The organism is Mesorhizobium sp. P2_C4, from assembly GCF_056404575.1.
The window spans coordinates 677,954-734,946 of the sequence record NZ_JBFUDT010000004.1 but is presented as its reverse complement, the minus strand read 5'-3'; the positions used below and the strand labels follow the sequence as shown (position 1 = coordinate 734,946).

At 62.5% G+C, this 56,993-nt stretch carries 47 protein-coding genes and 1 tRNA gene (1 of these 48 cut by a window edge); 28 read left to right on the top strand and 20 right to left on the bottom strand.

Features of this window, described 5'->3' with window-relative positions:
* Positions 1-36 precede the first annotated feature (36 nt).
* The gene (locus tag AC1DX6_RS19855) at positions 37-948 is read left to right on the top strand and encodes a DMT family transporter (RefSeq protein ID WP_477316348.1); all 912 of its coding nucleotides are present in this window, start codon (positions 37-39) and stop codon (positions 946-948) included.
* 1 nt (position 949) lies between these two features.
* Here AC1DX6_RS19855 and AC1DX6_RS19850 read toward each other — a convergent pair whose 3' ends face one another.
* The 3 genes from AC1DX6_RS19850 to dapA form a co-directional block, all read right to left on the bottom strand.
* Entirely contained in the window at positions 950-1,690 is a 741-nt protein-coding gene (locus AC1DX6_RS19850) for a glycoside hydrolase family 25 protein (RefSeq protein WP_477316346.1), read from the bottom strand.
* A 100-nt stretch (positions 1,691-1,790) separates the two neighbouring features.
* Positions 1,791-2,270, bottom strand: a complete 480-nt coding sequence (gene smpB / locus AC1DX6_RS19845) for an SsrA-binding protein SmpB (protein WP_477316344.1) — start codon at positions 2,268-2,270, stop codon at positions 1,791-1,793.
* Positions 2,271-2,295: 25 nt separating this feature from the next.
* Entirely contained in the window at positions 2,296-3,177 is an 882-nt protein-coding gene (dapA, locus tag AC1DX6_RS19840) for a 4-hydroxy-tetrahydrodipicolinate synthase (RefSeq protein ID WP_477316342.1), read from the bottom strand.
* Positions 3,178-3,468: 291 nt separating this feature from the next.
* Between dapA and AC1DX6_RS19835 the strand changes: the two genes are divergently transcribed.
* Together AC1DX6_RS19835 and AC1DX6_RS19830 are read left to right on the top strand one after the other, a co-directional pair.
* A complete protein-coding gene (locus AC1DX6_RS19835) occupies positions 3,469-5,505 on the top strand; it encodes a lytic transglycosylase domain-containing protein (protein WP_477316340.1) in 2,037 nt (678 codons plus the stop codon).
* A 288-nt stretch (positions 5,506-5,793) separates the two neighbouring features.
* On the top strand, positions 5,794-6,693 hold the full coding sequence (locus AC1DX6_RS19830) for an alpha/beta fold hydrolase (protein ID WP_477316338.1): 900 nt from the start codon (positions 5,794-5,796) through the stop codon (positions 6,691-6,693).
* 58 nt (positions 6,694-6,751) lie between these two features.
* Here the strand turns inward: AC1DX6_RS19830 and AC1DX6_RS19825 are convergent, their stop codons facing one another.
* Together AC1DX6_RS19825 and AC1DX6_RS19820 are read right to left on the bottom strand one after the other, a co-directional pair.
* A complete protein-coding gene (locus AC1DX6_RS19825) occupies positions 6,752-7,774 on the bottom strand; it encodes a tyrosine-type recombinase/integrase (RefSeq protein WP_477316486.1) in 1,023 nt (340 codons plus the stop codon).
* A 288-nt stretch (positions 7,775-8,062) separates the two neighbouring features.
* Positions 8,063-9,211 carry a porin gene (locus tag AC1DX6_RS19820; RefSeq protein WP_477316336.1) on the bottom strand — a complete coding sequence of 383 codons (1,149 nt, stop codon included), beginning with the start codon at positions 9,209-9,211 and terminating at the stop codon, positions 8,063-8,065.
* Positions 9,212-9,662: 451 nt separating this feature from the next.
* Here AC1DX6_RS19820 and AC1DX6_RS19815 point away from each other — a divergent pair.
* From AC1DX6_RS19815 to AC1DX6_RS19805, 3 genes are all read left to right on the top strand, one after another.
* Positions 9,663-9,753, top strand: a tRNA-Ser gene (locus tag AC1DX6_RS19815).
* Between the two features lie 92 nt (positions 9,754-9,845).
* Positions 9,846-10,106: a GIY-YIG nuclease family protein gene (locus AC1DX6_RS19810; protein WP_477316334.1), complete on the top strand. Its 261-nt coding sequence runs from the start codon at positions 9,846-9,848 to the stop codon at positions 10,104-10,106.
* Positions 10,107-10,195: 89 nt separating this feature from the next.
* Complete coding sequence (locus AC1DX6_RS19805) at positions 10,196-11,374, top strand: porin (RefSeq protein WP_477316332.1); 1,179 nt, start codon at positions 10,196-10,198, stop codon at positions 11,372-11,374.
* 331 nt (positions 11,375-11,705) lie between these two features.
* Here AC1DX6_RS19805 and AC1DX6_RS19800 read toward each other — a convergent pair whose 3' ends face one another.
* Positions 11,706-13,397, bottom strand: coding sequence for a tetratricopeptide repeat-containing sulfotransferase family protein (locus tag AC1DX6_RS19800; protein WP_477316330.1), 1,692 nt, complete (start codon positions 13,395-13,397; stop codon positions 11,706-11,708).
* Positions 13,398-13,531: 134 nt separating this feature from the next.
* Between AC1DX6_RS19800 and AC1DX6_RS19795 the strand changes: the two genes are divergently transcribed.
* From AC1DX6_RS19795 to AC1DX6_RS19780, 4 genes are all read left to right on the top strand, one after another.
* Positions 13,532-14,644, top strand: coding sequence for a pyridoxal phosphate-dependent aminotransferase (locus AC1DX6_RS19795; RefSeq protein WP_477316328.1), 1,113 nt, complete (start codon positions 13,532-13,534; stop codon positions 14,642-14,644).
* Between the two features lie 254 nt (positions 14,645-14,898).
* Positions 14,899-15,183 carry an acylphosphatase gene (locus AC1DX6_RS19790; protein ID WP_477316326.1) on the top strand — a complete coding sequence of 95 codons (285 nt, stop codon included), beginning with the start codon at positions 14,899-14,901 and terminating at the stop codon, positions 15,181-15,183.
* A 73-nt stretch (positions 15,184-15,256) separates the two neighbouring features.
* Entirely contained in the window at positions 15,257-15,898 is a 642-nt protein-coding gene (locus AC1DX6_RS19785) for a TetR/AcrR family transcriptional regulator (protein ID WP_477316324.1), read from the top strand.
* Positions 15,867-17,030, top strand: a complete 1,164-nt coding sequence (locus AC1DX6_RS19780) for an isovaleryl-CoA dehydrogenase (protein WP_477316322.1) — start codon at positions 15,867-15,869, stop codon at positions 17,028-17,030. The genes AC1DX6_RS19785 and AC1DX6_RS19780 overlap by 32 nt, the downstream gene beginning before the upstream one ends.
* Before the next feature lie 17 nt (positions 17,031-17,047).
* On the opposite strand, the gene AC1DX6_RS19775 is transcribed toward AC1DX6_RS19780, so the two are convergent.
* Positions 17,048-17,416, bottom strand: a complete 369-nt coding sequence (locus tag AC1DX6_RS19775) for a hypothetical protein (protein WP_477316320.1) — start codon at positions 17,414-17,416, stop codon at positions 17,048-17,050.
* A 263-nt stretch (positions 17,417-17,679) separates the two neighbouring features.
* Here AC1DX6_RS19775 and AC1DX6_RS19770 point away from each other — a divergent pair, with 263 nt between their 5' ends.
* The 8 genes from AC1DX6_RS19770 to AC1DX6_RS19735 all read left to right on the top strand — a co-directional run bounded on the left by AC1DX6_RS19770 (position 17,680) and on the right by AC1DX6_RS19735 (position 27,452).
* A complete protein-coding gene (locus AC1DX6_RS19770) occupies positions 17,680-19,287 on the top strand; it encodes a carboxyl transferase domain-containing protein (RefSeq protein WP_477316318.1) in 1,608 nt (535 codons plus the stop codon).
* A gap of 1 nt (position 19,288) precedes the next feature.
* Positions 19,289-19,819: an O-acetyl-ADP-ribose deacetylase gene (locus AC1DX6_RS19765; RefSeq protein WP_477316316.1), complete on the top strand. Its 531-nt coding sequence runs from the start codon at positions 19,289-19,291 to the stop codon at positions 19,817-19,819.
* A 120-nt stretch (positions 19,820-19,939) separates the two neighbouring features.
* Positions 19,940-20,314 carry a hypothetical protein gene (locus AC1DX6_RS19760; protein ID WP_477316314.1) on the top strand — a complete coding sequence of 125 codons (375 nt, stop codon included), beginning with the start codon at positions 19,940-19,942 and terminating at the stop codon, positions 20,312-20,314.
* A gap of 118 nt (positions 20,315-20,432) precedes the next feature.
* The gene (locus AC1DX6_RS19755; RefSeq protein WP_477316312.1) at positions 20,433-22,394 is read left to right on the top strand and encodes an acetyl/propionyl/methylcrotonyl-CoA carboxylase subunit alpha; all 1,962 of its coding nucleotides are present in this window, start codon (positions 20,433-20,435) and stop codon (positions 22,392-22,394) included.
* A gap of 454 nt (positions 22,395-22,848) precedes the next feature.
* Positions 22,849-23,346: a Csu type fimbrial protein gene (locus AC1DX6_RS19750; RefSeq protein WP_477316310.1), complete on the top strand. Its 498-nt coding sequence runs from the start codon at positions 22,849-22,851 to the stop codon at positions 23,344-23,346.
* Between the two features lie 41 nt (positions 23,347-23,387).
* Positions 23,388-24,104 (top strand): fimbrial biogenesis chaperone, encoded by a 717-nt coding sequence (locus tag AC1DX6_RS19745; RefSeq protein WP_477316308.1) that lies wholly within the window; start codon positions 23,388-23,390, stop codon positions 24,102-24,104.
* Complete coding sequence (locus AC1DX6_RS19740; RefSeq protein ID WP_477316306.1) at positions 24,076-26,490, top strand: fimbria/pilus outer membrane usher protein; 2,415 nt, start codon at positions 24,076-24,078, stop codon at positions 26,488-26,490. The genes AC1DX6_RS19745 and AC1DX6_RS19740 overlap by 29 nt, the downstream gene beginning before the upstream one ends.
* A gap of 14 nt (positions 26,491-26,504) precedes the next feature.
* Positions 26,505-27,452 (top strand): Csu type fimbrial protein, encoded by a 948-nt coding sequence (locus tag AC1DX6_RS19735; RefSeq protein WP_477316304.1) that lies wholly within the window; start codon positions 26,505-26,507, stop codon positions 27,450-27,452.
* Positions 27,453-27,598: 146 nt separating this feature from the next.
* Here the strand turns inward: AC1DX6_RS19735 and AC1DX6_RS19730 are convergent, their stop codons facing one another.
* Together AC1DX6_RS19730 and AC1DX6_RS19725 are read right to left on the bottom strand one after the other, a co-directional pair.
* Entirely contained in the window at positions 27,599-28,720 is a 1,122-nt protein-coding gene (locus AC1DX6_RS19730) for a branched-chain amino acid ABC transporter substrate-binding protein (RefSeq protein WP_477316302.1), read from the bottom strand.
* Between the two features lie 416 nt (positions 28,721-29,136).
* Positions 29,137-29,403, bottom strand: coding sequence for an SEL1-like repeat protein (locus AC1DX6_RS19725; protein ID WP_115145099.1), 267 nt, complete (start codon positions 29,401-29,403; stop codon positions 29,137-29,139).
* Between the two features lie 444 nt (positions 29,404-29,847).
* On the opposite strand from AC1DX6_RS19725, the gene AC1DX6_RS19720 reads away from it, so the two are divergent.
* The 5 genes from AC1DX6_RS19720 (at position 29,848) to AC1DX6_RS19700 (ending at position 33,560) form a co-directional block, all read left to right on the top strand.
* Positions 29,848-30,189, top strand: coding sequence for a DUF2147 domain-containing protein (locus AC1DX6_RS19720; RefSeq protein ID WP_477316300.1), 342 nt, complete (start codon positions 29,848-29,850; stop codon positions 30,187-30,189).
* 224 nt (positions 30,190-30,413) lie between these two features.
* Positions 30,414-30,572 (top strand): hypothetical protein, encoded by a 159-nt coding sequence (locus AC1DX6_RS19715; RefSeq protein ID WP_477316298.1) that lies wholly within the window; start codon positions 30,414-30,416, stop codon positions 30,570-30,572.
* A 52-nt stretch (positions 30,573-30,624) separates the two neighbouring features.
* Positions 30,625-30,819, top strand: a complete 195-nt coding sequence (locus AC1DX6_RS19710; RefSeq protein ID WP_477316296.1) for a hypothetical protein — start codon at positions 30,625-30,627, stop codon at positions 30,817-30,819.
* Between the two features lie 188 nt (positions 30,820-31,007).
* Positions 31,008-32,468 (top strand): AMP nucleosidase, encoded by a 1,461-nt coding sequence (locus AC1DX6_RS19705; RefSeq protein ID WP_477316484.1) that lies wholly within the window; start codon positions 31,008-31,010, stop codon positions 32,466-32,468.
* A 75-nt stretch (positions 32,469-32,543) separates the two neighbouring features.
* Positions 32,544-33,560, top strand: coding sequence for an endonuclease/exonuclease/phosphatase family protein (locus AC1DX6_RS19700; protein ID WP_477316294.1), 1,017 nt, complete (start codon positions 32,544-32,546; stop codon positions 33,558-33,560).
* 59 nt (positions 33,561-33,619) lie between these two features.
* Here AC1DX6_RS19700 and AC1DX6_RS19695 read toward each other — a convergent pair whose 3' ends face one another.
* Positions 33,620-34,225: a DUF922 domain-containing protein gene (locus AC1DX6_RS19695; protein WP_477316292.1), complete on the bottom strand. Its 606-nt coding sequence runs from the start codon at positions 34,223-34,225 to the stop codon at positions 33,620-33,622.
* Positions 34,226-34,317: 92 nt separating this feature from the next.
* Entirely contained in the window at positions 34,318-35,997 is a 1,680-nt protein-coding gene (locus AC1DX6_RS19690; protein WP_477316290.1) for an electron transfer flavoprotein-ubiquinone oxidoreductase, read from the bottom strand.
* 207 nt (positions 35,998-36,204) lie between these two features.
* Between AC1DX6_RS19690 and AC1DX6_RS19685 the strand changes: the two genes are divergently transcribed.
* The 3 genes from AC1DX6_RS19685 (at position 36,205) to AC1DX6_RS19675 (ending at position 38,851) form a co-directional block, all read left to right on the top strand.
* Positions 36,205-36,849, top strand: coding sequence for a hypothetical protein (locus tag AC1DX6_RS19685; protein WP_477316288.1), 645 nt, complete (start codon positions 36,205-36,207; stop codon positions 36,847-36,849).
* A gap of 38 nt (positions 36,850-36,887) precedes the next feature.
* Positions 36,888-37,769, top strand: coding sequence for a uracil-DNA glycosylase (locus AC1DX6_RS19680; RefSeq protein WP_477316286.1), 882 nt, complete (start codon positions 36,888-36,890; stop codon positions 37,767-37,769).
* 269 nt (positions 37,770-38,038) lie between these two features.
* The gene (locus AC1DX6_RS19675) at positions 38,039-38,851 is read left to right on the top strand and encodes a helix-turn-helix domain-containing protein (RefSeq protein ID WP_477316284.1); all 813 of its coding nucleotides are present in this window, start codon (positions 38,039-38,041) and stop codon (positions 38,849-38,851) included.
* Here the strand turns inward: AC1DX6_RS19675 and AC1DX6_RS19670 are convergent, their stop codons facing one another.
* Positions 38,852-39,754 (bottom strand): DMT family transporter, encoded by a 903-nt coding sequence (locus tag AC1DX6_RS19670; RefSeq protein ID WP_477316482.1) that lies wholly within the window; start codon positions 39,752-39,754, stop codon positions 38,852-38,854. It lies immediately after the preceding gene.
* A gap of 68 nt (positions 39,755-39,822) precedes the next feature.
* Entirely contained in the window at positions 39,823-42,129 is a 2,307-nt protein-coding gene (locus AC1DX6_RS19665) for a xanthine dehydrogenase family protein molybdopterin-binding subunit (RefSeq protein WP_477316282.1), read from the bottom strand.
* Between the two features lie 155 nt (positions 42,130-42,284).
* Between AC1DX6_RS19665 and pepN the strand changes: the two genes are divergently transcribed.
* Positions 42,285-44,930, top strand: a complete 2,646-nt coding sequence (pepN, locus tag AC1DX6_RS19660) for an aminopeptidase N (protein WP_477316280.1) — start codon at positions 42,285-42,287, stop codon at positions 44,928-44,930.
* 310 nt (positions 44,931-45,240) lie between these two features.
* Positions 45,241-47,562 (top strand): PAS domain-containing sensor histidine kinase, encoded by a 2,322-nt coding sequence (locus AC1DX6_RS19655; protein WP_477316278.1) that lies wholly within the window; start codon positions 45,241-45,243, stop codon positions 47,560-47,562.
* 48 nt (positions 47,563-47,610) lie between these two features.
* On the opposite strand, the gene AC1DX6_RS19650 is transcribed toward AC1DX6_RS19655, so the two are convergent.
* From AC1DX6_RS19650 to AC1DX6_RS19620, 7 genes are all read right to left on the bottom strand, one after another.
* Entirely contained in the window at positions 47,611-48,093 is a 483-nt protein-coding gene (locus tag AC1DX6_RS19650) for an EF-hand domain-containing protein (protein WP_477316276.1), read from the bottom strand.
* Positions 48,094-48,244: 151 nt separating this feature from the next.
* A complete protein-coding gene (locus tag AC1DX6_RS19645; RefSeq protein ID WP_477316274.1) occupies positions 48,245-51,211 on the bottom strand; it encodes a bifunctional [glutamine synthetase] adenylyltransferase/[glutamine synthetase]-adenylyl-L-tyrosine phosphorylase in 2,967 nt (988 codons plus the stop codon).
* On the bottom strand, positions 51,211-52,689 hold the full coding sequence (locus AC1DX6_RS19640) for a sensor histidine kinase (protein ID WP_477316272.1): 1,479 nt from the start codon (positions 52,687-52,689) through the stop codon (positions 51,211-51,213). The genes AC1DX6_RS19645 and AC1DX6_RS19640 overlap by 1 nt, the downstream gene beginning before the upstream one ends.
* A 6-nt stretch (positions 52,690-52,695) precedes the next feature.
* Positions 52,696-53,370, bottom strand: a complete 675-nt coding sequence (locus AC1DX6_RS19635) for a response regulator transcription factor (RefSeq protein WP_477316270.1) — start codon at positions 53,368-53,370, stop codon at positions 52,696-52,698.
* A gap of 296 nt (positions 53,371-53,666) precedes the next feature.
* Positions 53,667-55,199, bottom strand: coding sequence for a Do family serine endopeptidase (locus tag AC1DX6_RS19630; protein WP_477316269.1), 1,533 nt, complete (start codon positions 55,197-55,199; stop codon positions 53,667-53,669).
* A 131-nt stretch (positions 55,200-55,330) separates the two neighbouring features.
* Positions 55,331-55,798, bottom strand: a complete 468-nt coding sequence (locus tag AC1DX6_RS19625; RefSeq protein WP_477316268.1) for a cytochrome c-type biogenesis protein — start codon at positions 55,796-55,798, stop codon at positions 55,331-55,333.
* Positions 55,799-55,814: 16 nt separating this feature from the next.
* A protein-coding gene (locus AC1DX6_RS19620) for a hypothetical protein (protein ID WP_477316266.1) crosses the window boundary here: on the bottom strand, positions 55,815-56,993 show its 3' portion. The gene runs 477 nt beyond the window's last position; the window shows 1,179 of its 1,656 coding nt (coding positions 478-1,656); its start codon lies beyond the right edge, outside the window — the gene reads right to left on this strand; its stop codon occupies positions 55,815-55,817.

The window sequence follows — 56,993 nt, the reverse complement described above, 5'->3', positions numbered from 1 at the left end:
TCCGGAGAAAAGCCTCCGCTGGCAGGATCGAGCGGGATGAGCATGCGCGCGACAGAGAACCGAAACACGAAGCCGGCAATCCTTGCCGGCATGGCCATGATCGGCATCTACGCCGTGCAGTTCGTCGCAGCCCGCTTCAGCCTGCGGGAGCATCTGACGGCGACGGATCTCGCGACCTTGCGCTTTGTCGGGGCCGGCATGGTCATGCTGCCGGTGGTCTGGCGCATTGGCCCAGCTGATATCAAGGCGTTGGGCTGGCCGCGCGCGCTGACGCTGGCGGCACTGGCAGGGTTGCCCTACCCGATCATCATCAACTGGGGCCTGACCTATGCGCCTGCCGCGCATGGCGCAGCACTCTGTCCGGCCTCGATCGTTTTCTTCTCAACTGTGCTGTCGCACATCGCCACCACCGACAAAGCGTCGCACCAGCGAACCATCGGCGTCGCCGCCATCATAGCCGGGCTGATCCTGTTCATTGCGCCGGCACGCACCGACAGCGCCATGAAGGATGTCCTCTTCGGCGATCTTCTGTTCATCGGATCAGGCATGATGTTTGCAGCCTATGCCGTTCTTGTACGGCGCTGGCGCGTCGATCCGGTCACAGCGACCGCAACGGTCGTGCTCTTGTCATGCGTGCCGCTGCCTCTGCTCTATATCTTTGCACCGAGCGGCCTGCGCGCCGCATCAGTGGCCGAAATCGCCAGCCAGATCGTCATTCAATGGTTTTTGGCAGGTGCGGCCGCCATGTTCCTCTACACCTATATCGTCCGACAACTGGGGTCGCAGACGGCATCGCTGTTCATGCCATGCGTGCCGATCGCAACGGTCCTGATCGCCATGACGGTGCTTGGCGAAACGCCGACCGCGGCCCAGTTCGCCGCCATCCTGATCATGGCTGCGGGGATGGCCTTTTCGGCTGTTTCCAGACCTGCGGCAAAAGCTGCCTGATTCAGGGCGATGGAGGCGTTTGCGGAGAAACCTGTCCGGGCGCGGCAAACAGCCCAGCCAGCGTTTGCTGGCCTCCCTGCAGGACATTGAGATCGACATCACCCTCGATGCCGTCGACGCGGCCCATATTATGGTACTGCCAGTAGATCCAGCCGTCCTCGCTCGGTTTGATCGCCAGCGAGCGCAGCCAGCGCTGACGCACAGCTATCTGTCCAAGATACGCCTCCTCGGCCTCGTCGGTCAGGTAGATGATCGCCGGCTTGCCGAACGCAGCCTCAACCGGCCCGAGGAAGGCCTGCAGTTCGGCGCTCAGCTGTTGCGGCGACGGCCGTTGCGGGCAGTTGCCGCCGAATTCAATGTCGACCACCGGCGGCAGCAGTGGCTGATCATGCGGCACCACCGAAATGAAATTCTTCGCCTGGTCGGCGCCCGGCCGGCAAAAGGTGAAGAAGTGGTAGGCGCCGACCGCAAGGCCGGCGGCGCGCGCCTCACGCAGATTGGTGGCGAAGGCATCATCGACATGGTCGCCGCCTTCGGTTGCCTTGATGACGGCGAAGGCGACATCGTCGGCGGCAACGCGCCGCCAGTCGATCTGGCCCTGATGATGGGAAACGTCGATGCCCCTGACCGGGTATTTGCCGCGGTCGGGAGAAAAGGTGTGGAAGTAGAGAAGGCCGCCTGCGGCGACGAAGCCCGCGAAAACCAGGCTGGCCGCAGCCCAGAGGACCAACCGTTTCTTCAAGATTGTCCCCTTAGGGCTCCCGGCCCTTCGCTATGGCTCCGGGCGTTCGTCGCTCGAAAAGCCAAATCGTTGGCTTTTCGTCCGCTTCGCGGACCACTCCTCACCCACGTTCCTTCATCAGCCGGCCCTTCTCACGCGACCAGTCGCGCTGCTTTTCGGACTCGCGCTTGTCGTGCAGCTTCTTGCCGCGGCCGACGGCGAGCAGCAGCTTGGCGCGGCCCTGGTCGTTGAAATAGATCTTCAACGGCACCAGGGTCATACCTTCGCGCTCGATGCTCTGCGCCAGTTTTGCCATTTCGCGCTTGTTGAGCAGCAGCTTGCGGCGCCGCCTGGGCTCGTGATTGAAGCGGTTGGCCTGCAGATATTCCGGCAGATAGGAGTTGATCAGCCAGATCTCGCCACCCTCGACCGAGGCGTAGCTGTCCTGGATGTTGGCCTGGCCCTGGCGCAGCGACTTGACCTCGGTGCCGGTCAGCACCAGGCCGGTCTCGACCGTGTCGAGCACCTCATAGGAAAACCTCGCCTTGCGGTTTTCCGCAACGGTCTTGTTGTTGGGATCGGCTTTTCTGACTTGATTCATGATGTGGAGAGGTGGCGCCTCATCCCTAATTTATCAAGCCGGCGTGCTTCAAAGCCGCATCGATCTTCTCGGCAGTCGATGCCTCGATCGTCACCAGCGGGGAGCGCACCACGTTCTCGACCTTGCCCAGCTTCGACAGTGCGTATTTGGCGCCGCACAGGCCAGGCTCGAGGAAGATAGCCTTGTGCAGCGGCAGCAGGCGATCCTGCAACTCCAGCGCCTTGGCGCTGTCGCCGGCAAGCGTCGCCTCCTGGAATTCGGCGCAGAGCCGCGGCGCGACATTCGATGTCACCGAGATGCAGCCGACGCCGCCATGGGCGTTGAAGCCGAGCGCCGAAGCATCCTCGCCCGAAAGCTGGATGAAATCCTTGCCGCAAGTGGCGCGCTGTTCGGATACACGCTCGACCTTGCCGGTGGCATCCTTGACGCCGACGATGTTCTGGAAGTCGTGCGCCAGCTGGCCCATCGTCTCCGGGCTCATATCGATCACCGAGCGCGGCGGGATGTTGTAGATGATGATCGGCAGGCTGGTGGCGCGAGCGACCGCGGCGAAATGCGCATAGAGGCCACGCTGCGTCGGCTTGTTGTAGTAGGGCGTGACGACAAGTGCGGCGTCGGCGCCGGCCTTTTCGGCATATTGCACCAGACCTACCGCTTCTTCCGTGTTGTTGGAGCCGGCGCCGGCAACGACCGGAACCCGACCCTTGGCCACCTCGATGCACACCTTGACGACTTGGCGATGCTCGTCATGCGACAGCGTCGGCGACTCGCCAGTGGTGCCAACCGGAACAAGACCGGTCGTGCCTTCGGCGAGTTGCCATTCGACAAACGCGCGAAAGGCTTTCTCGTCGAAACGCCCGCTCTTTTCGAACGGTGTCACGAGCGCAGTAAGCGAGCCTCTCAGCATGTCGTCCAACTCCTTGGGACTTCTTGGTTTCTTGCATGTCGTTGTCCCAAAACCGGTATCCACTTTTTGGGCGACATGCATCGGTGTTTTGTCGTGCGCCTTCTAGCCGAAAGCGAAGCGGCGCACCATAGTCTCGACATGGTTGCGCGGCAAGCATTGCAATGATGCCAGCAAGCGCAATTCGAACGGCCTCGATAACCTTTTGTTTACGAGCCCTTCACGACCTAAGTTTAGGCTTCGAGGCATCTCGGCCTGCTGGTAAAATGGCAGCATAGGGAAGACGTAGAGATCATGCCGGTCAGTCGGCCTCACCTTTTCGCGCTGCTTGGCGCCACGCTCGCGCTGATGCCGAGCATGGCGGACAGCGGCGTCGATGTGCAGGTCACGTCAGCCATTCCGATGCCGGGCCTGCAGGATAACGGCCCACGGCAGGACGGGTCTCCGTCGCCCAGCGTCGCCATGCTGAAGAGCGGTCTCGACGCGCTGGCGGCAAACGACATTCCCGTTGCGCGCGCGGTGCGCGAGGCCTTGCCCGCCAATTCGCTCGACCGCCACATACTGGCCTGGGCGATCGCGCTCTATGGCGGCAACCAGGTGCCGAGCGGCGACATTGCGGACGCCGCAAAGATGCTGCCGAACTGGCCGGGCACGATCGCCTTGCGCAAGAACAGCGAGCGCGCGCTCTACCGCGAGAATCCTTCGCCACAGACCGTGGCGCAGGCGTTCGATGGCAGCCAGCCGCTGACTTCAGAGGGTGTGGTGATCCTCGCTCGCTCCTATGTGGCGCTCGGCAACGCCAAGGCAGCGCGCTCGGTGCTGTCGCCGTTCTGGCGCGCCGAACTGCTGGAAGCCAAGGATGAAACGGCGATCATCAAGGAATTCGGCAAGCTGATCCCGGCTGCCGACCACCGTTTCCGCATGGAGCGCATGTTCTATGCCGACCGGGTGAATTCGGCGCTGCGGGTCGCGGGTCTCGCCGACGCCCAGCCGTTGGCCGATGCCTGGGCGGCGGCGGACAAAGGCGACAAGAACGCGGCCAAATTGCTGAAGGCGGTGCCGGCCGCACAGCGTTCGGCCGGCTATTTCTTCGCGCAGGCCGAATATCTGCGCAAGCAGGACAAGTTTTCCGACGCCGCCGCGGTGGTGATGAAGGCGCCTACGGACCGTGAGGCGTTGGTCGATCCGGACGCCTGGTGGGTCGAACGCCGGGTGCTTTCGCGCGAACTGGTCGACCAGGGCGACATGAAGACCGCCTACAGAATAGTCGCCGCGCACGCCGCTGAAAGTGCCGCCAATGCCGCGGAGGCGGAGTTCCATGCCGGCTGGTATGCGCTGCGCGGGCTGAACGACGCCAACACCGCTGCCACGCATTTCGCGCGGATCGTCGATCTCGCCCAGGGACCAATGACACTGTCGCGCGCCTATTACTGGCTTGGCCGCGCGGCCGAAGTCGGCGGTCCCGGCAATGCGAAGGAGTATTTCACTCGTGCCGCCGCCTACGGGACGACCTTTTATGGCCAGCTCTCAGCCGAGCGTGTTGGCCTGCGCACCCTCAATATCGTCTATCCCTCGCCCAGTGCCGCCGATCGCCAGAATTTCGACAACCGTGAGGCCGTCAGCGCCATCAAACGGCTGCAGGAGGCAGGCTACGACCGCTATGCCGATACGCTCTACCGCGACCTCGCCGGGCAATTGACCAGTCCCGGCGAACTGGCATTGCTTGCTGTGCTGGCGGAAAAGCAGGGCAACCATTTCCTGGCCTTGAAAGTCGGCAAGATCGCCGGTGCGCGCGGCATCGATGTCGGCGCGCTGTCGCATCCGCTCGGCGTCATTCCCGATTCGGCCAATATTTCCGGCTCGGGCAAGGCGCTGGCCTATGCGATCGCCCGCCAGGAAAGCGAGTTCAACATCGGCGCCGTCTCCAGCGCCGGCGCGCGCGGGCTGCTGCAACTGATGCCGGGGACCGCCAGACAATTGGCCAAGAAGGCCGGAATGACTTTCTCATCGGAACGGCTGACCACCGACGCCGGCTACAACGCAACCTTGGGCGCCGCCTTCCTCGGCGAGCAGCTCGATCGCTTCAATGGCTCCTATTTGCTGACCTTCGCCGGCTACAATGCCGGCCCCAACCGCGCCAGCCAGTGGGTGGCGAAATATGGCGACCCGCGCGGCAAGGACATCGACGCGGTCGTCGACTGGATCGAGCGGATTCCCTACACGGAAACAAGAAGCTACGTGCAGCGCGTTATGGAGAATTACGAGGTCTACAAGATGCGTATTTCCGGCAAGTACGACATTGTCGGGGATCTGGTGAACGGCCGAAGTTGAGGCAGCGATAAACGACTTCGCCGGAGCTGCCAATCTCCCCCCTTTCGGGGGAGATGCCTGGCAAGGCAGAGGGGGGCTGTCCCTCGGCCTATCAGCCAATTCACCGGATCATCCCAAGCGGAAGCTATTCAGGCTTGCGATCCTTCCCACCCCCCCTCTGGCCTGCCAGCCATCTCCCCCGCAAGGGGGGAGATCGACAGTTCCGGCGTCGCGCCTTCTATTTGACCACTCCCGCCCTCGCCTGTAGCAGTCGCAGGCAATCCGACAATGGCGAGGAATCGAGTCCGCATGCCAAACCACGACGGCTTTTCCGATTTCTTCTACGCCGCGCCGGACGGGCTCAAGCTCCATGCGCGCGTCTACGGCGAAGCGAACTCCGGACATTGGCCGGTCGTCTGCTTGCCTGGCCTGACCCGCAACTCTCGCGACTTTCACGAACTGGCGCTGTACCTCTCGACGCGATCGGAAATCCCGCGAAAGATCGTCGTCTTCGATTACCGCGGCCGCGGCCAGTCAGCCTACGATCCGGATACCAGCCATTATCATGTCGGTGTCGAAGCGGGCGATATCCTCGCCGGGCTGGCGGCGCTCAACATCGCGGAAGCGGCCTTCATCGGCACGTCGCGCGGCGGGCTGATCATCCATGCGCTCGGCGCGATGCAGCCGGCCGTGCTGAAGGCCATCGTTCTCAACGACATCGGCCCGGTGATCGAGGCGGATGGACTTGCCCATATCCGCTCCTATCTCGATCCCGCCCCGAAGCCGAAAACGCGTGCCGAGGCGGTCGGCGCCCAGCGCGGCGCGCATGGCGGCGATTTTCCCGCGCTGACCGAGGCGGATTGGGAGCGGATGGTGTCGGCGCTTTACCGCGAGACGGATCATGGGCTGATGCCGGATTTCGACCCGCGGCTGCTCGAGACACTGGCGGGCCTTGACCTCAGCAAACCATTGCCGGATCTGTGGCCGCAGTTCGAGGCGCTGGCGGTCATACCACTGCTTGCCATACGCGGCGCCAATTCGAGACTGCTGTCGGCCGAAACGATCCAGGAGATGGGCAGGCGCCATTCCGGCATGGAAGCGATCACGGTCGACGGCCAGGGGCACGCGCCCTTCCTGGACACAGGCAACCTGCCCGGCGCCATCGCGGCCTTTCTGGACCGTGCGGAAAACGCAGCTCAAACAAAGTAAACCCCAAGATCAAAACTGATCCTGGGGTCACCGTTGCAGTATATGCAAGCTTGCCGGACTATTTGGCTTTAGAGCTTTTCCTGGGCGCCTTCGCAGCCTTGGCTACGGCCGCTTCGCCCTTTTGCGCAGGCGCCGAAGGCGTGGTCAGCGGGGATGAGAAGGCGGAGCCTTTTGCGTCGCAGGTCAGCCCTTCGCCGCGCGGCGTCTCCAGCACGACGACGCAGCCGTCAAGATCATTGGTGGCCAGATGCGCGTAGCGCATGGTCATCGACAGCGTCTGATGGCCGAGCCACATCTGCACGCGCCTGATGTCGATCCCGCCCTGAACAAGGCGCGAGGCGCAAGTGTGGCGCAATATATGCGGCACCACCTGATCGTCGGCGCCAAGGCCGACTTCGGCTTTCGCATCGTTCCAAATGGCGCGGAACTGCGCCTGGCTGAGTTTGGTGAACGGACCTTTGGGCCGGCGGCCTTCGGTGGCCGGCAGCTTGATTACTTCTTTCACCCGTTCGGTCATCGGAATGGTGCGGCTGCGGCCGGATTTGGTGATCCAGAAGGAGACGCGATGTTCCTGGATGTCGTTCCAGATCAGTCCGAGCGCCTCGCCGAGGCGGCAGCCTGAGTCGACAAGAAAGACAGAAAGCCGGTAAGCATCCTCGCTGCGGCTCTTGATGGCAGCGAACAACCGCGCCTCTTCGTCCCTTTCGAGGAAACGAATCCGTCCCGCCCGCTCCTTCTGGCGGCGAAACTCGGGCAGGCTGTGGATATCTCCCATCTTGTGAGCCTTGCGCAGCAGTTTGCTGAGGGCAGCCATCTTCCGGTTGATGGTTGCGTTGCTGTTACCGCGCTGGCGCAAGGTGCCGATAAGGTTATCGAGGGTGCTTTGGTCAAAGGCGCTGAAACGCTCGCCGAGGAGAATCTCGTCTATTTCGCCGATGAAAGAGCTGACATTGTATTTATGCCGCCCATCATCCCAAAGTATGTCACGGTACGCTGAAAATAATTCTCCGACCCTATGCGACTTAACTTCTCGTATCTTGTTGTAGCTGTATCTTATCTTCGAATTTTGAGAAGAAAACATCGAAAACTGATCGGAGGGTTCTCCCTCTTGAATCGCTTCGTTCGTCATTAATTGCCACACCCCCGAGTGGATAGATCAGACCTATCCGCTTGGAAGCGTCCTTTCAAGAGATTTGATCACGCAGTCGTGATTTCATCCGCCATCGGTGGATCCCACGAAATCAGCCCACGGACCTGTTCAGCTACCCGAACCCCCTTCTCCTTCTCACTGCCATGGCCAAGCCACGAAAACAAAACAGCCCGGGCGTTGAAGCGCCCGGGCTGAATTTCACCTGTAAGGAACCAGCCCTTAGAACGAGCGCTGGAAGCGGAGGATACCGCCGACGCCGTCTTCGCTGGCATGCCAGTCGCTGTCGGCCTTGTTGAAGTAGTCAACTTCGGCCGTGACCGTGAAGCCCGGGACAACATCGTAAGCAATGTTGGCAGCCAGACCAAAGGTCTTGCCGTCGTCATACGATGCCTGGACATTGAACGAGGTCTTCTCGTTGATGGTGTAAGTGCCACCACCCCAGATTGCCCAGCTGCCGTCCCAATTCTTGAAGAAGTTGTGGCCGTTGTTCGGATCGGCAAAGTCGGAGTCACTGCCGTAGCCGCCGATGATGAACAGCGACAGGTTCTGCATCGGAGTCACGTCCAAACGAGCCTTGCCGGCCCACGCTTCGTAGTTGCTGTCATAGGCGGCAACTGCGGTGATTGCACCCCAGCCCTGCGTGTACTTCACGCCGCCGACGACATGCGGAACGTAGCTGTCGATGGTGTTGTCGCCTTCGCCTTCTTCGAGCGAAACCACGGCCGAGAAGCCGTTGCCGGCGTCGAAGTAGTATTGGATGACGTTGGTGTCGAAATCGCCGTAGGGGACGAGCGTGTCGTCGATGACGTTGCCGGCATAGCCGATGAACGTATTGAAGGCCGATTCGTCCTTACCGACGCGCAGGCCACCGAGCTGGATCCAGGCGAAGTTCAGCGAGGGTGTCTTGTTGACCGCCCGCCATGCACCATTGTCGACCAGCACATCAGGTGTGGTCGTATTGTTGTCGGTATCCGAAAGCGACTGCGAGCTGCCCGAACCGTTGCCGAAGTTGAAGCGGGTCTCGGTGAAGGTCTTCAGGGTGCCGAGCTCGGTTTCCGAACCGGTCCAGGTCTTCAGCGTGAAGCGGGCATTCTTGTGATAGGTGTCGTGGAAACCATCGCCCAGGTGATCCGGAGCGTCCTGGACGCCTTCGCGGTCACCCACGCCGATGTCGTAACGGATAAAGCCGCCGATGCGCAGGCAGGTTTCGGTGCCGGGGATGTAGAAGTAGCCAGCGCCATAGACGTCGCAGATCTTGACGTATTCAGCGGGTTCCGGCTCGGCGACGACGACGGCGTCGGCGGCGCGCGCACCGGAAACTGCGATCAGGGCCGCAGCGGAGCCGAGAAGAAGGCTCTTGATGTTCATTTTCTGACCTCCAGTCAAAAGTTAAAAAACGGGTCTGGGTATTCTTTGCTGAAGGACAGCGTTCCCTGCCCCATCCCCACTACTGAAAAAGATGCGCACCGCGCCGCTCCTTCGAACTCGACATTACCCATGAGGCGGCGGCGTTCAACCACGATCGTACCGGCGAAAGGTCTGTGCGGGCGCTATCCCCATGCGTTGTTGCACAAATGACACGATTTGGCCTCAGTCAGAAAGCTCTCATTAACCTTCAGGCCCCTTGCAGCCCTTGCTTTCAGGCCGAATCCGGCGATGGACCGCCGGAATTGCGGCCAGGTTCCGAGTCGCCGACCAGGGAATTGCCGCAGAATCGCCGCATGGCGAGGGCGGGGTTTCGGCAGGCGCCGGTTTTTTCAATGATAATGGCGCCGGCTTGTTGATTGTGCCGACGCTTTTCTTTATCCAGCGGCGCAACGGAGAGGTGGCCGAGTGGTCGAAGGCGCTCCCCTGCTAAGGGAGTAGAGGTCAAAAGCTTCTCGTGGGTTCGAATCCCATCCTCTCCGCCACCCTACGCCTGCGGGCTTCGGGTGGCAGGCCACCCGAAACCGCAAGCGGGCGTAGGGTGTCGCCCGAAGCTACGATGTAGCGTAGGGGGACCATGTGGTACGTCTATTTCCTGCAACTCCATAACGGCGATGTCTATGTCGGATCGACAAATGACCTTCGACGCCGTTTCGAATCGCACCGATCGGGCCATGTGACGTCGACGAAGGCTTATCTGCCTGTCACCTTGAAGGCCTACATTGGGATTGAAACCGAGGCCAACGCACGGCAACTCGAGCGATATTTCAAGACCGGATCAGGCAAGGCCTTCGCGAGCAAGCGGTTTTGGCCGACAGAGCCAGCTGGCCGCTCATAAGGCTTATCTATTTGAAATAAAACAGCAAAGCAGAACAGTGGACTGTTTTTCATCGACCTCCGCCTCCGATTCTGACTGGAGGTCAGAAAATGAACATCAAGAGCCTTCTTCTCGGCTCCGCTGCGGCCCTGATCGCAGTTTCCGGTGCGCGCGCCGCCGACGCCGTCGTCGTCGCCGAGCCGGAACCCGCTGAATACGTCAAGATCTGCGACGTCTATGGCGCTGGCTACTTCTACATCCCCGGCACCGAAACCTGCCTGCGCATCGGCGGCTATATCCGTTACGACATCGGCGGTGGCGACGTCGGCTCGTTCGACGGTGCGAAGTCCGGCGACCACGAGGACGGCGACGAGCAGAGCACATGGTACAAGCATGCACGCTTTACGCTGAAGACGTGGACCGGCCAGGAAACCGAACTCGGCACCTTGAAGACCTACACCGAGACCCGCTTCAACTACGGCAACAGCCAAAACTACGCCACCGTCAATAACAATGGTACTCCGCTTGATGCCACTGACGATTTCTTCAACCCCAATGCAGCCGGCAACAGCGGCGTTTCGCTGAACTTCGCCTGGATCCAGCTCGGTGGTCTGCGCGTCGGTAAGGACGAATCGGCCTTCAATACGTTCATCGGCTACGCCGGCAACGTCATCAACGATACGCTGGTTCCCTACGGCGATTTCGACACCAACGTCGTCCAGTACTATTTCGACGCTGGCAACGGCTTCTCGGCCGTTCTCTCGCTCGAAGAAGGCTCGGGTGTCGTCGGCACGATCGACAGCTACGTTCCGCATGTCGTCGGCGGCGTGAAATACACGCAGGGCTGGGGCGCCATCACCGGCGTCGTTGCCTATGACGCCAACTACGAGGAGGTGGCCGGCAAGGTTCGCCTGGACATCACCCCGATGCAGAACCTATCGCTGTTCATCATGGGCGGCTACGGCACCGACGACAATCTGACGGATCCGACCTGGGCAACCCCGGCCGGCGGCCGCGGCTTCTACAAGCAGTGGAGCGGCAACTGGGCAGTCTGGGGTGGTGGCACCTACACCATCAACCAGAAGACCTCGTTCAACACCCAGCTCTCCTATGACGAAGGCAAGAACTTCGGCGCTGCGGCGAACATTGCCTACGACATCGTTCCCGGCTTCACGGTCACGGCGGAAGTCGACTACCTGCACCTTGGCGACGATAGCGTCTCCAACTGGACCAATGCTGACAAGAAAAACAGCGTCGGTGGCCTCCTCCGCTTCCAGCGCTCGTTCTGATCAGCGCCTGATCTGAGCACCATAGAACCCGGCGGGCAACCGCCGGGTTTTTTGTCGAAGGTGGTATGACTGCCACTTCGTGCGCTGTGCCGCGATGCCGCGCCATCACCTCCTTCCACCGCGAAACAGGGATCGCCGACAGTTTGATTCTTCGCCGCCCAGGCCCTACAAAACTTGCTTGGCACTGGCGCCATGATTTATCCGGCTGGATCGCCACACACTTCCAGCTTCCTAGCATCGCTGTATGGGCAAAAGGCCGCGATCGAGCTACCTCTGCAGGCCTACGACGCCGCACCATTTGACATCGGCCACACCCAGCGTGGATACCTGTTCAAAGCTCAGCCAGATCGCCCAAGGCATCGATCAAAGGCTGCAGTCTGGTATCGTAATTCTTCCAGTGCTTGACAGCCGATTTATAGATCGGCTGTCGAACTTGCCAGCGGCTGAGCGTTCTCACAGACCCAGCCCTGTCGAAGAAACGAAGGCAGGCATCGTCCCAGGTCAAGCCGAGGTGGTCTATCAGGCGGCGCGATTGCCCTTCCTGGTCCGAAACGAGATCCTCGTAGCGATTTTCGAAAATGCGGCCTGGGAAAATGGCCTGCCAATGACGCATGAGACGATCATATTCACGATAGTACAACCCAAGGTGTCTAAGATCAGAGGAATAATTGTGGCCTTTTTTGAGATTTGCAGTGAAGCACGAGAAGCAATTATCGATCGCGTCGCGCCTGCAATGAATAATTCGAGCGTTGGGGAAGAGAATTGCGATAAGGCCGACAAGCTCGAAATTGTGCGGCATCTTGTCGACAATATGTGATTCCGCAGACGCATACAGGTGCAGGTTAGCAAGATATTCTTCGGCCAACGCCTGCGATTGCTGCGCCGTCATCGACTTGATCGACTGTCCAAAGCCTTGTACCGGCTCCCCCTTCAGATCGTTTGCGTCCGCTATCCGTCCCAGTTTGGTAAGTTCTCCGGCTCCGTGAACGCTAGGATGGCTTGCGCAAATCTGTTCTGTCAGGGTCGTACCCGAACGGGGCATTCCCAGCACGAATACGGGGACCTCGGACGGGCTTCCATAGTCCGCCCTGGCCGCCAGAAACTCCGCATCGAACAGGCTGATGATGGAATCGACCCGCTTGCGGTAGGTATCGATGTCGAAATCATAAGGCTTGAGTTTTTTGGCCTGCGTGAAATGATCCATAGCGTCATCGTAGCGCCCAAGATCATTCAGGACCTTTCCTGCCGCCAGGTGAAGCTCGTACGGGGGCCCATTGGCGGAACCTGCCAGGTTATGGAGTTCGCCCAGGATGGATTTAAGTTCAGGCGGCTCGGCGGAAAATTTTCGGATGTGCACAAAGGCATAGTAGGCCCCAGGCACCTCCACACGCCGGGCGATGGTTTCTCTTAGGCAGGCTGTTGCCTCGTCCATCCGTCCGAGGCTCACAAGCGTATTCGCCAAGCCCATCCGAGCGAGCGGATGATCGGGACTGATCTCCAGCCCTTTCTCGTAGACAGGCAAAGCCATGTCGGCCTTGTCAAATTGGGCATAGGCCTTTCCAAGTCCGCAAAGAGCCTCCATCAGATCGGGCTTTAGGTCGCAAGCGCGCTGCAAATGCTTGATCGCCAGCGGGTAATCACCGACCTTCAGATAGGCTTCGCCCAGACTGAACTGATAGTATGGATTTTCTGGCTCTTGGGCGGCCGCGCGCGCGAAATATCTGATAGCCAGTTCATCGTCGAAACCGAGCCCCAGCGTGCCGAGAATATACAGAGCAAGTGGGTAATTTGGCGTTCTCGCCAGAACGCGATGGCACAGTTCCTCCGCTTCGGGGAAGCGGTCGGCTTTCTGCAGCTCGAGTGCCTGCCTCAGCACCATGTCGTCGGCTTGCGCGCGCGACGGTTGCATTTTCGGCCGCACTGCTGGTGCAGGTGCGGCCTTTATCGGCAGAGGCTTAGCCCTTATCGGCGCAGGCGTAGCCTTTAGATGCTTGGCCCAGGCGGGCGGAAGACGATTGTTCATCGGGCCTCGCTAGCAAAAAGAACAAGCAGAATCCAGCCCAAGCCGGGCCGCCGTCGATCGGGAACTCGCGCCAACTTGCGCAGCCTCAAAGGGCACGCTAGCAAGAAAGCCCGTTTCAACCGAGCCTTTTTGCCATGCGCCAGCGCCCTCCCCTCACGCCGCTCATCGGCGCGCTTCCCTCGACGGTGCCGTTTGTCGGCCCGGAGGCGCAGGAGCGCGATCGCGGTCGTGCGTTTCGCGCCCGCATCGGCGCCAATGAGAGCAGTTTTGGGCCCTCGCCGCGCGTTATCGCCCGCATGGAAAGCGTCGCGCGCGACCAGTGGATGTATTGCGACCCCGACAATCACGATCTGAAGGTTGCCGTGGCCGGCCACCTCGGCGTCGGCGCCGAAAACGTCGTCGTCGGCGAAGGCATTGACGGGCTGCTCAGCCTGGTGGCGCGTATGTATGTGGCGCCCGGCGACGCGGTGGTGACCTCGCTCGGCGCCTATCCGACCTTCAATTTCCATGTCGCTGGAGTCGGCGGCCGGCTGCTCGCTGTTCCCTATGAAAACGACCGGGAGAGCCTGGGTGGCCTGCTGGCGGCAGTCGTCAGAGACAAGGCACCAATGGTCTATCTCTCCAACCCCGACAATCCGATGGGCAGTTGGTGGGAAGCGGCCGAGCTTATCCGCTTCATCGAAGCGCTGCCCGAAACCACCATGCTGGTGCTCGACGAGGCCTATGGCGAGTTGGGGCCTGATACGGCGCTGCCGCCAATCGACATTTCGAGGCCGAACGTCATTCGCATGCGCACTTTCTCGAAGGCCTACGGGCTGGCCGGCATACGCTGCGGCTATGCGGTGGCTGAGGCCCAGGTGATCCGCGATTTCGAAAAAATCCGCAACCACTATGGCGTCAGCCGCATGGCGCAGATCGCCGGAGTCGAAGCGCTTGCCGATCAGGATTATCTTGGAACCGTGGTGGCGCGGGTCGCGGCCGGGCGCAGGCGCATTGCCGGGATCGCCGAGGCGAATGGGCTGAAGCCGCTGCAATCAGCAACCAATTTCGTCACCATCGATTGCGGCGATGATGGCGCCTTCGCGCTGAAAGTGCTGCAGGGGTTGCTGTCGCGCGATGTGTTCATCCGCAAGCCGATGGTGCCGGTGCTCGACCGCTGCATCCGGGTCAGCGTGGGCCTCGACCACGAGCTCGATATTTTTGCCGAGGAACTGCCCGGCGCGCTCGCCGCCGCGCGCGGCAACTGAAGCGGCTTCGCTCAAATCACGACTCTAGGCGCCGCCGCCGGCAGGTGCATGGCCCGTTTCAAGGCGCCTGAAGGCTTCGCAGCCTCATCATCAGCCAGGCTGGCCGTCAGCCGAGTGAGATCGCGGTCCGCCGCCGCTTATCTATCGGAGAACAGTCACCCATTCTTCAGAGCCGGATCGGCAATCACAACAAGCCTGTTGCATTCATTGGATCAGGCGTCAGACTCGAAACGAGAATATGTCGGGAGGGTCCGATGGATGACCAGCAAAGGGCAGTGCAGGCGCGCGTACACGGCAAGGTGCAGGGTGTCGGCTACAGGATCTGGGTGCGAGGCGAGGCGACGGAGCTGGGCCTTGCCGGCTGGGTGCGCAACGAAAGGGACGGCTCGGTCACGGCATGGCTTGCCGGCGACGAGGCGGCGGTCTCGACAATGATCGAACGTCTGCGAAAGGGCCCGCCGGATGCCTCGGTTTCGCGGATCGATGTCGAGGAACTCGAGGGCTGGAGCGCACCTGTTGGTTTCCGGATTGTCGCATAGGTATGGACGGATTGGTCGCCTCTTGAATTAATTGAACGTTCGTTTTATTATAGCGCCTTCTCGCGAGGCGATCATGGCGCGCACCACCGGTTCCGATGGCGAAAAGACCGAAGCGGCCGTCCGCGAGGCGGCGGTCAGCCTGATCGCGCGCTTCGGCTATGAGGCGATGTCGATGCGCCAGCTCGCCGCCGAGGTCGGCGTGCAGGCGGCAGCGCTCTACCGCTATTTTCCCACCAAGGAAGACCTTTTGTTCACGCTGATGCGTGAACACATGGAAGGGCTGAGCGAGGCGTGGGATGCGGCACGGCCCGACACGGCCGATCCGACAGCGCGGCTTGCCGCCTATGTCGAGAACCACATCGCCTTCCATATCGGGCGCCGCCATTCCACCCATGTCTCGAACATGGAATTGCGCAGCCTGTCGCATGACCGGCTGACGCAAATCCTGCGGATGCGCACGACCTATGAAAAGGAATTGCGCGCCATATTGCGCGACGGCGCAGAGATAGGTGCCTTCAACATCGACGACACCGGACTGACCGCCATGGCGCTGATCCAGATGATGACGGGCGTCATCGTCTGGTTCCGGCCGGGCGAGCGGCTGTCGATCGCGGAAGTGACGGCGACATATCTTTCGATGACAATGCGTCTGGTGGGAGCAACAATGACCGGGGAGGAACCGCATGTACACGAACACGCTCAGCTTCGGGCATGACGAAGACATCGAGGCGCTGCGAGACCTGGTGCGCCGCTTCGCCCAGGAGAGAATCGCGCCTATTGCTGCCGAGATCGACCGCTCGAACGAATTCCCGGCGCATTTGTGGGCGGAACTCGGCGCGCTTGGCCTGCTCGGCATCACCGCCGATCCGGATTTCGGCGGCACCGGCATGGGTTATCTCGCCCATGTGATCGCGGTCGAAGAAATTTCGCGCGCCTCGGCCTCGGTCGGCCTGTCCTACGGCGCCCATTCGAACCTGTGCGTCAACCAGATCAACCGCTGGGCAACGCCGGCGCAGAAGGAGAAGTATCTCCCTGCTCTGTGCTCTGGCGAGAAGGTCGGTGCGCTGGCGATGTCGGAATCCGGTGCCGGCTCCGACGTGGTGTCGCTCAAGCTGCGCGCCGAAAAGCGCAATGATCGATATGTGCTGAACGGCACCAAGATGTGGATCACCAACGGGCCCGACGCCGAGACACTGGTCGTCTACGCCAAGACCGACCCGGAACGCCATTCGCGTGGGATCACCGCCTTCATCATCGAAAAAGCTTTTGCCGGCTTTTCCGTGGCGCAAAAGCTCGACAAGCTCGGCATGCGCGGCTCCAACACAGGCGAGCTGGTTTTCGAGAATGTCGAGGTGCCGTTCGACAATGTGCTGCATGAGGAAGGGCGCGGTGTCGAGGTGCTGATGTCGGGGCTCGACTATGAGCGCACGGTGCTGGCCGGCGGTCCGATCGGGTTGATGGCGGCCTGCCTCGATGTGGCGATCCCTTACGTGCACGAGCGCAAGCAGTTCGGCCAACCGATCGGCGAGTTCCAGCTGGTGCAGGGCAAGCTGGCCGACATGTACACGGTGATGAACGCCGCGCGGGCCTATGTCTATGCGGTCGCCGCGGCCTGCGACCGAGGCCAGACCACGCGCAAGGATGCCGCCGGCTGTGTGCTGTTTGCAGCCGAGAAAGCGACGCAGATGGCGCTCGACGCGCTGCAACTGCTGGGCGGCAATGGCTACATCAACGACTATCCCACCGGCCGGCTGTTGCGCGACGCCAAGCTCTACGAGATCGGCGCCGGCACCAGCGAAATCCGCCGCTGGCTGATCGGGCGCGAGATCATGGCGGAGGGGGCGTGATGACCCCCTCCGCCATCTCAGGCAAATGCCCTCGGCAGTTGGTGCGTGGGCTTGGCGACGATCTGGTGCGCATCGCGCCACAGAATTTCGCGCGGGCACTCCGAGGTGATCGACCTCACCGGCAAGCCACCTTCCTCGATCAACCAAGCGCAATAGCGCGCGCGGCTGATCGCTTCCCGAGCGTCCGGATGGAACCAGCAGATGCCCCAGATCGGGTTGCGGCGCTTGAAATGCCGGCCAACACGGCCTGGGAGCGGCAGATGCCGGTTGAACCGGTCGAACTGGTCTCCCAATTCATCGTGGATCCAGTCCGGGCAGCCGGTATCGTGCAGGTACCAGGCCGCATGAAAGAAGCCCGTCTCCACCCGGCTGTCGGGATGGATCAACGGCGTAACAAACCGCACATACATGACGACACTCGCGGTGCTTGCTCGCACCGCGTTCCTCTCGCTCAAATTCGGAATGTGGAAAGCCGCCCTCCGGCGGCGCTAGCCCATGGCCGAAGGGAGACAGCTTGTGAAATGCATATTCATGCTTTTCATCGTTGCCTCCGAGGAGTGTCACAAAAGAGGCCACGCTTGGTACGCAGCATCCAGGCGCGGGCTGTTACACTGGTTCCCCAGCGGCATCAAGAGGTGTGAGGAACAACGTGGCCACACTGCAAACCCAGATTTCCCCCGCCTCCGACACCTTCCGCGCCAATGCCGAGCGCATGCGGGCGCTGGTCGCCGACTTTGCGGAGAAGGCTGCCACCGTCGAGCGCGGCGGCTCAGACGAGGCGCGCGAGCGCCATGTTTCCCGTGGCAAGCTGTTGCCGCGCGAGCGCCTCGCCCAACTGCTCGACACCGGCTCGCCCTTCCTCGAGATCGGCCAGTTCGCGGCGTGGTCGATGTATGGTGAGGACATCGCCGCGGCCGGCCTCATCGCTGGAGTCGGCCGCGTCGAAGGCACCGAAGTCATGGTCGTCGTCAACGACGCCACGGTGAAGGGCGGCACCTATTATCCACTGACCGTGAAGAAGCATTTGCGGGCGCAGGAGATCGCGCTGCAGAACAATCTGCCTTGCGTCTATCTGGTCGACAGTGGTGGCGCCAATCTGCCCAACCAGGACGAGGTGTTTCCCGACCGCGAGCATTTCGGCCGCATCTTCTACAACCAGGCCAACATGTCGGCGGCGGGCATTCCGCAGATCGCCTGCGTCATGGGTTCGTGCACGGCGGGCGGCGCCTATGTGCCGGCGATGTCGGACGAGACGATCATGGTGCGCAACCAGGCGACCATCTTCCTTGGCGGCCCACCGCTGGTGAAAGCGGCGACGGGTGAGGATGTCAGCGCCGAGGATCTGGGAGGCGCCGACGTGCACACCAGGCTGTCCGGCGTCGCCGACCATTATGCACTGGACGACGAGCATGCGCTGGCGATCGCGCGCCGCATCGTCAGGAACCTCAACCGGCGCAAGTCCGTAAGCCTGGCTTTACGGCAACCGGCTCCGCCGCTTCATGATCCACAGGAGCTTTACGGCATCGTGCCGACGGACCTGCGCCAGCCCTATGACGTGCGCGAGGTGATCGCCCGCGTCGTCGACGGCTCCGAGTTCGACGAGTTCAAGCAGAATTACGGCACCACGCTGGTCACCGGCTTTGCCCATCTGCAAGGCATGCCGGTCGGCATCATCGCCAACAATGGCGTGCTGTTTTCGGAAAGCGCACTGAAGGGCGCGCATTTCATCGAACTATGCTGTCAGCGCAAGATTCCGCTGGTTTTCCTGCAGAACATCACCGGCTTCATGGTCGGGCGAAAATACGAGGCCGGCGGCATCGCCAAGGACGGCGCCAAGCTGGTGATGGCGGTTGCCACCGCCAGGGTGCCGAAGGTGACGATGATCATCGGCGGCTCGTTCGGCGCCGGCAATTACGGCATGTGCGGACGCGCCTATTCGCCACGTTTCCTGTGGATGTGGCCGAACGCGCGCATTTCTGTGATGGGCGGCGAACAGGCGGCGACGGTGCTGGCGGTGGTCAAGCGCGAAGGCATCGAGCGCAAGGGCGGTGAATGGTCGTCAGAAGAGGAAGCAAAGTTCAAGAAGCCGATCCTGATGAAATACGAACACGAGGGCCACCCGCTCTATTCCTCGGCACGCCTGTGGGATGACGGCATCGTCGATCCGGCGCGGACGCGCGAGGTGCTGGCGCTCAGCCTGTCGGCCGCGCTCAATGCTGAAATCGAGGAAACACGCTTCGGCGTGTTCAGGATGTGAGATGAGCGAGATCGGCGACCGGATTCGCATTCACACCGGCGACATCACCAAGCTCTCGGTCGATGCCATCGTCAATGCCGCCAATTCCTCGCTGCTGGGCGGCGGCGGCGTCGACGGCGCCATTCACCGGGCGGCCGGCCCAGAGCTTGAATTCGAATGCCGGATGCTGAATGGCTGCAAGGTCGGCGAAGCAAAACTCACCAAGGGCTACAGGCTGCCGGCACGCTACATCATCCACACGGTCGGGCCGGTCTGGCAAGGCGGCGGCAAAGGCGAAGCAGAACTGCTCGCCTCCTGCTATATCAGGTCGCTTGAAATCGCAGTTGCCAAAGATTGCCGGACGGTCGCCTTTCCGGCGATTTCGACCGGCATCTACCGCTATCCGAAGAATGAGGCGACGCAGATTGCCGTTGGCATCGCGAGTACCTTCGTCGGACAGAACACAACGCCGGAAACAGTCATTTTCTGCTGCTTCGACGAGCAAACAGCTGAACTATACCGACAGGCCGTTGCTGTTCTTGGTGGAGCCTAGTCTGAATGGAGAAGATGGTTCATCCACCTGTGCAAAAGCAATTTTCGGTGAGCAGGCTGGCGGCGCCGAAGAATAGACGCTATTGCTCATCCCGCATTGGGCAACGGGGATGGGGTAAAGATGAGACCGAAATATTCGGGGAAAACGACTGCGTCGATACTTGCAGGCTTTCTTATATTCGCGGTACCCGGCGTTGGCGCCGCGGCGTCGCTGGCGGGAAGCAAGGGCGATACCCACTTTTATCCGTATTTGCCGAAAAACTCGAAAGACCAGTGCACCAGGGCTTACAATGCCTATGTGGCGGCCAGCGGCCACTCGGCCTATGCGACCACCCCCTATGCCCGGATCCGTTCGTTATACATCATCTGCGGCTCGGGCTTGAATGCACCGTCACAGAAGGCTGCCGAAGAACGGGCGATGAAATCCTGCGAGGCCGCCCGCAGCCACTACAAGGTCATCACAGGGGCGGGTTGCGAAGTCGCCGCTTCCAAGTAGGGCACCTTCCTTCCCGACGCTTTGACAACGGCCGGGCAGCATCGCAGGGTGCGGCGATGAGAACGCTTGCACGGATAGGCGGGCTGGACAGCGCCCATTCTCTGCTCCGGGAGCATCCATGTTCGCCAAGATCCTGATCGCCAATCGCGGTGAGATCGCCTGCCGGGTGATCCGCACGGCGCGCAAGATGGGCGTGCGCACCGTCGCCGTTTATTCCGACGCCGACGCCAGGGCGCTGCATGTCGCAATGGCCGACGAAGCCGTGCATATCGGCGCCGCGCCGGTCGGCGAAAGCTATCTGCGCGGCGACAAGATCATAGCGGCGGCAAAAGCAACCGGCGCCGAGGCCATCCATCCCGGCTACGGCTTTCTCTCGGAAAATCCTGACTTCGTCGACCAGGTGGTTGCAGCGGAGCTGATCTTCATTGGTCCGTCGGCGGCATCGATCCGCGCCATGGGGCTGAAGGATGCGGCCAAGCGGCTGATGGAGAAGGCCGGCGTGCCGGTGGTGCCGGGCTATCATGGCGAGGCGCAGGAGATCGTGCTGCTCGCCTCCAAGGCGCGCGAGATCGGCTATCCTGTATTGATCAAGGCGCGCGCCGGCGGCGGCGGCAAGGGCATGCGGCGGGTCGACCATCCCGACGATTTTTCCGAAGCACTGTCGGGGGCGCGGCGCGAAGCCAAGGCCGCCTTCGGCGACGACCGCGTGCTGGTCGAGAAGTATGTCGACAAGCCGCGCCACATCGAGGTGCAGGTGTTCGGCGACAATTTCGGCAATGCCGTGCATCTTTTCGAGCGCGACTGCTCGGCGCAGCGCCGCCACCAGAAGGTGATCGAGGAAGCGCCGGCGCCTGGTATGACGCCGGCCTTGCGCAAGGCGATGACAGACGCGGCGGTCAAGGCCGCCAAGGCGATCAACTATTCCGGCGCCGGCACCATCGAGTTCATCGTCGATGCTTCGCAAGGGCTGAAGGCGGATCGCTTCTGGTTCATGGAAATGAACACTCGCCTGCAGGTCGAACACCCCGTCACCGAAATGGTCACTGGCACCGACCTGGTCGAGTGGCAGCTGCGCGTGGCCGCCGGCGAAAGGCTGCCGAAAACGCAGAGCGAGATAGCGCTCTCTGGCCACGCCTTCGAGGCGCGCATCTATGCCGAGGACGCGGCAAAGGGTTTTTTGCCGGCGACGGGCACGCTGCACCATCTGAAATTTCCCGACACCGCACCCGAAGGCGCCACGATGCGCATCGAAACCGGCGTGCGGGCCGGCGATGCCATCTCACCCTTCTACGATCCGATGATCGCCAAGCTGGTCGTCCACGCAAAGGACAGGCAGGCCGCTCTCGACGCCCTAGGCACTGCGTTGGCGCAGACCGAGATCGCCGGCTCGACCGTCAACACCGCCTTTCTTGCGGCGCTTGCAGCCGACGCGGATTTTTCCGCCGGCGATGTCGATACCGGCCTGATCGGCAGGCATCAGCAGGCGTTGACCGCCATTGCGCCAACGGCCGAGACCATTGCGGCTGCCGCGCTTGCCGCCTCCGGCGCGGGCGAGCAGGCGCCGTCCGACGATCCGTGGTCGTCGCTTGCCGGCTATGCGCATTTCCACGTGATAGCGCGGCGCACGCGGCTGAAATTCGGCGAGGACGATATCGTGGCAAAGGTTTCGGTGCGGCCGGACGGACGCTTCGAGGTGGCGCTGGATGCGCCCTATGAAAGCGTCAATTCGCATGAGCTCCGCGCCGCCCCTCGCCTCGCCCGCTGGCCCGGCCACGTCACCGTGTTCGAAGGTGCGGTCGGCTACAGTTTCACCGTGCCCGATCCGCTGGCGCGAACCGACGAGGCGGCTGCCAGTTCCGGCAGCCTGCGCGCGCCGATGCCTGGCCTGGTCAAGATGGTGCGTGTGGCAAAGGGCGATGCCGTTACCAAGGGACAGCCGCTGCTGATCCTTGAAGCGATGAAGATGGAGCACACGATTTCCGCCAGCCATGACGGAGTGATCGCCGAGATCGCCACGGAGGGCGCGCAAGTCACCGACAGCACGGTGCTGGTGCGTTTTGCCGAAGAACCGAAGGCTTAGAACCTGTTCCCTCCCGATGCGGGATGGGTTCGGTCTCAGCGTTTGAGCGCGATCTTTTTTCGAAAACCGGCTTCCACTTTCGCTGCGCGGACCTTTGGTCCGCCGATCATGCGTTGGACAGGGAAGGCTTTGGCGCGGCATTTCACGACACATTGGATGCACCAAGCCAAATGAGAAGATCACGACAAGATGGCGATCATCCGTCGATAAGATATAAAAAACAACCCTAGTGGTTAATATCGATATTGTGGATGCTGCGGATATTTTCGCGATCTTATCACAGCAAAATTGCGTATAATTTTTACAAAACGTCTTCCTCTTGTGCGTTGCCCCGACGTTTGCTTTAGAATTGTTAATACTTTATGCTCTATTCATTATTTGGTAACTGCAAACAAGGGCTTAGCGTTAACGGAATCAGGCGGATTTCCTTACGCATCCTTACGAGGGAGAACCCATGAAGAGTTCAGCCAAAGCGCTCGCCTTGATTGCCGCATTGCCGTTGCTGTGGTTCGGGCCGGCGCAGGGAGCGACGGCTACCGGCAGCATGACGGTCCGGATCACCATCCTGGCGGAATGCAAGGTTCAGACCGCGACCGATATGGATTTCGGCTCGACAGGTGTGATTGACGCCAATGTCGACCAGACCAGCACCATTTCAGTGCAATGCACCAACAGCACGCCCTACAATGTCGGCCTGGGCGTCGGAGGCGGCTCCGGAGCGACGCTCGCCGTCCGCAAGATGACCGGCCCGGCGTCCGCGGTCATCAATTACTCGCTTTATCGCGACGTGGGGCGAACCCAGGTATGGGGCACGACCATCGGCACCGATACGGTATCCGGCACCGGCAATGGCGCCCTGCAACCGTTGACGGTCTATGGGCGGGTGCCGCCGCAAACAACGCCTGGCGCAGGTGTCTACACCGACTCGGTTGCGATCACTGTCACCTACTAGCGTTCTGTCAGACTTGTGTGCTGTCAAACAAGGAGGACGCTATGCGTTCCATGCTCAAAGGCATTGGCGCGATCGCGCTTTTGCTCCTCGCGCCTGGTCTGGCGCAGGCAGCGTCGCTTCGGGTGGCGCCGACCAATATCGAGCTGATCGCGCCGGACAGCGCGGCAGCCCTGACCCTGCGCAATGAGGCGAAACAGCCCATCAACGTCCAGATGAGAGTGTTCCGCTGGACGCAACAGGATGGCATCGAACGGCTCGAGCCGACCAGCGATGTCGTTGCCAGCCCCCCGGCTACCAAGCTTGGCCCCGGCGCCAACTATCTGGTGCGGGTTGTAAGGGTATCGAAAGCACCCGTTGCCAGCGAGGAAAGCTATCGGGTGATCATCGACGAACTGCCCGATCCGTCGCGGAAGAAGGCGGGCACCGTCAGTCTGGTGCTGCGCTATTCGGTTCCGGTGTTCTTTCGCAATGCCGAGGCTGCTGCGCCAAATGTTTCCTGGAGCCTTTCGGGCAAGGGCCGCGGGCTGCTGTTGACGGCGAGAAACACCGGCCAGAGCCGCTTGAGGTTGTCCGATTTGACGCTGACGCAAGGTGGCCGGAAGCTCGGCAGCCGCATCGGTCTTGTCGGCTACGTGCTTGGCGGTGCGACCATGCAATGGCCGATCGCGGGGAAGGCGCTTTCAGGGGGAGCGGTTTCGCTGTCAGCCCAGAGCGATTTTGGACCCTTCGATGCCAAAGTTGCGATCAAAGGCCAATAGGATCGCAATCACCATTGTCGTGGCCGCATTTTCCACCATGCAGGTCAAAGCCCAAAATGTGTCGCCGGCGCCCGCGCTAGCGGACGCCGCGACAGCTTCAGCCGAGGGCCGCGATCTCTATCTGGAAGTCTTCGTCAACGATGTCTCGACCGGGTTGATCGGCGCTTTCAAGCAACTTCCGGACGGTGGCCTGGCTTCCACGCCGGACGAATTGCGACAGGTTGGACTGGAACCGGTCGAAAGTGCGATGGGTGCCGATCATCTGGTGCGGGTCGACCGGCTCCCGGACGTCTCCTTTCGTATCGATGAAGCAACGCAACGTCTCTATGTGACGGCCACCGATGCGGCACGCTCTGCCCGCATCATCGACATTGGCCAACAGCGAAAGCAGGACAGGCTCAAGCCGCAATCCGGCTTTGGAGGCGTGCTGAACTACTCCTTGTTCGCCAGCACCAACGACCTCAAGGACCGTACCTCGCAGCTCTTTCGCGGCATCTCGGGCGGTTTCGATGCGAGGCTTTTCAGCCCTTACGGAACGTTGAGCCAGGGCTTTATCGCCAGCCTGTCCGATGGCGATCTTGCCGGCTTCACCCGGCTGAACACGACCTGGAGCTATTCCGACCCCGAGCGGCTGCTGACCTACAAAGCGGGTGACTTCGTCTCGGGCGGGCTGGCGTGGACAAGGCCCGTGTATCTCGGCGGCTTTCAGGTGCAGCGCAATTTTTCCTTGCGTTCCGACCTGGTCACCTTGCCGCTTCCGAGCTTCTCGGGAACCGCTGCCGTCCCCTCCACGCTCGAGGTCTACACACAGAATGTGCGGACCTATAGCAGCGATGTCCCGGCCGGGCCGTTCCAGGTGACGAACCTGCCAATCTTCACCGGATCTGGCCAAGCCCAGATCGTCCTGCGCGACAGCCTCGGCCGCGAAACCACAGTGACGCTGCCGTTCTACAATTCCAGCATGCTTCTGCGGCGGGGCCTGCTCGATTTCTCCGCCGAGGTCGGCACTCCGCGGCGCAATTTCGGTGTCGAATCCAATGACTATGACGGTGGCGTCTATGGTTCGGCAAGCGCGCGCTATGGGCTGACCAACTGGCTGACCCTGGAAGGCCATGTCGAAGGCGGCGAGGATCTTGTGAATGGCGGCGCCGGCGTAGCGTTTCCGCTCAGCTATTTCGGCGCAGCCTCGATTGCCGCGGCAGGCAGCCGTCACGACGGCCAGACGGGCGGGCTCGTCAACGCCTCGCTTGAACTGAGCTATAGTGGATGGTCGCTCTATGGCCGCATCCAGCGCGCGTTCGGTGACTATGCGGACATTGCCTCGGTCACCGCCGACCCGACACCAGACCCGGAGTTCCCGATCTTCAGCGCCGGTGTTCCCCGCGCGCTCGACCAGGTGACACTGAGCGTGCCGATGCCGCTTGATTTTTCAAACCTCAACCTCTCCTACGCGCACATTAAGGGCGCCGAGGGAGACAGCAGCCAGATCGTCGGCGTTTCCTACAGCCAGACGGTGATCAAGGACAGCAGCTTCTATGCCACCGCCTTCACCGACCTTGACGACAAAAACAGCTTTGGCGTGTTTGCGGGCATCTCCGTGCCGCTCGGCGGCGATGTCACCGCCTCGACCGGGGTCGCCGACGGTCCCGATGGCGTGTCGGTGGTCGCCGATATCGCCAAGTCCGAACGGCTGGAAAACGGCAGCATCGGCTGGCGTGCGCGGACCTCCGAGGGCGGCACGCCCAACCGCTCGGCCGCCGTCAGCTACCGTTCGCCATGGGCGCGCGCGGAGGCCGGTATCCAGCAATTCGACAAGAGCCTGCGCGGAACCCTGGGGGTCGACGGGGCAATCGCCGTCGCCGGCGGCGGCGTTTTTGCCACCAACCACATCAACGACGCGTTCGCGGTTGTCGATGTCGGTGTCGCCGGCGTGGAAGTCCAGCGCCAGAACAGGCCGGTTGGCGTCAGCAACCGGCAGGGAAGGATCCTGGTTCCCGATCTGAACTCCTACGAAGACAACACCATTTCCATCGACCCAAGGAACCTGCCGGTCGATGCCGACGTGCCGGAGACACGCAAGGTCGTGATGCCGGCCGATCGCAGCGGCGTCGTGCTTGATTTCGGAGTTTCAAAAGCCGCCGATGCGGCACTCGTCTCCCTGGTCGACAGCAAAGGCATGCCGATCGCCGTCGGCGCCAAGGGTCGTGTCGAGGGCGCCGACGAGGAATTTGTGATCGGCTATGACGGCGAGGCCTACATCCGTACCCTTCACGGACAAAACGTCGTGGCCATTGAATTGCCGGATGGCGCCTCATGTCGAGCCGAATTCGCCTATCAAGCAGCACCCGGCCAACAGGTGGTCATCAAGGACGTTATCTGTTTTTGAGGCAAGGACGAACAATGCGCCGTTTCGCTATGCTGTTGGCCATCTTGCTCTTGCCCACCGTTGCCTGGGCTCAAACCTGCAACTTTGGCGTATCGGCGATGAATTTCGGCTCGGTCGACACACTTTCCGGTTCGCCAAACAATTCAACGGCCACACTCAACGTATCCTGCACTGGATTATTGTTGACCCGCATCCTCATCTGTCCAAATCTGGGGACGGGCAGCGGCGGCGCGACGGGTGCGACACGTCATATGCTGAGCGGGGCCAACAATCTCGATTACCAGCTTTATTCGGATCCCCCAACCTCGTCGGTGGTGTGGGGCTCCTATGCGTGGCCGTCTGCGCCGACGGTGCCGGGCTTTGCGCTGGTGCTGAACGCGCTCGGCAGCGGTTCCGCCAGCCGGACCATCTATGGCACGGTATTGGGCGGCCAGGCGACCGCGGTGCCGGGGACCTATCTCTCAACATTTTCGGGAATCCCCCACGTCGAGTTCCGCTATCGAGCCAGCGTCCTCAGCAACGATTGCAGCACCAGCGCAGGCTCCGTCGACAGCCCCACATTCACGATCAACGCGACCGTGCCGGCCAATTGTCTGCTGGCAATCCAGAACATCGATTTCGGATCGACCGGCATTCTGGGCGCCGATGTCGATGCGACCGGCGGGGTTACCATCACCTGCACCCCAGGCACGCCCTATACGGTGTCGCTGAACAACGGAGCGAACGGTTCGGCCCCAGCCGCGCGCAAGATGAAAAAGGGGGCGGAAACCATAACCTACGGCCTCTATAAGGATAACGCGCGCAGCCAGATATGGGGCGACGCAGCGACGCCCGGCAGCACGGTTGCGGGAACCGGCAACGGTGCAGCGCAGAACCTGACCGTCTACGGCCGTGTTCCCGCGCAAACGACACCCTCGGCCGGCCTCTACACCGACACCGTCGTTGTGACCGTGACTTACTAAAGCGCGTCGACGCGCTTTAAGCCTTTGTTTTTATGCATGTCGTTGTCCCAAAACCGCTGCACACTTTTGGGCGACATGCATTACCTCCGCACAGCAAAACGCCGCGCGCCCGAGAGGACGCGCGGCGTTTCAGGCAACGGCTTCTATCAGGGCTGGATCGGCGCGTATTTGCCGTCGTGCCACTGGTTGATGTCGTAGCTGGCGTTCTTCAAGTCGCCCTTCTCGTCGAAGGTGACCGAGCCGACGACGGTGCTGATCGGCGTGCCGTTCTTCAGCGCTTCGGCGACCTTTGCCGGGTCGTCGCTGCCGGCACGCTTGATGCCCTCGGCGAAGGCCTGGACCACGGCATAGGAGAACAGGGTGAAGCCCTCCGGCACGAAGCCGCCGGCCTTGATCTTGGCAATGGCTTCCTTGGCTTCGGGCTTGGCCTGCGGATCCGACGGGAAGACGAACAGCGTGCCTTCACCGGCCGGGCCGGCAACCTGCCAGAATTCCGGCGAGGCGATCGAGTCCGGCATGATCAGCTGGAACTTGACGCTCTGCTCCGCCGACTGGCGCAGGATCAGGCCGGCTTCCGGATGATAGCCGCCGAAATAGACGACATCGGCCTTCAGGTCCTTCAGCTTGGTGACAAGAGCCGAATAGTCCTTGTCGCCGGCATTGATGCCTTCGTAGAGAACCTCGTTGAGGCCACCGGCATTCATCGTTGCCTTGACGGCATCGGCCACGCCCTGGCCGTAGGCGCTCTTGTCATGCAGGATGACGACGTTCTTGCCGGCATATTTCTTGGCGATCCACGGACCGATGAAAGCGCCCTGCGCATCGTCGCGCGTATAGAGGCGCATGATCGTCGGCCAGCCGGCTTTCGCCGCTGCATCGGTCAGCACCGGGTTGGAAGAGGCCGGGCTCATCATCAGCGCGCCGGCTTCGGCATAGACGGCGGAAGCCGGAATGCTCGAGCCGGAGCAAGCGTGACCGTCGATGAACTTCGTGCCGTTGGCGACAATGCGGTTGGCCACCGACACCGCCTGCTTGGGATCGCACTGGTCGTCCTGGACGTCGAGCTTGATCTGCCGGCCTTCGACACCGCCGGCGGCGTTGATCGCGTCGACGGCGGCTTGCGCGCCTTGCTTGAACTGGTCGCCGATGGTGGCCAGCTGACCGGTCATCGGACCGACCACCGAAACGGTGATGTCGTCGGCGAAGGCAACCGGTGTGCTCATCATCAGGCCGACTATGGCCGCGTTCAAAATACTCAATTTTTTCATGGTGATCCTCCCACTCTCGCGCAGCCGTTCCGGCCGCGCTTCTTTCAGAAGGCGGGACAATTTCATCCTTCACCGGATATGTCTTGGCGCATCGGCGGCGCTCGATTGGGCCTGCAATGAAACGCCTGGGCCATGCTCCGGGATTTGTAACGGCCTGGAAAGTCAAAAGCCGCGCCAGCCTTGTTCCGGCCGGTCGCGGCTTTTGACCATCGAGCGAACGCCCCCGCGCCCGAAACCCGATCGCTTCCCTGTCCGTAGCGCGGCTTGGCTGTATGAGGCCTGCCTCGTTCTTGGTCTTGATAGCGCGGCCGTCTTATCGCGGCCTTGTCCCTGGTGGGCCGCCGTCTTCTCGCGGCCTTGACCCTAAGTGTTCCTGCCCCCGATCCCAGTCCCCTTGGAGGAGGGGACCCAGAAATTCAGTGCATGGTCATCCATTCGCGGGCTTCGCGCAGCGCCCTGGCGATCTCGACCTTCGACATGGCGGCCGACAGTTCCGAGCGCAGTTCCGCGGCGCGGGCCGAGCCCTTGATGGCGGCGATGTTGAACCATTTGTGGGCGGCGACGACGTCGGTCTCGCAATCGCGGCCGGTCGCATACATCATGCCCAGTTCGAAAAGAATGTCGGCCTGGGCAGTTGCCCCCATGGCGCCGAAGCCGGCTTCAAGCATTTCAAAACGTGCCATTTTAGTCCCCTGTTCTGGCTCCCGAGAGCTGCTTCCTTCTGTCCCTCGGTATCCCTTGGGGCGGCTGCTCTTCCGATGCTTCCGAGAATGCAGCGGAGGCTTGAATCCGTCGTTAAATGGCGTGCTTAATTTGAGGAAAACAAAGCTAAAACAAGAGGTAAACGCAGAAATTCGTTAAGGATACAAAGCCAGCAATCGCGCCGCTTCGTGCCAAATTTGAAGAAAATTTGCGAGGCGCCGGTCAAGACTCCGCTAACCACGGCAGACAAAGGCAGCGGGCCGAACGTTTCATTTCCTCACTGGAATGGCCGGTCGGGCCAGCCAGAAAATCCTGAAACCTTCCGTGGCGGCACCGCTTTTGTTTTGCCCGGAGGTGGATTAGCTTACGTTTGCGTAAGGGGCGGACAGGGACGGAGCACCCCGCAACCCATAGGGAGGACATAGATGTTTCGAAGAGTGAGCTTGGCCCTCGCGGCCACAGTGATGATGGCCGGGGCGGCATGGGCCGACCCGATCGAAGGCAACTGGAAGACACAGGCCGGCTCGACGGCGGAGATCGCCGGCGGCGGCACATTTTCCATCACGCTCAAGTCCGGCAAACATGCCGGCAAGAACATCGGCTCGTTCAAGGCGGCAGGCGCCAACAAATACACCGGCACCATAACCGACCCGGACACCGACAAGACCTATTCCGGCAAGGCGACGCTTTCAGGCACCTCGCTCAAGATGAGCGGCTGCGTGCTCGGTGGCCTGATCTGCAAGAGCCAGACCTGGCATAGGCTCTGATCGTCTGCATTTCGACGAGATGAGGACGGGGCCTTCGGGGCCCCGTTTTCGTTTCACCGGCGACTGTCCCCATGGGCGGAGCTTCGTCGCTCGCGGCATCGAAACCAAAACCGATGCGTCGCCAAAACACCGTCAACCAATTTGAACCGCAGATGAACGCCGGCATCAGAGCCGGTTCAGTTGCATCAGGGCATTCTCATGCGTGTTGAAGGAGACACCACGCAATGCTCGCCCGCCGCTTCACCATCGTCTGCCTGCTGATGAGCCTGTTCGGAATGTTCTTCGCCATCCTCGTCGCCGAGGCCGGCCGTCCGGCTCGCTCCTGGGATGTAGCCAGTTCCAATTCCTGCCGGTTCGGTTGCCCGAACCACCTGCGCAACTGAACCATTTTCGCAACTGAAACGACAAAGACCTAGAGAGAAAAAAGCAAAAGCCATGAACCGGATCGCCGCCAACGCCATGAAGACCCTTCGGCTCCTGCCGCGGGCGGCGCTCATCCTGACGGTGCTTTCAGCCCCGGTTCTGGCCGTGCCGACCATGCGCTCCGATGCCAACACCACAATCGAAGCGCCAGCGCAGAAGAACCACGGCGTCGGCTTCGTGCTGCTGGTCAGCCTGCAGCGCGGATAAACTGTCTTGCCGTTGCGCATGCCGTTCTCCCAAAATCGCCGCGGACTTTTGGGCGACATGGGATCAGAAAAAAGAAAAACGACGCTTTGGCCGGGTTCGGTCACCACACCCCTCCCAACCGCACGTCCAAGTCTCTATATTGAGCCATGGAAAAGCGAATCTATCCCCAAGCCATCGAATCGGTCGTCATGCCGGAGCCTTTTGGCCGGCAAAGCTTCACTGACGCCAAAAAGGCCGTCGCCGCCTTGCAGGCGCTCTACGACCGCAACACCAAATTCCTGCGCGACTCGTTTGCCGCACTTGCCGCAGGCGGCGATGAGAGCAAGCGCTACCGCGCCTTCTACCCGGAGATCGGCGTTACCACCAACTCGTTCACCCAGATCGACTCGCGCCAGGCGTACGGCCATATGCCGACGCCAGGGCATTTCTCGACCACCATCACCCAGCCGGTGCTGTTCGAAAGCTATCTCACCGAACAGCTGCGCCTGATCATGCGCAACCACGGCGTGCCGGTGACGGTTTCGGAATCGACCACGCCGATCCCGCTGCATTTCGCCTTCCTCGAAGGCACCCATGTCGACGGCGCCGCCGCCGAGCGCATCAAGCGGCCGATCCGCGACCTGTTCGACGTCCCGGACCTCGACGGCACCGACGATCAGATTGCCAACGGCACATTCGAGGTGGCGTTCGGCGAGCCGCGGCCGCTGGCGCCATTCACCGCACAGCGCATTGATTATTCGCTGCACCGCATGACGCACTACACGGCGACCAGCCCGCAGCATTTCCAGAATTTCGTGCTGTTCACCAACTACCAGTTCTATATCGACGAGTTCGTCGCCCGCGCCCGCGATCTGATGGGCAAGGGCGGCGACGGCTATGCCGAATTCGTCGAGCCCGGCAATGTCATCACCAAGGCCGGCCAAAGCGCGCCCAGCGAAGGTGTGGCGCCGGCGCGCTTGCCGCAGATGCCGGCCTATCATCTGAAGAAGCCGAACCATGGCGGCATCACCATGGTCAATATCGGCGTCGGCCCTTCCAACGCCAAGACGATCACCGACCATATCGCCGTGCTGCGGCCGCATGCCTGGCTGATGCTTGGCCACTGCGCCGGCCTGCGCAACACTCAGGCGCTCGGCGACTATGTGCTGGCGCATGCCTATGTCCGGGAGGACCATGTTCTCGACGACGATCTTCCGGTCTGGGTGCCGATCCCGCCGCTGGCCGAGATCCAGGTGGCGCTGCAGGAAGCGGTCGCCGAGGTTACCGGCCTGTCCGGCTACGATCTCAAGCGCATCATGCGCACCGGCACTGTCGCCACCATCGACAACCGCAACTGGGAGCTGCGCGACCAGCGCGGGCCGGTGCAGCGGCTGTCGCAGTCGCGGGCGATCGCGCTCGACATGGAGTCGGCGACCATCGCCGCCAATGGCTTCCGCTTCCGGGTGCCCTACGGCACGCTGCTGTGCGTCTCCGACAAGCCCTTGCATGGCGAACTGAAATTGCCCGGCATGGCGACTGAATTCTACAAGCGGCAAGTGGCGCAGCATCTGACCATCGGCATCAGAGCGATGGAAAAGCTCGCCGAAATGCCGATGGACCGGCTACACTCGCGCAAGCTCAGAAGTTTTTCGGAGACGGCGTTCCAGTAGGACGAGGGACATTTCGTCATCTTGATTGAGCCGCATTTCTGCCGATAACGACACAAGATGGCACGGACCCGGAACATGGCGATATCGCTGGCATTCGTCGCAATGCTCGGCTGCTCGGTTGCGCTGGTGGCCGGCTTTTTCGGTTTCCTGCACCCGGCCTTCGATTCCTTCGCGCATTTCCGCGTCCATCTGGCGGTGTTGATGGCGCTTTGCGCGCTGCCGCTGCTCGCCACCTCGTTTCGCCTGCAGGCGGCTGTAGCCCTGCTGTTTGCCGTGGCCGCGTTCGTCACCACGTCGAACGCCTTGCCGCGACTGTGGCAGGTCCAGGCGGCCTACGAAGCCACACCGGGCGACCAGATGGTCTACCGGCTGCTGCAGATGAATTTGCGCTTCGACAATCCGACGCCGAAAAAGGTGCTGTCGCTCATCGGACGGACCAATCCCGACGTGATCACCCTCGACGAGGTGTCGGAGATGTGGACGACCGAGCTTGGCTATATCACCAGCGCGTATCCGTACCGGATTCTATGCCCCTACCCCAATGGCGTGTTCGGCGTAGCCCTGCTTTCCAGGCGGCCGTTTGCCGCCGGCACCGAGCCGTTCTGCGAGCGGCGCGGCGCGATGGCCATCGCGAAGGTCGATTTCGGCGGTATCGGCGTCGATGTCGCCGCCATCCATCTCAGCTGGCCATGGCCGCGCGAGCAAGCTTGGCAGATCGGCGAATTGTCGGAGCCGCTGGCCTCGCTCGGCGAGACGGCGATCATGGCGGGCGACTGCAATGCGGCGCCGTGGAGCGCGGCGGTGCGGCGCGTCGCATCGCTTGGCCAGCTGACCGTCATGCCGTCCGCGGGGCCGACCTGGATCTACATCAAGCTGCCGGATTTCCTGCGGCGCTTCGTCGGGTTGCCGATCGACCAGGTGTTCAGCAAAGGCGCGGTTGTCATCCATTCCGCCGCGAGGCTGGAGGAAACCGGCTCCGACCATCTGCCGGTGTTGGTGGAATTCTCGCTGCGGTCGGACGCGCAAAAGCCGGTCGACGAAGACGAAACCGCGACCGTCTCGCTGACATTGCCCGGCCAAAAGCGCGGCTGAACCGGAGCCGTTGCGGTCAAATTGACTGTTGGGCGTAAACGCTGGAGCGCCGAACCGCGCTAGTCCGGCCACCCGACCAAAGCATCGATGAGGTGCTCGACATGGCCGCCGTCGCGGTGCTCGCGCACGTCGAAGGCAATCTGCTTCGCCTCGTATTGGGCATAGATGGCGTCGATCCGCCGCTTGGCCTCACGGTGCGTCCTGGTGCAAAACCAGTTGTCGGCAAACGCTAGGCCGGTAATCGATTTCTCGGTGACCCGCATCATCTTCCTGGCGATGCGGCCGTGGGTGTGTTCATGGGCACGAGCGCCGGCGAAAAACCGCTCCCAGCGCTTGTACAGCGCCGGTGATACGGCTGAGGCCAGGTGGGGAAAGGTGTAGGTTATCTTGAGCGTTCCATCGGCCCGCTGCAGGCTACATATGCCATCGTTCCGGCTGACATCGACGTTCCAGTCCACCGTATAACCGGTCTGAGCGATGGCGCGCGTCGTGAAGCCTTGCTTGGGCCCCTTGCGGTCCATGGCATCGACCAGTGCCCTGCCCGTGTTTCCCATGATGTCATAGGTCCGCGCGCGGACCAGCACCTTGGTGTCGGCGGATGCCGGCGCTGCAAGAGCGCACAAGGCGCCGGCCGCCACAAGCCATGTCAGAACTGCCAGACGCATGATCACCTCTCCGCAGTGAGAGGTCAGGGAAACACAAGCGCCGCGTCGCTTCAACTTTTTTGGACCTCCAGAGAGACGGCCCGGTGTGCGGCTCACATGCCCTGGTAGACCGGGCCTTCGCCGCCCTGTGGCGGCACCCAGTTGATGTTCTGGTTCGGATCCTTGATGTCACAGGTCTTGCAGTGGACGCAGTTCTGCGCGTTGATGACGAAGCGCACATCCTTGGCCGCGGGGTCGGCGGCAGCGTTGCCGTCCTTGTCGACCCATTCATAGACGCCGGCCGGGCAATAGCGCGTCGAGGGCCCGGCAAAGACATCATGCTCGGAGCGCTGTTGCAGGGCCATATCGCCAACCAGCAGATGCACCGGCTCGTTTTCCTCATGGTTGGTGTTGGACAGGAACACCGAGGACAGCCGGTCGAAAGTCAGCACGCCGTCAGGCTTTGGATACACGATCTTCTGGTGCTTGGCGGCCGGCTCCAGCGTCGCATAGTCGGCCTTGCCGTGCTTCAGCGTGCCGAAGGGCGAGAAGCCGAACAGCGTGTTCAGCCACATGTCGAGGCCGCCAATGCCGACGCCGATGATGGTGCCGAAGCGCGACCACAGCGGCTTGACGTTGCGCACCTTTTTCAGGTCCTTGCCGATGTCGGTGGCCCGCCATGCCGCCTCGTAAGAGGCCACCTCGTCATTGGCGCGCCCGGCGCCGATTGCCTGGGCAACATGCTCGGCCGCCAGCATGCCGGACAGCACGGCGTTGTGCGAGCCCTTGATGCGCGGCACGTTGACGAAGCCCGCGGCGCAACCCATCAGCGCGCCGCCGGGGAAGGAGAGTTTCGGCACCGACTGCCAGCCGCCCTCGGTGATGGCGCGCGCGCCATAGCCTAGCCGCTTGGCGCCGGCGAAAGTGCCTGATATCGCCGGGTGGGTCTTGAAGCGCTGGAACTCCTCGAATGGCGACAGCCAGGGGTTCTTGTAGTTGAGGTGGAGGACGAAGCCGACCGCCACCTGGTTGTCCTCGAGATGATAGAGGAACGAGCCGCCGCCGGTCTTCATGTCGAGCGGCCAGCCGAAGGAATGCTGAACCAGGCCTGGCTTGTGGTTCTCCGGCTTGACCTGCCAGAGCTCCTTGAGGCCGATGCCGTACTTGCCGGGCTCGCGGCCGTCGGAAAGCTTGAATTTGGCGATCAGCTGCTTGGCCAGCGAGCCGCGCGCGCCCTCGCCGATCAGCACATATTTACCCATCAGCGCCATGCCCGGCGCAAAGCCCGGACCGTGCGTGCCGTCCTTCTCGACGCCCATGTCGCCGGTGACGACACCGGTAACGGCACCTTCTTCGTTGTAGAGCAGGCCGGCCGCGGCGAAGCCCGGATAGATCTCGACGCCGAGCGCTTCGGCCTTGGTCGCCAGCCAGCGGCAGACATTGCCAAGCGAGACGATGTAGTTGCCGTGATTGTTCATCAGCGGCGGCATCAGGAAGTTGGGCAGGCGGAACGAGCCGGCGGGGCCGAGCACCAGGAAATGGTCGTCGGTGACCGGCGTCTTGAAGGGATGCCCCTCCTCCTCGCGCCAGCCCGGCAACAGGCGGTCGATGCCGATCGGGTCGACGACGGCGCCGGACAGGATGTGGGCGCCAACCTCGCCGCCCTTTTCCAAGACCACGACGGAAAGCTCGGGGTTGACCTGCTTGAGACGGATCGCTGCGGCCAGCCCCGCCGGGCCGGCGCCGACGATGACCACGTCGAATTCCATGCTTTCGCGTTCGATATCGCTCATCAACCCCTCCGCGCTGGCTCACTGCACTGACGCATCTTGCTGGCTCATGCGCTGCATAGCGCATCAATCCGCGACAGGAAACCGGCGCTGACGTGACAATGCCGATTTCGCCAAAAAGTCGCGGATAACATCCGTTTCGTCTGCACCCGGAAGCAATTCCCACATTTTAATTGTTCGACGGCTTGGATATCGGCCATACTTCGCGCCATGCGCATTCCTGAGCCATCCGGCTTTTCATCGACGCGCTTTTTTTCCACGCCCGGCCGGATGTGCCGCGTGCTGCTTTTGGCCCTTTCGACGCTGGCGCCCGCAGACGCTTATGCCGACCAGGTAAAGGTGTGGGCGACCGGAGCCTATTCCTTTTCCGACGAACTTGGCGGCTTCCGCATCACCGGGGCCTCGGGCACCGGCACGAAAGAGGATCCGATCGTCATCACCGAAGAGCTGAATTCGGCGACACCGGTGACGCTGACCATCCGCACCACCAAACCGATCGAGGCCTTCGGCAAGGCCGGCGAATTCGCCAACGGCGTCATGTATATGCGCATCGACGTGCTCAACAACAGTGGCCAGGCCTGGGTCGAGTTCCAGTTCGAGCTGCAGGAGATCCTCGACCAGCCGAGCGTGTTCGGTGACGGCCTGTCGTTCGACCAGCGCAACAAGACGCCCGACAACATCATCTCCAGCAACTTCGCCGAATTCGACCGCGATTTCGAACCCTATGACAGGCTGCTGTTCAAGGACGGCAAGATCGACCCGCTGAAGACCGGCAGCTTCGAATTCCTGATCACCGACTATACGCCGCGCTGGACGTTCTATCTGGTGCAGGATCCGCGCATACCGACTGGCTGAACTTGCAAATTGCCGCTCACCGGACGAATGTGCGCGGCATGACTGCCGCCTCCCCCAACAGCCCGACCGACATCGCCGACATCCTGGCCTTCTACGCCAGCGCCGGCGTTGATGAGGCGCTTGAGGAGCAGCCGGTGAACCGGTTTGCCGAGGCGGCCCCGAAGCCGTCGGAGCGCGCGCCGGCGGCGGCCATGCCGGTCCGCGAAACCGCCCAACAGCAGCCGCTACCGTCGCCGCCACGTCCCGATATGAGCCGGCTGCCGGACGCGCCGCCGGCGCGTGCACCTTCCACGGCGACGGTGCCGGACGAGGCACAGGCCGCGCTGGCGCGGCAACTGGCGGCAAGCGCATCGACGCTCGACGAGCTTCGCCAGCACATGGCGGCCTTTGACGGCTGTAACCTCAAATTCACCGCCAAGACCATGGTGTTCGCCGACGGCAACCCGAATGCGGAACTGATGCTGGTCGGCGAAGCGCCCGGCCGCGACGAGGACATTGAGGGCCTGCCCTTCGTCGGCCGCTCGGGCCGGCTGCTCGACCGCATGCTGGCCGCCATCGGCCTTGACCGGACATCGGCCTATATCGCCAATGTCATCCCCTGGCGGCCACCCGGCAACCGCACGCCGACGCCGCACGAAACCGAGATCTGCCGCCCGTTCATCGAAAGGCAGATCGAACTGGTCAATCCCAAGGTGCTGGTCAATCTCGGCGGCCCTTCGGCAAAAACCTTGCTCAACACCAGCGAAGGCATCTTGCGGCTGCGCGGCAACTGGCGCGTCCACACCACGGCATCCGGCATTGCCATCCCGGCCATGCCGACACTGCACCCGGCGTATCTCTTGAGGACGCCAGCGCACAAGAAGCTGGCGTGGCGGGATTTTCTCGAGGTGAAGGCGAAACTGCGGTCGCTGGGAGAATAGCCAATCTCCCCCCTCGTGGGGGAGATGTCCGGCAGGACAGAGGGGGGCGCGAAGGAATGCCAGCTTCGCAATCTTCCCCTATTTTTGCCCAGCGACACATAAGTGGGGGTCGGCGGGACAGCGCCCCCCTCTGCCTTGCCAGGCATCTCCCCCACAAGGGGGGAGATTGGATGTCGCCACGGGCTTCTCTAATCTCCAAGGTGATGATGTAGCGCGCCATAACCTCCCAGGTAATTGAAATACGCTCCTCGCCGGCCTAGTCATTTCCCATGACAACACCCCAAACCTCCGCCGGCAGCCTTATCCGCGAATGGCGCACGCGCCGACGCATGTCACAGCTCGACCTCGCCATGGAAGCCGAGATTTCGCAGCGGCATCTGAGCTTTGTCGAAAGCGGCCGCTCCGCGCCGTCACGCGACATGGTGCTGCATCTGGCCGAGCAGCTGTCGATCCCGCTCAGGCAACGCAACCAGCTGCTGCTGGCTGCGGGCTTTGCTCCGAGCTTCGGCGAGCGATCGCTCGGCGATGCAACGCTGGCGCCGGCGATGGCGGCCGTCGACACCGTGCTCAAGGGGCACGAGCCGTTCCCGGCGCTGGCCGTCGACCGGCACTGGAATTTGGTGTCGGCCAACGCCGCCATCGGTCCGTTCCTCGCCGACGTCGCGGAAGCCTCGCTGCTCACGCCACCGGTCAATGTGCTGCGGCTCAGCCTGCACCCTGGCGGCATCGCGCCACGCATCGTCAACCTCGCCGAATGGCGCGCGCACCTGCTCGAGCGGCTGAAACACCAGAACGATGCCTCCGGCGATCCGTTCCTCGTCGAACTGGAGCAGGAGTTGCGGGGCTACCCGTCCGGCTTGAAAGGCCGCCGGCCGGTGCCGGTCGAGCCGAATGCTATCGTACACCCGCTGCGGCTAGCGCATGGCGATGCGGTGCTGTCCTTCATCAGCACGATCACAGTCTTCGGCACGCCGCTCGACGTGACGCTGTCGGAACTGGCGATCGAGTCTTTCTTTCCCGCCGACGAACAGACGCGGGCCGTGCTGGTGCGCTTGGCGAAGGAGCGGGCCGAACGCTCCTGATCACTCCGGAGGCGGTGCCGCCTTTCGCGTGCGGGTGCGCTCCAGGCCAAGCTGGCGCTCGCGCCAGATGATGAAGATGCCGGCGGCGACGACAATCACGCCGCCGACAAGCGTGTTGATGGTGGCGACATCGCCAAAGGCGAAATAGCCGACGACGACGCCGAGGATCATCGAGGTGTATTCGAACGGCGCCACGACCGACGCTTCGGCATGGCGATAGGCTGCCGTCATCAGGATCTGCGCCAGCCCGCCGCAAAAGCCCGCAGTAACGAGCAGACCCGCCTGCAGCGGCGTCAGTGCCTGCCAGCCGAAGGGCAGCGACAGCAGCGCCATCGCACTTGCCGTCGCCGAAAACCACAGCACGATGGTCGCCGTTCGTTCGGTCTGGACGAGGTTGCGGACCAGCAGGATGGCATTGGCGGAAATCGCCGCGGAGACAAGCGCGGCGATGACACCGATCACTTCCTGGTCGCCGAGTGCCGCTCCCGAGCTCAGCAGTGTCAGTTCCGGCCAGGAGATGATCAGCACGCCGACGAGGCCAACCGCGACCGCGCTCCAACGATAGACGCGGATGGCTTCACCGAGGAAGAGCGAGCTGAACACCACCACCAGCAGCGGTTGCGCATAGTTCAGCGTGATTGCCTCCGGCAGCGGCAGCCTGGTCAGCGCAAAGAAGCCGAGCCCCATGGCGCTGACGCCGACGACACCGCGCGCAATGTGGTTGAGCGGACGTTTGGTGACAAACGCCGTGCCGAGTTTTCGCTTGAAGGCCAGAAAAACAATGATCGGGAAGATGGCGAAGAAGGAGCGGAAAAAGACGATCTGGCCGGCAGGCAATGTGCCGGCCGCCTTGATGCAGGTTTGCATGCCCACAAAGACCGCGACCGACATGACCTTGAGCATGATCCCGGTCAGCACCCGACCGGGATGATCGGACAGTATCTCGGCCGCTTCGCCCCTCGGCCTCGCCGTCACTGTCTTGTTGCCTCCTGGATCGTCGCCCAGATACGCGCCGGCGATGCCGGCATGTCGATGTGCCTGATGCCATAGGCGCGATGCAGCGCGTCGGTCACGGCGTTGAGCGCTGCCGGTGTCGCGCCGATCGTGCCGGCTTCGCCCGCGCCCTTCATGCCAAGCGCGTTGGTGGTCGAGGGCACGTTGCGGGTTTCGAAATGGAAGAACGGAAAATCGTCGGCGCGCGGCATGGCATAGTCCATGAAGCTCGCCGTCAAAAGCTGCCCGTCCTCGCCATAGATGGTCTCCTCGGTCAGCGCCTGGCCGATGCCCTGGACGACGCCGCCATGCACCTGGCCGGCCAGCAGGATCGGGTTCACCGTGACGCCGAAATCGTCGACGATCGTGTAGCGGACAATGTCGGTGGTGCCGGTGTCGGGATCGATCTCGACCTCGCAGATATGGGTGCCGTTCGGATAGGTGCACTCGTCCTGGACGAATTCACCAAATCCCTTCAAATCGTCAGGGTTTTTTGCCGCCTTGGCGATGCTGGCAAAATCGATCGTGCGGTCGGTGCCGACAATGCGGGCAACGCCGTCTGACAGTTCGATGTCGCCGGCCGAGGCTTCCAGTTCGTCGGCGGCGATGCGCTTGATCTTGTTGGCCAGATCCTCGCCCGCGCGGGACGCCGATACACCGCCAAGCGGTATGGAGCGCGAGCCGCCGGTGCCGCCGCCGGCCTTCAGCTCGTCGGTGTCGCCCTGACGGACATGGATCTTGTCGATGTCGAGATGGAGCTTTTCCGAGAGGAACTGCGCATAGGCGGTGGCATGGCCCTGCCCGTTGGTCTGGGTGCCGATCTTCAGCGTCACCGTGCCGTCGCCGTTGAGTTCGACGAAAGCCGGCTCCGAACCCGGGAAGGCGCAGGCCTCGATGTAGGTGGCCATGCCGAGGCCGCGGATCTTTCCAATCGCCTTCGACTGCGCCAGCCGTTCGGGAAACGCTTTCCATTCAGCCTGCTCGATGGCGCGGTTCATGTGGCCTTCGAACTCGCCGGTGTCGTAGAGACGGCCGGTCTGGGTGCGGTAGGGGAATTGCTCGGGCCGGATGAAATTGCGCCTGCGGATCTCTTCGACCGGAAGCCCCAGATCATGGGCGCAGGCGTCAACCAGCTTTTCCAGCAGGAACGCCGCTTCCGGGCGGCCGGCGCCGCGATAGGCATCGACCGGGCAAGTGTTGGTGTAGAGGCCGGTTACCGAAACGTCGAGCGCCCTAATATCGTAGACGCCGGTCGACATGGTGACGCCGATATAGGGGATGAACGGGCCGTATTGCGAGACATAGGCGCCGATATTGGCGAGCAGATCGACCTTCATGCCGAGAAAGCGGCCGTCCTTGTCCAGAGCCATTTCGGCGGCCACGACATTGTCGCGGCCGTGCGCATCGGTGAGGAAATGCTCGGTGCGGTCGCTGGCCCATTTGACCGGGCGGCCCAGACGCTTTGCGGCCTCGAGTACCAGCGGATATTCACGATAGACAAAGGCTTTCGGCCCGAAGCCGCCCCCGACGTCCGGCGTGATGACGCGCAGCTGGTCCTTCTTGATCTTGAACAGGTCGGCCAGGATGTACTGCATGGAATGCACGCCCTGCGATCCCGTGGTCAGCACGAAGCGGTTCTCGTCGGCCTTCCACTCACCGATCGCCGAGCGCGGCTCCATATAGTTGCAGACCAGCCGGTTGTTGATGAATTCGACGCGGCTGACGATGGCGGCCTTGGCGAAAGCCGCCTCTGTCTTCGCCTTGTCACCCATGTGGTAGGTGAAGGCGCGGTTGGAGCCAAGCTCCGGCCAGACCAGCGGCGTGCCTTCGGCAAGCGCCGTTGCCGTACCGGATGCGGGATCTTCGCCGTCATAGTCGACATCGATCAGTTCGGCCGCGTCCTGCGCCAGCGCGCGGCTGTCGGCGACGACGAAGGCGACAGCATCGCCGACATAGTTGACCCGGTCGCGGCACAGGATCGGGATGTCGCGGGTCGGCGCCCTGGTGCCGTCCGGCTGCTTCTGCATGACGCCGGATTTCAGACTGCCGAGATGGGGGAGATCCGCACCGGTCAGCACCAGATGGACGCCGGGCGCCGCCCTGGCGGCATCGAGCGAACCGATGGTGAAGGTTGCCTTGGCCACCGGCGAGCGCAGGACATAGCCGTGCAGCAGGCCGTCCGGCCGGATATCGTCGGTATAGCGGCCCTCACCCTTGATAAAGGCCTGGTCTTCGCGACGCAGCACAGAAGCGCCCATGCCGAATTTCGGTGTGACCACGGTCATGCATGCCTCACGATGATGATGGGAAAACGAACGCCTGAAATAGGCATTGCCGCAGTTTTGTCGAGGGACCGTTTCGTGTAAAGAGCGCGGACTTCAACTTTTTTGGACCAGCGGACACACTTTCCGCCACGGAAATCGACAGGAAAACCTAGGGAATGCGTACCGATACCGGCCAGGTCTTCAAGCTTGAGGACTATCGCCCCAACGATTATCTCATTCCGGAAACCAACCTGACTTTCCGCCTTTCGCCAGAGGCAACGCGCGTCATCGCCGTGCTGACGATCGAACGCCGCGACGGCGTCGCGGCGTCGGCACCGCTGCTGCTGGACGGCGACGGGCTGACGCTCATCCGTGTCGCCATCGACGGCCACGAACTCGCGCCGGCCGATTTTCTGGCCACGCCGGATCAGTTGACCATCCTTCGGCCACCGGCAGCGGACCGCTTCCAGCTGCTCATCGAGACCGAGCTGGCGCCGGCGCGCAACGAAGCCCTGATGGGCCTCTACCGCTCCAGCACTGTCTATTGCACGCAATGCGAAGCCGAGGGCTTTCGCCGCATCACCTATTTTCTCGACCGCCCCGATATCCTGTCCGTCTACACGGTGCGCATCGAGGCAAAGCGCGATGAGGCGCCGCTGCTTCTCTCCAACGGCAACCCGGCGGACAGCGGCGCGCTTGCCGACGGCTGGCACTATGCTAGATGGCATGACCCCTTCCCAAAACCGTCCTATCTGTTCGCGCTGGTGGCCGGCGCTCTTGGCAAACTCGCCGACAGCTTCGTCACTCAGTCCGGCCGCACGGTCGACCTCGGCATCTATGTCGAGCCGGGCAAGGAACGGCTCGCCGGCTACGCCATGGATGCGCTCAAACGGTCGATGCAATGGGACGAACAGGCGTTCGGCCGCGAATACGACCTTGATGTCTTCAACATCGTCGCCGTGTCGGATTTCAACATGGGCGCCATGGAGAACAAGGGCCTCAACATCTTCAACGACAAATATGTGTTGGCCGACCAGGAGACCGCGACGGACGCCGATTTCGCCAATATCGAGGCGATCATAGCGCATGAGTATTTCCACAACTGGACCGGCAACAGGATCACCTGCCGCGACTGGTTCCAGTTGTGCCTGAAGGAAGGGCTGACGGTCTTTCGCGATCACGAATTCTCCGCCGACCAGCGCTCGCGGGCGGTCAAGCGCATTGCCGAAGTGCGCACGCTGAGGGCGCACCAGTTTCCCGAGGATCAGGGGCCGCTGGCGCATCCGGTGCGGCCGCGTCGCTACCGCGAGATCAACAATTTCTACACGGCGACGGTCTACGAAAAGGGCTCGGAAGTGGTGCGGATGATCCGCACTATCCTCGGCGCCAAGACGTTCCGCGCCGGCATGGACCTCTATTTCGAGCGCCATGACGGCGAGGCGGCGACGATCGAGGATTTTGTCAAGGTCTTCGAGGATGTCTCCGGCCGCGACCTGTCGCAGTTTTCGCTGTGGTACCATCAGGCGGGTACGCCCAATCTGACGGTCAGCTCGACGCACAATGCGGCGGCGCAGGAATTCATGCTCGAAATCGAACAGTCGGTGCCGCCGACGCCGTCCGAAAGCCGCAAGCGGCTGATGCACATCCCACTAGCCTTCGGTCTGGTCGGCGCCGGCGGCGAGCCGGTTGCCTGGCGCGGCGTCGAAGGCGCCGCCGTCGAAGACGGCGTCATCCATATCCGCAAGCGCCGGCACATGGTTCGCTTTTCCGGCGTTGCCGAGCGTCCGGCAGTGTCGCTCAATCGTGGCTTCTCGGCGCCGATCACACTTTCGGTCGAGCAGAAGGCCGACGACCAGTTCTTCCTGGCCGCCCATGACAGCGATGCCTTCTCGCGCTGGCAAGCGTTCAACACGCTGCTGACCGATGCGCTGATCGCTGCCTTCCGCCAGATCCTTGGCGGCAAGCGACCCGAATTCACCGCCCGGCTGACCGGGCTTGCCGGCAAGATCGCCGGCGACGAGACACTAGAGCCCGCCTATCGGGCGCTGGCGCTGTCGCTTCCCGGCGAGTCCGACATTGCCCGCGACATCGGCAGGAGCATCGACCCCGACGCCATTTTCTCAAGCCGCGAGGCGCTGACGCTGGCGATCGCCAAGGCGAACCGACAAAGCTTCGCCAGCCTCTACGATCGCCTTGCCGACGACGGCCCGTTCAGCCCGGACGCAGCAAGCGCCGGGCGACGGGCGCTGCGCAACATTTTGATGGACTATCTCGCGCTGCTTCCTGGCGGTGCAGCACTTGCCGCCGGCCATTTCCGAGCCGCGACCAACATGACGGACCGCGCCGCCGCCCTCACCGTGCTGGCGCACCGCCATCACGGTGCGCCCGAGGCGATCAAGGCGCTGGCGGATTTCGAGGCGAAGTATGGGTCCGATGCACTGGTCATGGACAAATGGTTCCAGATCCAGGCCGCAGTGCCGGGTCCGCAAACGGCCGACGCGGTGCGGGCGCTGACCAGTCACCCGGCCTTCTCGATGGCCAATCCGAACCGGGTACGCTCGCTCATCGGCACGTTTTCCAGCGCCAACCAGACCGGCTTCCACCGCGCCGACGGCGAAGGCTACCGGTTCTTTGCGCAGACCGTGCTGGAGGTCGAAAAACGCAACCCGCAAGTGGCCGCTCGACTGGCGACGGCGCTCAGGTCATGGCGCGCGCTCGAACCCGGCCGCCAGGCAAAGGCCAGGGAAGCGCTGCTGGCCATCGCCAAGGGCGAAAACCTGTCGGCCGATTTGCGGGATATCGTCGAGCGGACGCTGGCTTAAGGTATGTCGATATTCAGGTGATGCCGGCCTGCAAATGGCTGATACCTGCGCTTCCGGTGCTCACGTACTTTGAGTACGCTCCGCTCCGGTTCTCGGTATCAGCCATTTTCGACTCGGCCTGACCTGAATCTCGGCACACCTTAGGTTGGCGCCGAGCACGGCAGCTGGAAACGCCGCTATTTCAATAAATTTTTAATCTTTTTTGGCCGCGCCTATGGACAAGGCGAATCACCTTTGATTCTTTACAGACGATTCGGACGTGCGGTGTTGCCGGGTCGTCAAGCGTACGGAAATTCGGGGAGTGCCATTTATGGCCAAGGCGGACGCGTGGGGCGCGCCCGAAGGGACGGCTTTTGAACGGCGCGAGGCGCGAGGCGACGGTCTCGCCGGCAACACGCGGCTCATCGCCGAACCTGCCTACCGGCGGCTGCTGGCAGCCGAGCCGCTGCTGCGCCGATCGATACCGGCTCTCATCGTCACCTTTCTGATCGTCATAGCGGCGCTGCGGTTCCTGTCGTTGATGAACGAGCGCGACGACGTCGAGCGCGACGCCAAGGCGATCCTGTCGCTGGCCGCCGGTCAAATCGCCAGCGCGATCGCCGCCGATCCGAATGCCGCATCCGGCACCGCCCAAGATCTTCTGGAGAACACCAGCCGCCAGGGCGCGATGGGCCGAAGCCATGTGCTTGCCATCACCGACGGCGCCTTCAAGATCGTAGCGGTGTCGCCACTGACGACAGGCTGGCAGGGACGGTCGCTCGACGGCCTCGTCCAGGGCGGCCAGCCGCTGTTCATGTTCGGCGACCGGGCCGGGGTCATGAATGTCAGCATCGGCGGGCAGGACTGGTTTGCCGCCGTCAGCCTGACCAAGGACCGGAAGAATGCCGCGGCGGTGCTGGTGCCGCAGGAAGCGGTCTTCGAGACCTGGCGCAAGACGGTCTCGCTCAACGTCACCCTGTTCGTGCTGACGGCCGGCGTGCTGATCATCATCCTCTACGCCTATTTCGGCCAGGCATCGCGCGCCCAGACGGCCGACCGCATCTATCTCGAAGCGCACCAGCGCATCGACATGGCGCTGGTTCGCGGCCGCTGCGGCCTGTGGGACTGGGACATGGTGCGCGGCAAGATGTACTGGTCGCGCTCGATGTACGACATGCTGGGCTATGAGCCCTGTGACACCATGCTGTCGTTCGGCGAGGTCGATGAGATCATCCATCCCGAGGATGGCGACCTGTTCCAGCTCGCCAACCGGATCGTCGAACGCGAGATCGATCACATCGACCAGGTGTTCCGCATGCGTCATGCCGACGGACAATGGGTGTGGATGCGCGCCAGGGCGCAAGTGATCGACCCGGAAGCGCCGGAGATCCAGCTAATCGGCATCGCTGTCGACGTCACCGAGCAACGGCACCTGGCGCTGCGCTCCGAGGCGGCGGACCTGCGGCTGCGCACCGCCATCGAGAACATCAACGAATCCTTCGTGCTGTGGGATGCCACCCAGCGGCTGATCATGTGCAATTCGAAATACCAGCAGGACAACGGTCTGTCGGACCGCGACGTCATGCCAGGCGCCTCGCGCGCCGTACTGGAAGAACGCATGCTGGCTTTTGCCTCGGAGCGGCGGCTTGCCAACAGCAATGGCCCGCAAGGCGGCGCCACCTTCGAGCGGCAGCTGGCCGATGGCCGCTGGCTGCAGGTCAATGAATTGCGCACCCGCGACGGCGGCACCGTCTCGGTCGGCTCCGACATCACCCAGATCAAGCTGCACCAAGAGAAGCTGGTCGACAGCGAGCGCCGGCTGATGGCGACCATCCACGATCTCAGCCTTGCCCGGCGCGCCGAGGAAGAACGGGCGCGCGAGCTGGTCGAGCTCAACCGCAAATACATGAAGGAAACCGAGCGCGCCGAAGCCGCGAACCGTGCCAAATCCGAGTTCCTGGCCAACATGTCGCACGAATTGCGTACGCCGCTGAATGCCATCATCGGCTTTTCCGAACTGATGGAACAAGGCCTGTTCGGGCCGCTCGGCTCATCGCGCTATGAGGAATATGCCACCGACATCAACGGCAGCGGCAAGTATCTGCTGGGCGTCATCAACGACATCCTCGACATGTCGAAGATCGAGGCCGGCCAGTTCTCGATGGATCGCGAGGAAATCGACCTCTGTCCGCTGATCCGAGAGACGGTGCGCGTCGTCTCGCTGCAAGCGGCGGAAAAGTCGATCACGGTGGAAACCCGCATCGCCGATGCGATGACGCTGTTCGCCGATCGCCGGGCGATCAAGCAGATCGTCATCAACCTTCTGTCGAATGCGGTGAAGTTCACCGGCCAGGGCGGCCACATATCGGTGCGCGCCCGCAACACATCCGGCGCGCTGGTGCTGACCATCGAGGACAATGGCTGCGGCATCCCGAAGGAGGCGCTCGGCAAGCTCGGCCGGCCGTTCGAACAGGTGCAGAACCAGTTTTCCAAGAGCCATGCCGGTTCTGGCCTTGGCCTTGCCATCTCGCGCTCGCTGGCCGAGCTGCAGGGCGGCGCGCTCAAAATCCGCTCGACCGAAGGCGTCGGCACGATCGTGTCGGTGCGCATACCGGTCAAGAAGTCGACGCAGCTGGTGAACGCCGCCGCCTGATCCCGACATGCCTCCGGCGGCTCGCGCCGCCGGAACTCTTGTCAAGATTTACTGCATGCCGTCGTCGCCGTCGTCGCCACCGTCCCATTGGCGGTGGCCGCGGCGACCGCCTTTCGGCAGCTCGCTCTTTTCGATCTTGCCGTCATTGTTCTTGTCGAGCATGGCAAAGACCTTCTTCTCGCGGCTGGTGATGTCGTCGGTCGTCAGCGTGCCGTCGCCCTTCGAGTCGTAGCGGGCGATGATGCGCTTGGCCATCTGCTCGAAGCGCGCTTTCTCCAGCGCGTCGGCAAGCTGCGCCACGGTCAGTTTGCCGCCATTGTCGGCGACGATCTTCTTCAGCCGATCGTTCATGGCGTCGGAGAACTGGTCGAAGGTGATGGTGCCGTTGGAATCCCTCATCGCCTTATCGAGACGCATCATCATGCCGTGACGCGGCCCGCCGCCGCCATAGTGTTCGTCGGCATAGGCCACAGAGCCGGCGGCGCCGGCAAGGGCAACGAAAGCGAGGGCAAGTCTGGTTGTCGTTCTCATGGTCTTCTCCTGTTGCATCGTCACCCCCGATGCTAGAGCGGCGGATTTTCATCCCACCCCTCTATCTCTTTGTTCGAGCATCTGAATTTCCCAAAACCGGTTTCCACCTTTGGGTCCGATGCTCTCGAAACACCCGATCAGGCCTTAGCCGTCACGGCCGTTTCGCCCGAAGCAGAAGGTCAAATTCCTTTCTGACCTTTTGCGACGTCTCCTTGAGGTGTGCTTCCAGCACACCGAAATCCGGCAGGTCAGTCACCGCCAGAAGCAGATCCGACAATCCCGGCGGAACGTCGTCGCGTTCGAATGCGCCGGTAAGGCAAAGCCGCGTCATCTGGGTCAGCGCCAGATAGAGTTGATAGGCTTCGCAAAGCTCTTGCCTGACATCGGCCTCAGCAAAATCCGGGACCAGGTGCGACAGGATTTCGCCGGTGGCGGTCAGCCTTCCGCCGGCTTCGACCTGGCCGGTGATGACCGCCACCTGCGCGATGAATTCGAGGTCGATGAGGCCGCCTGGGGTCAGCTTGATGTCCCAGAGATCGCGTGGCGATTTTTCCTTCTCGATCAGCGCGCGCATCTCGGATGCCTCGGCCTTCACCTTGGCGGCGTCGCGCGGCAGGGCCAAAAGTGCCGTCACCTCGGCCTCGACCTCGGCGCAAAGGGCGGCCTCGCCGCCGATGGCGCGGGCGCGTGCCAGCGCCATATGCTCCCAGGTCCAGGCTTCCTGGCGCTGGTACTTCTTGAAGGCGTCAACATGGGTGGCGACCGGCCCCTTGTTGCCGGATGGCCGCAAGCGCAGGTCGAGCTCGTAGAGAACGCCCTCAGCGGTCGGCGCCGAGACAGCCGCGATCAGACGCTGTGTCATCCTTGTGTAGTAGTGCGACGGCGCCAGCGGCTTGTGGCCGTCGGATTCCTCGGCATCCGCGTCGTGGTCGTAGAGCAGGATGAGGTCGACGTCCGAGCCGGCGGTAAGCTCACGGCTGCCGAGCTTGCCCATGCCGAGCAGCGAAACCGTGCCGCCGGCGATGCGGCCGTGGCGCAGTGCGAATTCGGCTGTCACCGCCTGCAGTGCGGCGTCGATGGTGAGGTCGGCGAGGTCGGAAAAGGCACGGCCGGCACGGCTCGGGCTGATCGAGCCGGCGAGCAGGCGCACGCCGATCAGGAACTTCTGCTCGGAGGCAAAGATGCGCAGACGGTCGAGCACATCCTCATAGGCCCGGTCACCTTCGATGAAAGCCGCCAGCCGCGCGGACAGATAGGCTCGATTGGGCAGTTCGTTCAGCAGTGCCGGATCGAGCAGGCCGTCGAAGACATGCGGACGCTTTGTGATGATCGCCGCCAGCCGGGGCGCGGCGCCCATGATGGTCGCCATCAGTTTCAGGAGAGCGGGGTTGGACTGCAGCAGCGAAAACAGCTGGATGCCGGCCGGCAGACCGGCGAGGAATTCGTCGAAGCGCACCAACGCCTCGTCGGCCCGGCGCGTCTGTCCGAAGGCTTTGAGCAGCGCCGGTGTCAGTTCGGTCAGCCGCTCGCGCGCCTCGGCCGACTGGGTGACGCGGTAGCGGCCGAAATGCCAGCCGCGGATGACGCGGCAGATGTCGCTCGGCCGCTTGAAGCCGAGGCCGTGCAAGGTCCGCAGCGTGTCGGGATCGTCGACATCGCCGGTAAAGACCAGATTTCCGATGCCGGCCGACAGTTCCGGAGCGGTTTCAAACAGCGCCGCGTAATGGCGCTCGACTTCATGCAAAGCCGCGCGAAAAGTTTCGGAAAATTTGGCGGCATCGGCAAAGCCCAGCATATGGGCGATGCGCTCGAGCCCCTCATCGTCGTCCGGCAGGATATGCGTCTGCTCGTCGGCGACCATCTGAATGGCATGTTCGACGCGGCGCAGAAACCAGTATTGGCGGGTGAGCGTATCGCGTGCATCAGCGGTGATCCAGTTGCGCGCCGCCAGAGCACCCAGCATCGGCACGGTCTCGCGACCGCGAAGCTCGGGAAAACGGCCGCCGGCAATCAGCTGCTGGGTCTGGACGAAGAATTCGATCTCGCGAATGCCGCCGCGACCGAGCTTGACGTTGTGGCCCTTCACCGCGATTTCGCCATGGCCCTTGTGGGCATGGATCTGGCGCTTGATCGAATGGACGTCGGCAATCGCCGCATAGTCCATGTATTTGCGCCAGATATAGGGCTGCAATTCCCTCAGGAAGGCCTCACCCGCAGCCAGATCGCCGGCCACCGGCCGCGCCTTGATCATGGCGGCGCGCTCCCAGTTCTGGCCGCGCGCCTCATAGTAGCGCAGGGCCGCCTCGACTGGAATCGCCAACGGCGTCGACCCGGGATCGGGACGCAGCCTGAGATCGGTGCGGAAGACATAACCGTGTTCGGTACGGTCCTGCAGGATGCGGACCAGCCGCCGGGTCAGGCGCGCAAACAGCTCGGTTGCGTCGAGCGGATCGACGATTGCCGGCGCGTCGGGATCGAAGAAGACGACGAGGTCGATATCGGAGGAATAATTCAGCTCGTACGCGCCAAGCTTGCCCATGCCGAGCAGGATCCAGCCGGACTGCCCAGCAGGCCGTTCGGGGTCGGGCAGCTTCAGCTTGCCTTGCCCATGCGCGTCACGCAGCAGGAAATCGACGGCGGCGCGGGTGCAGGCATCGGCGAGATCGCTCAGCCGCCGCACCGTCAGCGCCGTCTCGGCCGCGCCGGCAAGATCGGCCAGCGCAATGAGGACATGCGCTTCCGCCTTCCATTGGCGCAGTTCCATCATCAGGCTCGATTCCGAGACGGTGTCAGTGCGCGACGCCTCGCCAATCGCGGCCAGGATCGTAATCAGCCGGGCCTCGACCGTCTCCTCGAACAGCGCATCGAGTATTTTTGGGCGGCGGCGCACCGTGTCGCGCAGGAACGGCGACAGGTCGAAGACGGCGGCGAGAAAATGCTGGGCGGCGCCCTTGCCGGCCAGGAATTTCGTCAGTCGCGGCAAGTCCTCTTCCTGGGCGGCGGACGCGATCTCCGACAGTTTGCGCCGGGCACGGCTCTCGTCCAGCGGCGCGAGCCTTGCTGCCGGCTTCAACAGCCAGTCCGTTTCGATCCGTTGCACGACTGCCCTCACCGCCATCAGTGGTCCTCCCGTTCGGGAAAACTCATGATCACGGACAATCCGGGATTTACAGGCAGAAGATCAAGCCGTCCGTTGTGGAATGTCATGATCGCTTTGGCGAGGCTCAAGCCAAGGCCGGAGCCCGGCTGCGAACGGCTTTTCTCCAGCCGCACGAAACGCTCGGTCGCCCTGGCGCGGTCGGCATCGTCGGGAATGCCGTGGCCATTGTCGGTGACGGAGAGCCTGATCTCTCCGACGACGCGCTCCAATGTCACGCGCACGGTGGGCTTGTCGGTCGCGTCGGTCGAGTATTTGATGGCGTTGTCGACGATGTTCGACAGCGCCTGGCCAATCAGCTCGCGGTTGCCGTTGACGGCGAAGTCACCTTCCACGGCGGTCTCGATCGCCACACAAGCTTCCTCCGCCACCGGCTCATAGAGCTCGACGACATCGCGCACGGCAGCCGCCAGATCAACCCGGTTGGTGCTTTCGGAGGAATAGCCTGCCTCCAGCCGCGAGATCATCAGGATGGCGTTGAAGGTCTTTATCAGCTGGTCGGACTCGGCAATCGTGCCTTCAAGCGCCTGCCTGTAGTCTGATGTCTTGTGCTTGCCGGAAAGCGTCGCCTCGGCGCGGTTGCGCAGCCTGGTCAGCGGCGTCTTCAGATCATGGGCAATGTTGTCGGAAACCTGCTTCAGCCCCTCGTTGAGCGTGGCGATCCTGGCCAGCATGGAATTGAGATTCTCGGAGAGACGGTCGAACTCGTCGCCGGCGCCGGTGACCGGCAGCCGGCCTGTGAGGTCACCGCCCATGATGCGACGGCTGGCCTCCGACACGCTGTCGATGCGCTTCAGCGCCGCGCGGCCGACGAAGAACCAGATCAGCAGCCCGCCAAGCCCCATCATGCCCAGCGCCAGCGTCAAGGCGCGGCGGATGACGGCGCGGAACCGCTCCGGCTCGCCGAGATCGCGTCCGACCAGCATGATCATCTGGTTGGGCAGCCGCAGCACCAACGCAATGGCGTTGTGGCCCTTCTCGCCTTCCACCTGCGCGTCGTTCGGGTCGGATGGCATTGCGTTCTGGTCAGCCGCCGCCGGGTTGCGTTGCCGCTCGAGTTCGCCTTCGCCGAAGCGGCGGTAGGAGAAGGGCTCGGTTGTCCAGCCGTCGGTCTCGAGCACGCCCGGCTCCAGGCTCTGCACGTTGCCGGTCAGGATCTGGCCGTTGGCATCGGCGATCAGATAGAGGTTGGCGCCGGGCTGGCGGGAGCGCTGCTCGACCACGCGCACCAGCACCGGCAGGCCGCCGCGCTGATAGGCATGGGCGAGACCGAGCACTTCGTCGTTGATGGTCTCCTGCGTCTGCGCGGTCAGCATGCGCGCCGACAGCGAGGTCATGTAGAAGACCAGCAGCACCGCGCAAAGGGCGAACAGCAGGAGATAGAGCGCCGAAAGCCGCGCTGCCGTTGTCTTCATGATGGCGGGCATGGACAACGCCATGGGGCTTTAGCCGCCCTTCAGCATATAGCCGGCGCCACGAACCGTATGCAGGATCGGCTTGTCGAAGCCCTTTTCGATCTTGCCGCGCAGCCGCGAGATGTGAACGTCGATGACATTGGTCTGCGGATCGAAATGATAATCCCAGACATTTTCGAGCAGCATGGTGCGCGTCACCACCTGGCCGGCGTGACGCATCAGATATTCGAGCAGCCGGAACTCGCGCGGCTGCAAGGTGATCTCGGATGCCGCGCGGCGAACCGAATGCGACAGACGGTCGAGTTCGAGATCGCCGACCCGGTACATGGTTTCGGCTTCCTTGGCGCTGGCGCGACGGTTCAGCACCTCGACGCGGGCGAGCAGTTCGGAGAAGGCATAGGGTTTGGTCAGATAATCGTCGCCGCCGGCGCGCAGGCCGGTGACCCGGTCGTCGACTTCGCCGAGCGCCGACAGGATCAGCACCGGCGTCGTGTTGCCCCTGGAGCGCAGGCCAGCGATGACCGACAGGCCGTCACGGCGCGGCATCATGCGGTCGATGACCATCACGTCGTAGTCGCCGGCATCGGCAAGCGCAAAGCCGGTTTCGCCGTCGCCGGCGACATGGGCGGTGTGACCGGCCTCGCCAAAGGCTTTCTGCAGGTAGTCGGCCGCCTCGCGATCGTCTTCTATGACGAGAATCTTCATCGGGCCGTTATACGCGATTTCGCTGGAAGATTGAGTGGCCGGCATATGGATTGTGGCCTTCACTGAATGTTGCCCCAAGACGCTACACACTTTGGGCGACATGCTTCTTTGTCGTGAGCAAAAACCGCTTCGCACTTTTGGGCGACATGCTGAGGGAATGCGGCAGCGGGCGATGGGAGGCCCGCTGCCGCCGGAGCGGAACACGATGACTGACTAACGTATTCGGGCTCCATGCTTCCCCATGCGGCGGCTCGGGGGTGTTTGAAACCGCCGCACGGGAAAAGTCGAAACGGGTATCAGCCCTTGGCGACGGGCAGCGCGACGAAGCGGTTCGAGTCGTCGTGGGTGATCTGCATCAGCACCGCCTTGCGGCCGGACTTCACCGCATCGGCCATCGCCTTGGTGACGTCCTCGGTGCCGTTCACCTCCGTCGAATTGACCGAAGTGATGATATCGCCGGGCTGGATGCCACGATCGGCGGCATCGCTGGCGGGGTCGACATCGGTCACCACCAGCCCCTTGCCGTTTTCCGACTTGGTGACGGTGAGGCCGAGATCGGCCAGCGTGTCGGCCTTGGCCGGAGCGGCCGGCTGATCGGCCGAAGCCTGCTTGTCGGTCGATGGCAGCTTGCCGAGATCGATCTTGATCGACTGGCTCTTGCCGTCACGCCACACCGTGACGTCGACCGGCTTGCCGGGCGAATAGGCGCCGATCAGGCGGGCGAGTTCCTTCGGTGAATCGACGTCCTTGCCGTCGACTTGGGTGATGACGTCGCCGGCGGTGATGCCGGCTTTCTTGCCGGGGCCGCCGTCCTGGGCGCTGGAAACCAGCGCACCCTTCTGCGACTTCAGGCCGAGCGATTCGGCGATGTCGGAGGTAACAGGCTGAATCTCGACGCCAAGCCAGCCGCGTTCGACGCTGCCGCTCTTCATCAGGTCCTGCACGACCGTCTTGGCGGTCGAAGCCGGAATGTCGAAGGCAATGCCGACGCTGCCACCCGAGGGCGAGAAGATCGCGGTGTTGATGCCGACGACCTGACCGTTGAGGTTGAAGGTCGGGCCACCGGAATTGCCGCGGTTGACCGAGGCATCGATCTGCAGGAAGTCGTCATAGGGGCCGGCGCCGATATCGCGGCCACGGGCCGAGACGATGCCGGCGGTGACGGTGCCGCCAAGGCCGAACGGATTGCCGACGGCGACGACCCAGTCGCCGACGCGAACCTTGGAATCATCGGCGAAGTCGACATAGGTGAACTTGCCGACGCCATCGACCTTGAGCACGGCGAGATCGGTGCGCGGATCGGTGCCGATCAGCTTGGCGTCAAGTTCCTTGCCGTCATTCATCACCACGGTGAAGGCCGAGCCTTCCTCGACAACGTGGTTGTTGGTGACGAGATAGCCGTCATCGGAGATGAAGAAGCCGGAGCCCTGCGCCACCGGACGGGGCTGGTCGTTGTTGCGGTCGCGATGGCTGAAGCGGCGGTTCTGGCCGTTCTGGTCGCCGAAGCCGCGGAATTGCTTGAAGAACTGGCGCAGTTGCGGATTGTCGGGCAGGTTGTTGAAGCCGTCCGGGCCATCGGATTGGTCGGAGCCGTCATCGGCCGCCGGCTCGATCTTGGCCTTGACCTTGACGCTGACGACAGCCGGCGAAACGCGCTCGACGACATCGGCGAAGCCCTGCACCTGCGGCGCCTCGACCCGCACGGCGTCGGCCAGAACGGGAGCCGTGCTGGTGGCGACGGCGCCAAAGCCAATGGCGCCGGCAATGGCCAGCGACGCGGCAGCAGCCAGGAGGCGGGTGCGGGAATATGAATTGGGGGCAATATTCATGGGTCTCGTATCCTCTTTCAAGGGATGCTCTTCGATGTGCATCCTCAGGTGAAGAGAAATAGAGAGGCGCACATTACGGCGCCATTTCCGGTGCATGAAACTTTTGTAATGTTGGCAAGCGTCGGCCGCTGTCAGTCGCGGTGCAGAATACTATCGAGCGCCGCCTGTTCCTCGATGCTCAACGCCTTCGTTGCCAGCGAGCGGCGCGAGCGCGCGGTCAGCACGATGAAGATCCCGCCGACCAGCAGCAGGACGACAGGCGTGCCCCACAGCAAGGCATTGCGCAGGCTGAAGCGCGGCTTCAGCAGCACGAACTCGCCATAGCGGGACACGATGTAGTCCATCACCTGCTGGTCGGTGTCGCCGGCGACGAGGCGCTGGCGCACCAGGATGCGCAGGTCGCGCGCGAGGTCGGCATCGGATTCGTCGATCGACTGGTTCTGGCAGACCATGCAGCGCAGGCCTTCGGACAGCAGGCGCGCCCTCGCCTCGAGCGCCGGATCGGCCAGCACTTCGTCGGGCTTCACCGCTTGGGCGGCGCCGGCAAACAGCAGCGCCAGCAGCAGGACAATCGAGGTCAATGAAAGGCGTGCGTTCATATCATGCCGGTTCTGGCTAGCTTTCCTGCTGCATTTTTTCGATTCGCTCTATAGCGCGATCTCGTTGGTCAGGCTCCGGAATCCGGGAGGCATGCACCCGCATGGCGGTCCAGAATGCATTCCACGTATCGGCTCTAACAGCAATTTCGGGATCGAACGATTTGTGAAACTTTGCAATCTGAGAGGGTGAGTGGAGACCAGCGGTTTGCGTCGCCATCAAGTAGATACCGTCAGCGTCCAATTCGGTCAATTTCGCGGTCAATGCCCGCATATCGTCGTCACGCAGATTCCAGTCCGCCTTATACAAATAGGCGACAATTCGACGCGCATTCGATTGATCATGTGAGGCCATGATGCTCGAAAACAATACGCGGCGGTATTGTTCGAACGGTGTGGAGATGTACATTGTCGCTGTCAGAAGCCCATTATACTGCCAAAGCTCCAGGCCCGCTGCATTCTGGAATTCGTCGATGGCCCGCTGCCCCAGTTCTTTGGAATCAAAGAGGAACGCGCGGCAATGACACTTCGTGGGCGTCGTCAGTATTCGAATGATCTCGCCGTTCAACAGCGCGCGCTGCTGATTGCTCAACTTGTCTGAGAATTGGCTCAGAGAGGGCAGGCGTCCACCAACGATATTGCTGTTTACATCGACGAAAATGTTGTAGGCGGCGGCCCTGATCATATTGTCATCGAGGAAATTGGCCTTGTCCAGAAGTGTGACGTTGCTCAACGCGGCACCGTAGTCGCCGGCGGATGCAAGGTCTGACGCACGCTTGGCCACTAGCGCGAAATTTTGCTCGGGCTTCGGCGGTCGGCTTGGATCGAAGCCAAAGATTGCAGCCGCCATGGCCTGCGACGTGAGGTCCAGATCGCCGTAGCTGACAAGTTCGAAAGGTCCCTGACGCGATACCCAAATGGTGGCCGCACGGTCGAACGGCCCACTATTCATCCTGAAAAATGGAAGATAGGCAGGGACACGCGCCGCGATCCTGCGCCATGTCAAAGCGTCCGTTTTCCGCTCGCCGTCGACGACAGTCGCGGTGAGTGGGCCAGGCCAACCCGGCCCCCAAAAATAACCCTTTGGGTAGAGTATTTGGAGACCATCGGGAATTTCAGAGAGAGTGGTTTCCTTCAGGCACTCCTCGGTCCTTCCCGCAGCGCGCAATAAGCCGGAGCGCTGCTTGTCCGCGTCGCC

What these genes read in the sequence shown, in the direction of transcription:
- AC1DX6_RS19665 (WP_477316282.1), bottom strand. Translation starts at nt 42,129, where the DNA reads ATGACCGTGGTCACACCGAAATTCGGCATGGGCGCTTCTGTGCTGCGT.
- AC1DX6_RS19745 (WP_477316308.1), top strand. Translation starts at nt 23,388, where the DNA reads ATGCGTTCCATGCTCAAAGGCATTGGCGCGATCGCGCTTTTGCTCCTC.
- AC1DX6_RS19725 (WP_115145099.1), bottom strand. Translation starts at nt 29,403, where the DNA reads ATGGCACGTTTTGAAATGCTTGAAGCCGGCTTCGGCGCCATGGGGGCA.
- AC1DX6_RS19750 (WP_477316310.1), top strand. Translation starts at nt 22,849, where the DNA reads ATGAAGAGTTCAGCCAAAGCGCTCGCCTTGATTGCCGCATTGCCGTTG.
- AC1DX6_RS19800 (WP_477316330.1), bottom strand. Translation starts at nt 13,397, where the DNA reads ATGAACAATCGTCTTCCGCCCGCCTGGGCCAAGCATCTAAAGGCTACG.
- AC1DX6_RS19645 (WP_477316274.1), bottom strand. Translation starts at nt 51,211, where the DNA reads ATGGCGGTGAGGGCAGTCGTGCAACGGATCGAAACGGACTGGCTGTTG.
- AC1DX6_RS19730 (WP_477316302.1), bottom strand. Translation starts at nt 28,720, where the DNA reads ATGAAAAAATTGAGTATTTTGAACGCGGCCATAGTCGGCCTGATGATG.
- AC1DX6_RS19735 (WP_477316304.1), top strand. Translation starts at nt 26,505, where the DNA reads ATGCGCCGTTTCGCTATGCTGTTGGCCATCTTGCTCTTGCCCACCGTT.
- dapA (WP_477316342.1), bottom strand. Translation starts at nt 3,177, where the DNA reads ATGCTGAGAGGCTCGCTTACTGCGCTCGTGACACCGTTCGAAAAGAGC.
- AC1DX6_RS19630 (WP_477316269.1), bottom strand. Translation starts at nt 55,199, where the DNA reads ATGAATATTGCCCCCAATTCATATTCCCGCACCCGCCTCCTGGCTGCT.
- smpB (WP_477316344.1), bottom strand. Translation starts at nt 2,270, where the DNA reads ATGAATCAAGTCAGAAAAGCCGATCCCAACAACAAGACCGTTGCGGAA.
- AC1DX6_RS19825 (WP_477316486.1), bottom strand. Translation starts at nt 7,774, where the DNA reads ATGTTTTCTTCTCAAAATTCGAAGATAAGATACAGCTACAACAAGATA.
- AC1DX6_RS19790 (WP_477316326.1), top strand. Translation starts at nt 14,899, where the DNA reads ATGGATGACCAGCAAAGGGCAGTGCAGGCGCGCGTACACGGCAAGGTG.
- AC1DX6_RS19855 (WP_477316348.1), top strand. Translation starts at nt 37, where the DNA reads ATGAGCATGCGCGCGACAGAGAACCGAAACACGAAGCCGGCAATCCTT.
- AC1DX6_RS19835 (WP_477316340.1), top strand. Translation starts at nt 3,469, where the DNA reads ATGCCGGTCAGTCGGCCTCACCTTTTCGCGCTGCTTGGCGCCACGCTC.
- AC1DX6_RS19670 (WP_477316482.1), bottom strand. Translation starts at nt 39,754, where the DNA reads ATGCTCAAGGTCATGTCGGTCGCGGTCTTTGTGGGCATGCAAACCTGC.
- AC1DX6_RS19715 (WP_477316298.1), top strand. Translation starts at nt 30,414, where the DNA reads ATGCTCGCCCGCCGCTTCACCATCGTCTGCCTGCTGATGAGCCTGTTC.
- AC1DX6_RS19755 (WP_477316312.1), top strand. Translation starts at nt 20,433, where the DNA reads ATGTTCGCCAAGATCCTGATCGCCAATCGCGGTGAGATCGCCTGCCGG.
- AC1DX6_RS19820 (WP_477316336.1), bottom strand. Translation starts at nt 9,211, where the DNA reads ATGAACATCAAGAGCCTTCTTCTCGGCTCCGCTGCGGCCCTGATCGCA.
- AC1DX6_RS19695 (WP_477316292.1), bottom strand. Translation starts at nt 34,225, where the DNA reads ATGCGTCTGGCAGTTCTGACATGGCTTGTGGCGGCCGGCGCCTTGTGC.
- AC1DX6_RS19780 (WP_477316322.1), top strand. Translation starts at nt 15,867, where the DNA reads ATGTACACGAACACGCTCAGCTTCGGGCATGACGAAGACATCGAGGCG.
- AC1DX6_RS19710 (WP_477316296.1), top strand. Translation starts at nt 30,625, where the DNA reads ATGAACCGGATCGCCGCCAACGCCATGAAGACCCTTCGGCTCCTGCCG.
- AC1DX6_RS19760 (WP_477316314.1), top strand. Translation starts at nt 19,940, where the DNA reads ATGAGACCGAAATATTCGGGGAAAACGACTGCGTCGATACTTGCAGGC.
- AC1DX6_RS19830 (WP_477316338.1), top strand. Translation starts at nt 5,794, where the DNA reads ATGCCAAACCACGACGGCTTTTCCGATTTCTTCTACGCCGCGCCGGAC.
- AC1DX6_RS19625 (WP_477316268.1), bottom strand. Translation starts at nt 55,798, where the DNA reads ATGAACGCACGCCTTTCATTGACCTCGATTGTCCTGCTGCTGGCGCTG.
- AC1DX6_RS19680 (WP_477316286.1), top strand. Translation starts at nt 36,888, where the DNA reads ATGACTGCCGCCTCCCCCAACAGCCCGACCGACATCGCCGACATCCTG.
- AC1DX6_RS19785 (WP_477316324.1), top strand. Translation starts at nt 15,257, where the DNA reads ATGGCGCGCACCACCGGTTCCGATGGCGAAAAGACCGAAGCGGCCGTC.
- AC1DX6_RS19685 (WP_477316288.1), top strand. Translation starts at nt 36,205, where the DNA reads ATGCGCATTCCTGAGCCATCCGGCTTTTCATCGACGCGCTTTTTTTCC.
- pepN (WP_477316280.1), top strand. Translation starts at nt 42,285, where the DNA reads ATGCGTACCGATACCGGCCAGGTCTTCAAGCTTGAGGACTATCGCCCC.
- AC1DX6_RS19720 (WP_477316300.1), top strand. Translation starts at nt 29,848, where the DNA reads ATGTTTCGAAGAGTGAGCTTGGCCCTCGCGGCCACAGTGATGATGGCC.
- AC1DX6_RS19640 (WP_477316272.1), bottom strand. Translation starts at nt 52,689, where the DNA reads ATGGCGTTGTCCATGCCCGCCATCATGAAGACAACGGCAGCGCGGCTT.
- AC1DX6_RS19805 (WP_477316332.1), top strand. Translation starts at nt 10,196, where the DNA reads ATGAACATCAAGAGCCTTCTTCTCGGCTCCGCTGCGGCCCTGATCGCA.
- AC1DX6_RS19650 (WP_477316276.1), bottom strand. Translation starts at nt 48,093, where the DNA reads ATGAGAACGACAACCAGACTTGCCCTCGCTTTCGTTGCCCTTGCCGGC.
- AC1DX6_RS19655 (WP_477316278.1), top strand. Translation starts at nt 45,241, where the DNA reads ATGGCCAAGGCGGACGCGTGGGGCGCGCCCGAAGGGACGGCTTTTGAA.
- AC1DX6_RS19690 (WP_477316290.1), bottom strand. Translation starts at nt 35,997, where the DNA reads ATGAGCGATATCGAACGCGAAAGCATGGAATTCGACGTGGTCATCGTC.
- AC1DX6_RS19675 (WP_477316284.1), top strand. Translation starts at nt 38,039, where the DNA reads ATGACAACACCCCAAACCTCCGCCGGCAGCCTTATCCGCGAATGGCGC.
- AC1DX6_RS19700 (WP_477316294.1), top strand. Translation starts at nt 32,544, where the DNA reads ATGGCGATATCGCTGGCATTCGTCGCAATGCTCGGCTGCTCGGTTGCG.
- AC1DX6_RS19740 (WP_477316306.1), top strand. Translation starts at nt 24,076, where the DNA reads ATGCCAAAGTTGCGATCAAAGGCCAATAGGATCGCAATCACCATTGTC.
- AC1DX6_RS19635 (WP_477316270.1), bottom strand. Translation starts at nt 53,370, where the DNA reads ATGAAGATTCTCGTCATAGAAGACGATCGCGAGGCGGCCGACTACCTG.
- AC1DX6_RS19705 (WP_477316484.1), top strand. Translation starts at nt 31,008, where the DNA reads ATGCCGGAGCCTTTTGGCCGGCAAAGCTTCACTGACGCCAAAAAGGCC.
- AC1DX6_RS19795 (WP_477316328.1), top strand. Translation starts at nt 13,532, where the DNA reads ATGCGCCAGCGCCCTCCCCTCACGCCGCTCATCGGCGCGCTTCCCTCG.
- AC1DX6_RS19810 (WP_477316334.1), top strand. Translation starts at nt 9,846, where the DNA reads ATGTGGTACGTCTATTTCCTGCAACTCCATAACGGCGATGTCTATGTC.
- AC1DX6_RS19765 (WP_477316316.1), top strand. Translation starts at nt 19,289, where the DNA reads ATGAGCGAGATCGGCGACCGGATTCGCATTCACACCGGCGACATCACC.